The 57671-nt window shown below is 49.2% G+C and carries 49 protein-coding genes and 2 pseudogenes (1 of these 51 running past the window's edge); 25 read left to right on the forward strand and 26 right to left on the reverse strand.

Annotation, left to right across the window (positions count from 1 at the left end; all coding sequences use genetic code 11):
- Window positions 1–387: 387 nt before the first annotated feature.
- On the reverse strand, window positions 388–762 hold the full coding sequence (locus ACTHS4_RS09180; protein WP_070826069.1) for an Mth938-like domain-containing protein: 375 nt from the start codon (window positions 760–762) through the stop codon (window positions 388–390).
- A gap of 206 nt (window positions 763–968) precedes the next feature.
- On the opposite strand from ACTHS4_RS09180, the gene ACTHS4_RS09185 reads away from it, so the two are divergent.
- The 3 genes from ACTHS4_RS09185 (at window position 969) to ACTHS4_RS09195 (ending at window position 3341) form a co-directional block, all read left to right on the forward strand.
- On the forward strand, window positions 969–2276 hold the full coding sequence (locus ACTHS4_RS09185) for a homoserine dehydrogenase (RefSeq protein WP_070826068.1): 1308 nt from the start codon (window positions 969–971) through the stop codon (window positions 2274–2276).
- The gene (locus ACTHS4_RS09190; RefSeq protein ID WP_070826067.1) at window positions 2269–2703 is read left to right on the forward strand and encodes a hypothetical protein; all 435 of its coding nucleotides are present in this window, start codon (window positions 2269–2271) and stop codon (window positions 2701–2703) included. Before ACTHS4_RS09185 ends, ACTHS4_RS09190 begins: the two co-directional genes overlap by 8 nt.
- A 143-nt stretch (window positions 2704–2846) precedes the next feature.
- Entirely contained in the window at window positions 2847–3341 is a 495-nt protein-coding gene (locus ACTHS4_RS09195) for a hypothetical protein (RefSeq protein WP_070826070.1), read from the forward strand.
- 45 nt (window positions 3342–3386) lie between these two features.
- Here ACTHS4_RS09195 and ACTHS4_RS09200 read toward each other — a convergent pair whose 3' ends face one another.
- Both ACTHS4_RS09200 and ACTHS4_RS09205 read right to left on the reverse strand, forming a co-directional pair.
- Window positions 3387–4103 (reverse strand): S-methyl-5'-thioinosine phosphorylase, encoded by a 717-nt coding sequence (locus ACTHS4_RS09200; protein ID WP_440365793.1) that lies wholly within the window; start codon window positions 4101–4103, stop codon window positions 3387–3389.
- A gap of 65 nt (window positions 4104–4168) precedes the next feature.
- Entirely contained in the window at window positions 4169–5239 is a 1071-nt protein-coding gene (locus ACTHS4_RS09205) for an AI-2E family transporter (protein ID WP_440365795.1), read from the reverse strand.
- Window positions 5240–5442: 203 nt separating this feature from the next.
- On the opposite strand from ACTHS4_RS09205, the gene purM reads away from it, so the two are divergent.
- Window positions 5443–6477 carry a phosphoribosylformylglycinamidine cyclo-ligase gene (gene purM, locus ACTHS4_RS09210; protein WP_070850004.1) on the forward strand — a complete coding sequence of 345 codons (1035 nt, stop codon included), beginning with the start codon at window positions 5443–5445 and terminating at the stop codon, window positions 6475–6477.
- 75 nt (window positions 6478–6552) lie between these two features.
- Here purM and ACTHS4_RS09215 read toward each other — a convergent pair whose 3' ends face one another.
- From ACTHS4_RS09215 to recO, 10 genes are all read right to left on the reverse strand, one after another.
- Complete coding sequence (locus ACTHS4_RS09215) at window positions 6553–7764, reverse strand: acetate kinase (RefSeq protein ID WP_440365797.1); 1212 nt, start codon at window positions 7762–7764, stop codon at window positions 6553–6555.
- A 212-nt stretch (window positions 7765–7976) separates the two neighbouring features.
- The gene (gene prpF / locus ACTHS4_RS09220; protein WP_440365799.1) at window positions 7977–9146 is read right to left on the reverse strand and encodes a 2-methylaconitate cis-trans isomerase PrpF; all 1170 of its coding nucleotides are present in this window, start codon (window positions 9144–9146) and stop codon (window positions 7977–7979) included.
- 117 nt (window positions 9147–9263) lie between these two features.
- Window positions 9264–11870, reverse strand: coding sequence for a Fe/S-dependent 2-methylisocitrate dehydratase AcnD (acnD, locus tag ACTHS4_RS09225; RefSeq protein WP_440365801.1), 2607 nt, complete (start codon window positions 11868–11870; stop codon window positions 9264–9266).
- Between the two features lie 394 nt (window positions 11871–12264).
- The gene (prpC, locus tag ACTHS4_RS09230) at window positions 12265–13419 is read right to left on the reverse strand and encodes a bifunctional 2-methylcitrate synthase/citrate synthase (protein WP_063075771.1); all 1155 of its coding nucleotides are present in this window, start codon (window positions 13417–13419) and stop codon (window positions 12265–12267) included.
- 84 nt (window positions 13420–13503) lie between these two features.
- Complete coding sequence (prpB, locus tag ACTHS4_RS09235) at window positions 13504–14379, reverse strand: methylisocitrate lyase (RefSeq protein ID WP_440365824.1); 876 nt, start codon at window positions 14377–14379, stop codon at window positions 13504–13506.
- A gap of 762 nt (window positions 14380–15141) precedes the next feature.
- Window positions 15142–15564 (reverse strand): hypothetical protein, encoded by a 423-nt coding sequence (locus ACTHS4_RS09240; RefSeq protein ID WP_070826061.1) that lies wholly within the window; start codon window positions 15562–15564, stop codon window positions 15142–15144.
- Between the two features lies 1 nt (window position 15565).
- Window positions 15566–16369, reverse strand: coding sequence for an NUDIX domain-containing protein (locus tag ACTHS4_RS09245; RefSeq protein ID WP_210402761.1), 804 nt, complete (start codon window positions 16367–16369; stop codon window positions 15566–15568).
- A 153-nt stretch (window positions 16370–16522) separates the two neighbouring features.
- Complete coding sequence (acpS, locus tag ACTHS4_RS09250) at window positions 16523–16900, reverse strand: holo-ACP synthase (protein WP_003686416.1); 378 nt, start codon at window positions 16898–16900, stop codon at window positions 16523–16525.
- Between the two features lie 88 nt (window positions 16901–16988).
- Complete coding sequence (gene pdxJ, locus ACTHS4_RS09255; protein WP_070747791.1) at window positions 16989–17717, reverse strand: pyridoxine 5'-phosphate synthase; 729 nt, start codon at window positions 17715–17717, stop codon at window positions 16989–16991.
- Between the two features lie 67 nt (window positions 17718–17784).
- Window positions 17785–18528, reverse strand: coding sequence for a DNA repair protein RecO (gene recO, locus ACTHS4_RS09260; RefSeq protein WP_315039834.1), 744 nt, complete (start codon window positions 18526–18528; stop codon window positions 17785–17787).
- A gap of 140 nt (window positions 18529–18668) precedes the next feature.
- Between recO and ACTHS4_RS09265 the strand changes: the two are divergent.
- Window positions 18669–20127: pseudogene (locus ACTHS4_RS09265) on the forward strand (patatin-like phospholipase family protein).
- Between the two features lie 97 nt (window positions 20128–20224).
- Window positions 20225–20959: an epoxyqueuosine reductase QueH gene (locus ACTHS4_RS09270; protein ID WP_188208659.1), complete on the forward strand. Its 735-nt coding sequence runs from the start codon at window positions 20225–20227 to the stop codon at window positions 20957–20959.
- A 51-nt stretch (window positions 20960–21010) separates the two neighbouring features.
- On the opposite strand, the gene ACTHS4_RS09275 is transcribed toward ACTHS4_RS09270, so the two are convergent.
- Window positions 21011–21343, reverse strand: a complete 333-nt coding sequence (locus ACTHS4_RS09275; RefSeq protein WP_070826056.1) for a stress response protein — start codon at window positions 21341–21343, stop codon at window positions 21011–21013.
- Between the two features lie 404 nt (window positions 21344–21747).
- Here ACTHS4_RS09275 and nrdA point away from each other — a divergent pair, with 404 nt between their 5' ends.
- Both nrdA and nrdB read left to right on the forward strand, forming a co-directional pair.
- Window positions 21748–24027 (forward strand): class 1a ribonucleoside-diphosphate reductase subunit alpha, encoded by a 2280-nt coding sequence (gene nrdA / locus ACTHS4_RS09280; RefSeq protein WP_440365805.1) that lies wholly within the window; start codon window positions 21748–21750, stop codon window positions 24025–24027.
- Window positions 24028–24308: 281 nt separating this feature from the next.
- Window positions 24309–25442, forward strand: coding sequence for a class Ia ribonucleoside-diphosphate reductase subunit beta (gene nrdB / locus ACTHS4_RS09285; protein WP_004520359.1), 1134 nt, complete (start codon window positions 24309–24311; stop codon window positions 25440–25442).
- Here the strand turns inward: nrdB and ACTHS4_RS09290 are convergent.
- Window positions 25422–25547: a hypothetical protein gene (locus ACTHS4_RS09290; protein WP_283120755.1), complete on the reverse strand. Its 126-nt coding sequence runs from the start codon at window positions 25545–25547 to the stop codon at window positions 25422–25424. The two genes, nrdB and ACTHS4_RS09290, sit on opposite strands and share 21 nt — an antisense overlap.
- Between ACTHS4_RS09290 and yfaE the strand changes: the two genes are divergently transcribed.
- Window positions 25548–25847 (forward strand): class I ribonucleotide reductase maintenance protein YfaE, encoded by a 300-nt coding sequence (gene yfaE, locus ACTHS4_RS09295; RefSeq protein ID WP_003686421.1) that lies wholly within the window; start codon window positions 25548–25550, stop codon window positions 25845–25847.
- A 77-nt stretch (window positions 25848–25924) separates the two neighbouring features.
- On the opposite strand, the gene ACTHS4_RS09300 is transcribed toward yfaE, so the two are convergent.
- The 7 genes from ACTHS4_RS09300 to gshA all read right to left on the reverse strand — a co-directional run bounded on the left by ACTHS4_RS09300 (window position 25925) and on the right by gshA (window position 35341).
- Complete coding sequence (locus tag ACTHS4_RS09300) at window positions 25925–26494, reverse strand: acetate uptake transporter (RefSeq protein ID WP_003686493.1); 570 nt, start codon at window positions 26492–26494, stop codon at window positions 25925–25927.
- 134 nt (window positions 26495–26628) lie between these two features.
- The gene (gene aroD / locus ACTHS4_RS09305; RefSeq protein WP_371460251.1) at window positions 26629–27378 is read right to left on the reverse strand and encodes a type I 3-dehydroquinate dehydratase; all 750 of its coding nucleotides are present in this window, start codon (window positions 27376–27378) and stop codon (window positions 26629–26631) included.
- A gap of 27 nt (window positions 27379–27405) precedes the next feature.
- Window positions 27406–29247 (reverse strand): excinuclease ABC subunit UvrC, encoded by a 1842-nt coding sequence (gene uvrC, locus ACTHS4_RS09310; protein WP_371460250.1) that lies wholly within the window; start codon window positions 29245–29247, stop codon window positions 27406–27408.
- Between the two features lie 64 nt (window positions 29248–29311).
- Window positions 29312–32083: a DNA gyrase subunit A gene (gyrA, locus tag ACTHS4_RS09315; RefSeq protein WP_440365808.1), complete on the reverse strand. Its 2772-nt coding sequence runs from the start codon at window positions 32081–32083 to the stop codon at window positions 29312–29314.
- A 127-nt stretch (window positions 32084–32210) separates the two neighbouring features.
- Window positions 32211–32693 (reverse strand): acyl-CoA thioesterase, encoded by a 483-nt coding sequence (locus tag ACTHS4_RS09320; RefSeq protein WP_070644800.1) that lies wholly within the window; start codon window positions 32691–32693, stop codon window positions 32211–32213.
- Window positions 32694–32810: 117 nt separating this feature from the next.
- Complete coding sequence (gene corA / locus ACTHS4_RS09325; RefSeq protein WP_440365810.1) at window positions 32811–33881, reverse strand: magnesium/cobalt transporter CorA; 1071 nt, start codon at window positions 33879–33881, stop codon at window positions 32811–32813.
- 101 nt (window positions 33882–33982) lie between these two features.
- Window positions 33983–35341 (reverse strand): glutamate--cysteine ligase, encoded by a 1359-nt coding sequence (gene gshA / locus ACTHS4_RS09330; RefSeq protein ID WP_440365812.1) that lies wholly within the window; start codon window positions 35339–35341, stop codon window positions 33983–33985.
- 264 nt (window positions 35342–35605) lie between these two features.
- On the opposite strand from gshA, the gene leuC reads away from it, so the two are divergent.
- From leuC to leuB, 7 genes are all read left to right on the forward strand, one after another.
- Window positions 35606–37015, forward strand: coding sequence for a 3-isopropylmalate dehydratase large subunit (leuC, locus tag ACTHS4_RS09335; RefSeq protein ID WP_440365814.1), 1410 nt, complete (start codon window positions 35606–35608; stop codon window positions 37013–37015).
- Window positions 37016–37139: 124 nt separating this feature from the next.
- On the forward strand, window positions 37140–37394 hold the full coding sequence (locus ACTHS4_RS09340; RefSeq protein ID WP_070824293.1) for a hypothetical protein: 255 nt from the start codon (window positions 37140–37142) through the stop codon (window positions 37392–37394).
- Window positions 37395–37497: 103 nt separating this feature from the next.
- Window positions 37498–37863 carry a VOC family protein gene (locus tag ACTHS4_RS09345; protein WP_070824294.1) on the forward strand — a complete coding sequence of 122 codons (366 nt, stop codon included), beginning with the start codon at window positions 37498–37500 and terminating at the stop codon, window positions 37861–37863.
- Window positions 37864–37911: 48 nt separating this feature from the next.
- On the forward strand, window positions 37912–38553 hold the full coding sequence (leuD, locus tag ACTHS4_RS09350) for a 3-isopropylmalate dehydratase small subunit (protein WP_070826047.1): 642 nt from the start codon (window positions 37912–37914) through the stop codon (window positions 38551–38553).
- A gap of 132 nt (window positions 38554–38685) precedes the next feature.
- Window positions 38686–39411 (forward strand): SH3 domain-containing protein, encoded by a 726-nt coding sequence (locus tag ACTHS4_RS09355; RefSeq protein WP_070826046.1) that lies wholly within the window; start codon window positions 38686–38688, stop codon window positions 39409–39411.
- Window positions 39412–39446: 35 nt separating this feature from the next.
- Window positions 39447–39908 carry a YhcH/YjgK/YiaL family protein gene (locus tag ACTHS4_RS09360; protein ID WP_070826045.1) on the forward strand — a complete coding sequence of 154 codons (462 nt, stop codon included), beginning with the start codon at window positions 39447–39449 and terminating at the stop codon, window positions 39906–39908.
- Between the two features lie 246 nt (window positions 39909–40154).
- Window positions 40155–41225 carry a 3-isopropylmalate dehydrogenase gene (leuB, locus tag ACTHS4_RS09365; protein ID WP_070826044.1) on the forward strand — a complete coding sequence of 357 codons (1071 nt, stop codon included), beginning with the start codon at window positions 40155–40157 and terminating at the stop codon, window positions 41223–41225.
- A gap of 57 nt (window positions 41226–41282) precedes the next feature.
- Here leuB and ACTHS4_RS09370 read toward each other — a convergent pair whose 3' ends face one another.
- Window positions 41283–41564, reverse strand: coding sequence for a hypothetical protein (locus ACTHS4_RS09370; RefSeq protein WP_070711938.1), 282 nt, complete (start codon window positions 41562–41564; stop codon window positions 41283–41285).
- A gap of 170 nt (window positions 41565–41734) precedes the next feature.
- Window positions 41735–43144 carry a DEAD/DEAH box helicase gene (locus ACTHS4_RS09375; protein ID WP_070826043.1) on the reverse strand — a complete coding sequence of 470 codons (1410 nt, stop codon included), beginning with the start codon at window positions 43142–43144 and terminating at the stop codon, window positions 41735–41737.
- 337 nt (window positions 43145–43481) lie between these two features.
- Between ACTHS4_RS09375 and ACTHS4_RS09380 the strand changes: the two genes are divergently transcribed.
- From ACTHS4_RS09380 to ACTHS4_RS09420, 9 genes are all read left to right on the forward strand, one after another.
- Entirely contained in the window at window positions 43482–44426 is a 945-nt protein-coding gene (locus ACTHS4_RS09380) for a class I SAM-dependent methyltransferase (protein WP_440365818.1), read from the forward strand.
- 112 nt (window positions 44427–44538) lie between these two features.
- Window positions 44539–45720 carry an aspartate aminotransferase family protein gene (locus ACTHS4_RS09385; protein WP_070826041.1) on the forward strand — a complete coding sequence of 394 codons (1182 nt, stop codon included), beginning with the start codon at window positions 44539–44541 and terminating at the stop codon, window positions 45718–45720.
- 227 nt (window positions 45721–45947) lie between these two features.
- A complete protein-coding gene (locus tag ACTHS4_RS09390) occupies window positions 45948–46883 on the forward strand; it encodes a dihydroorotate oxidase (protein WP_070826040.1) in 936 nt (311 codons plus the stop codon).
- Between the two features lie 90 nt (window positions 46884–46973).
- Window positions 46974–48974 carry a DNA helicase Rep gene (gene rep, locus ACTHS4_RS09395; RefSeq protein WP_070826039.1) on the forward strand — a complete coding sequence of 667 codons (2001 nt, stop codon included), beginning with the start codon at window positions 46974–46976 and terminating at the stop codon, window positions 48972–48974.
- A 306-nt stretch (window positions 48975–49280) separates the two neighbouring features.
- Window positions 49281–53177 carry a phosphoribosylformylglycinamidine synthase gene (purL, locus tag ACTHS4_RS09400; protein WP_070826038.1) on the forward strand — a complete coding sequence of 1299 codons (3897 nt, stop codon included), beginning with the start codon at window positions 49281–49283 and terminating at the stop codon, window positions 53175–53177.
- 155 nt (window positions 53178–53332) lie between these two features.
- A complete protein-coding gene (locus tag ACTHS4_RS09405) occupies window positions 53333–54136 on the forward strand; it encodes an HNH endonuclease (RefSeq protein ID WP_070695622.1) in 804 nt (267 codons plus the stop codon).
- Window positions 54137–54424: 288 nt separating this feature from the next.
- Complete coding sequence (locus ACTHS4_RS09410) at window positions 54425–55510, forward strand: hypothetical protein (RefSeq protein ID WP_070826037.1); 1086 nt, start codon at window positions 54425–54427, stop codon at window positions 55508–55510.
- 23 nt (window positions 55511–55533) lie between these two features.
- Window positions 55534–56283 carry a hydroxyacylglutathione hydrolase gene (gene gloB / locus ACTHS4_RS09415; RefSeq protein ID WP_070826036.1) on the forward strand — a complete coding sequence of 250 codons (750 nt, stop codon included), beginning with the start codon at window positions 55534–55536 and terminating at the stop codon, window positions 56281–56283.
- A 145-nt stretch (window positions 56284–56428) separates the two neighbouring features.
- The gene (locus ACTHS4_RS09420; protein WP_070826035.1) at window positions 56429–56971 is read left to right on the forward strand and encodes a DUF4189 domain-containing protein; all 543 of its coding nucleotides are present in this window, start codon (window positions 56429–56431) and stop codon (window positions 56969–56971) included.
- A 65-nt stretch (window positions 56972–57036) separates the two neighbouring features.
- Here the strand turns inward: ACTHS4_RS09420 and ACTHS4_RS09425 are convergent.
- Together ACTHS4_RS09425 and guaA are read right to left on the reverse strand one after the other, a co-directional pair.
- Window positions 57037–57186: pseudogene (locus ACTHS4_RS09425) on the reverse strand (winged helix-turn-helix transcriptional regulator); the annotation flags it as partial.
- Window positions 57187–57323: 137 nt separating this feature from the next.
- On the reverse strand, window positions 57324–57671 hold the final stretch of the coding sequence (gene guaA / locus ACTHS4_RS09430; protein WP_440365822.1) for a glutamine-hydrolyzing GMP synthase. The gene runs 1218 nt beyond the window's last position; 348 of the gene's 1566 nt are visible here — the last part of the coding sequence; its start codon lies off the right edge, out of view; the stop codon is at window positions 57324–57326.

Consider the following 57671-nt stretch of genomic DNA (forward strand, 5'->3'; position numbering starts at 1 on the left):
GTTGGTTTTCTGCCCTCGCCCCTCAGGATGGCTTGAGCTGAGTGAAGGGGGTTAACTGCTAGTACGACTGTTTTTTTTAAGGCTTTCAGTCTGGAATCGCTTCGGTCGGGGGTTGGAGTTAATGCAAAATTCCGCCCAAAAAATAGCTAGGGGGAAGGTTTGTAAAGATTGCGATCGCTTTTTTCGCAATCTTTATGAATACCCCCTAGCTATTTTTTGGGCGGAATTTTTCAATAACGGAAACACACGCCCGAAGTACCAGACTGAAAGCCTTAAAAAAAAATCAGGCGGACGGGTCGCTACGGAAATTTTTATTTAAACAGAAAATTTCATAATGAAAAATTATACGAACTTGTACTAGCATGATGCAATAGCCTTTTCTACAAATTATGGCCACAACCAAGCCCATGTGCTTCGTCCTTCGCCTTGCAGCAAAATTAAAGTTCTACAAGCTGAGGCTGTGGTCATGCATTCGAAGCCGATTCCATAGGCTGATAAGGCTGCAGCAATTTTGGGATGCAGGAATTTTTGTTTTTCTCCTGTACCTATAATAATGACTTCAGGACGGTTTTCTGCTGTTTCAATTGCTGATATAAAAATTTGTTCGTTTAATTCTTCAATGGTTGTTTGAGGAATAATGCTTACTTTGCCATCTTGCCAGCAAATGGGTTCTGAATATGTTTGTTCACCGATTTGCAATCTTCCTTGCGAGGATGAAAAAAATGATGTGGCTTCATCGATATGGTTTTCTGTGATTTTCATGGCAATTCCTGTTTTTATGGTAGAACGATTTTTCAGACGGCCTCTGGAAACTTGCAAAAAAAGGTGCAAAATCAAGCAATATCAGGTAGGATCCAACGTTTGACCTTGTGCATTGATGCTTTGCTCTGAATTTACGATTGCAAGCGATTATAACAAGCCTTGGTTTTTCGTGATTATTTTAAAGTATCGGCTCAAAAGGAGACACAATGAAGCCAGTAAATATCGGTCTTTTAGGTTTGGGTACAGTCGGTGGCGGTACGGCCACTGTATTGCAGGACAACGCTGCGGAAATCAGCCGCCGCTTGGGACGTGAAGTCCGTATTTCTGCTGTTTGTGATTTGAGCGAAGAAAAAGCCAAACAAATTTGCCCGAATGCTGCTTTTATCAAAGACCCGTTTGCGCTGGTTCAACATCAAGATGTTGATGTTGTTGTTGAATTGTTTGGCGGTACCGGTATTGCCAAAGATGCAGTATTGAAAGCGATTGAAAACGGCAAACACATTGTTACTGCCAATAAAAAACTGTTGGCTGAATACGGCAATGAAATTTTCCCTTTGGCGGAAGAAAAAAATGTCATGGTACAGTTTGAAGCTGCTGTTGCCGGTGGTATCCCTATTATCAAGGCTTTGCGTGAAGGCTTGGCTGCGAACCAAATCCGCAGTATTGCCGGTATTATTAATGGTACCAGCAATTTCATTCTTACTGAAATGCGTGAAAAAGGCAGCGCGTTTGCAGATGTATTGAAAGAAGCTCAGGCTTTGGGCTATGCAGAAGCTGACCCTACTTTTGATATCGAAGGTCATGATGCCGGCCATAAAATCACCATCATGAGCGCATTGGCATTCGGTACGCCGATGAACTTTTCTGCCTGCTATTTGGAAGGCATCAGCAAACTCGACAGCCGTGATATCAAATACGCTGAAGAACTTGGCTACCGCATCAAATTGTTGGGTATTACCCGTAAAACCGACAAAGGCATCGAGTTGCGTGTACACCCTACACTGATTCCTGAAAGCCGTCTGCTGGCAAACGTTAACGGTGTGATGAATGCTGTCCGTGTCAATGCCGATATGGTTGGTGAAACCTTGTATTATGGTGCAGGCGCCGGTGCATTGCCGACTGCTTCTGCTGTGGTTGCCGACATCATTGATATTGCCCGCCTGATTGAAGCGGAAACTGACCATCGTGTCCCTCACTTGGCATTCCAACCTTCACAAGTTCAAGCGCAAAATATTCTGCCTATGGATGAAATCACCAGCAGCTACTATCTGCGCGTTCAAGCAACTGACGAACCGGGCACTTTGGGTCAAATTGCCGCACTCTTGGCCAAAGAAAATGTTTCTATCGAGGCTTTGATTCAAAAAGGCGTGATTAATCAAAGTACTGCCGAAATTGTGATTCTGACCCACACCACAGTGGAACATAATGTCAAACGCGCTATCGCAGCGATTGAAGCTCTGAGTTGCGTGGATGCTCCGATCACCATGATCCGCATGGAAAGCCTGCATGACTGAGCAACAAACGGAAAGGCCGTCTGAAGAGCAACTGGCGGCCAGAAAGAAAGCCAAGGCAAAAATCCGCACCATCCGCATTTGGGCATGGATTATTTTGTCTTTGCTGGCTCTGACCGCCCTGCTCTCACAATGTGCCATGAACAAGCCGCAGATGAAACAAAATGTTGTGGAATCTTGTGTGAAAAACATTCCTTTTGCTGAAAAATGGCAAGCTGATTTGAAGGCAAAAGGTTTGGATGCGCAAAACGAGAAATTGGCTCAAGACTATTGTGTCTGTATGTGGGATCAGCCTTTAAGCAAACTCTCTGACGAGCAAATCCGAAGCTTCGGCAAAATCAGCCCTGAGGAGCAACTCAAGCTCTTGGGTGGCGCGGAAGCTTTTGAGGCACGCGATAAGCAATGCGTAGCTGATTTAAAGGCTGAGTAAACCAATATCGGTTTAAACCAAAGATACAAGGCCATCTGAACAACAGACGGCCTTTCTTATATAAATAAATAGTAATAAGAATTGATTTCATTATATTTTAAGTTTAAGATAGCTTGGTTAATTGCTTTTCTATGGTTGTTGCCATGCGCTACCACTTTCCTATTGCCGTTGATATTTATGATTTTTTGTATACCGGCCGATTTGACTATCTGGAAATCGGACAATCTGCAGAGTCTATTTTACAGATGTTTCCTGCGCCTGATTGCGTCCCTAAAGGCTTGTTGGTGCAAAAAGGCTGGAATATTTGGCTTTATGGCGATATCGAACTGCATTTCTCTGACAATCGGCTGACTCAGATTCGTGCTGATTTTCAGCCTAATACTGCATTAAGCGGTGGCCGTTGGGTAAAGTTGAATCCGTGGTTTTTTGCAAATGGCTGCCTTGATGTGTATGCCGTCATTCAACGCTTGGTACAACGCAATATCGATTTTATTAAAACGGAAACGCATACTAATTTGATTTTACAGCTGCAAAGCGGAGTTGAATTGATTTTTGAAAAATGTCGGGGTATGCAACTTGCCTCGTTCCGCAAACAAAAAGCCTCCCTGCCCCATTGGGCGCGGGAAACAGCTTCTTAAATAAAATATGCCGTCTGAAAACATCATTTCAGACGGCATGATCAATTACAAACCATTCAATAATTGTCGGATTTTCGTCATCGCCATAGAAGTCTGTTCATTACAGCCCTCAGTCCCTACTCCGCTATCAAAGCAATCAATGCTGCTGACGCTACAAAAGTGGGCATAGGCCATTTTCAACTCCCTGGCCAAAACGGCTTCAGGCATACCGGTCATACCGAGTACATCTACCCCGTCACGGCGATAACGGGCGATTTCTGCGCGGGTTGGACGGCGCGGACCTTGCAGGCAGCCATAAACGGCGGAATCGTAAATCGGCACATTGTGCGCTTTCGTGATATTCAACAATTCTTGTCGCAATTCATTGCAATAAGGGTTGAAAAAATCGGTATGGACGACAGGGCATTCTTGGCCTTCAAAAAAAGTATCTTTACGGCCATAGGTATAGTCGATCAAATCGTCCGGAAGCACCAAACTGCCGTTTTCAAAATCGGGATTGATACCGACGACTGAGGAAATGGCAATAATGTTTTCAACGCCTAAAGAATGTAACGCCCAGATATTGGCGCGGTAGTTGATTTCATGCGGCGCGATGGTATGGCTGAAGCCGTGTCGGGCGAGGAAAACAATGTCCAAACGCCCCAACCTGCCGAATAAAATAGGGCTGCTGGTTAAGCCGTATGGAGTGCGTGCGATTTTTCGCTCAGTAATTTCGAGTTCCGGCAGTTTGGTCAAACCGCTGCCGCCGATAATGGCTAACATATAAACTTCCTTTGTTATCAATGGCCGTCTGAAACTTGGATTTCAGACGGCCTTAATATTATCGATTATTTATGTTTGTAGAAACGGCTGCTGAAATAAGCAGATGCGCCTTCACGCAATAAAACCAATGTTACGGCGGCAAGTGGCAAGCCGGCAAGCATACCGACAAAACCCATCAGTTGTCCGAAAGCCATCAATGAGAAAATCACCCAGAATGGAGACAAACCGATGCGGTCGCCAACGATTTTAGGCGTAATGAAAAAGCTTTCCAAGAATTGTCCGACACCGAATACAGCCCAGACCATCAACAAACCCTGCCATGAGCCATATTGCAAAAGCGCGGCAACTGTTGCCAGTAAAAGGCCGGTAAATGCGCCCAAATACGGAATAAATACCAAAATACCGGCAATCATACCGATGGCAAAGCCGGAATCCAAACCAACTAGCATCAAGCCCAAGCCATAGACCAAGCCCATAATCATCATAACCATCAGCTGGCCGCGCAGAAACTCGCCCAAAACTTCATCCATATTGCCGCTGATACGCGTGTAAGTTTCGATAAAACGGCGCGGAACCAGTTTGCTGATGCCGGAAGACCAGCGTTTCCAGTCCAACAAAAAGTAATACAGCAGCAAAGGCAGCAACACCAAATTGCTGACGCCGCTGATGACGTTACCGCTTTGACGCATCAAGGTCGGAATCCATTCTTTGAGCGTATTGCTCAACTCATCAGTATGCGACTGCAACCATGCGATGATTGATTCTTGATCGATTTGAATATAATCCCCGCTGACGCTGTTGAGCCACGGCAGCAGTTTGTTTTGAACAAAGCCCACGATTTGCGGCAGGCGTTCGGCCAGATTGTTAAACTGGTTCAACAACATAGGCACGATAATCAGCACCAACGACAGCAATATCAGCAAAGCCAGTGCCATAATAATCATAGAGGCCGGCGCGCGACGGATACGCTTCAGTTGCAGCCACTCGACCAAGGGATTCAAAACATAGGCCAAAACGGCGGCTACGATAAACGGCGTCAAAACATCGCCCAAGGCATATAAAAGCCAAATAAAGGCTGCGATAACGCAAGCCATAATAATCCACGGTTTTACACTGCGCGCTTTCTTTTGATACATAAAAAGGTATTTCCCAATTGATGTTTAAGGTTTTCGAAATAAATAAGCAGTATAACAGATTCACAAAGGCCGTCTGAAAGCGCGACGGCTATTAAGATAAAATAAAAATTGTTGACAATAATGCCAAAAAATTCAGCCTGAATCCTCTAATTTAAGATAAAATACGCTCCGACAATCTACCCATACCAGAATAAGGAAATCCAATGAGCACTTCTTTGAGCTATCGTGACGCAGGCGTGGATATCGACGCAGGCGATCAACTGGTCGAAAACATCAAACCTTTTGCCAAGCGTACTATGCGCCCTGAAGTGTTGGGTGATTTGGGCGGTTTCGGCGCTTTGGTCGAAATCGGCAAAAAATACAAAAATCCGGTATTGGTTTCCGGTACGGACGGCGTCGGCACCAAGCTGAAACTGGCTTTCGACTGGGACAAACACGATACCGTCGGCATCGATTTGGTTGCCATGAGCGTCAACGACATTTTGGTTCAAGGTGCAGAACCTTTGTTCTTCTTGGACTATTTCGCCTGCGGCAAACTGGATGTTGCCCGCGCGACTGATGTGATTAAAGGCATTGCCCAAGGTTGCGAAGAATCCGGTTGCGCTTTGATTGGCGGTGAAACTGCCGAAATGCCGGGCATGTATCCCGAAGGCGAATACGACTTGGCCGGTTTTGCCGTCGGCGTGGTTGAAAAAGAACGCGTCATCAACGGCCGCAGCATTCAGGCCGGAGACGTTGTTTTGGGCTTGGCTTCCAACGGCGCACACTCCAACGGCTACTCTTTGGTACGCAAAATCATCGAGCGCGATAATCCCGATTTGGATGCGGAATTCGACAACGGCAAAACCTTGCGCGAAGCCATCATCGCCCCTACCCGCCTGTATGTAAAACCTATCCTTGCTGCTTTGGAAAAATTCACCATTAAAGGCATGGCCCATATTACCGGTGGCGGCATTACCGAAAACGTACCTCGTGTTTTGCCTGAAAATACCGTTGCACAAATCGATGCCAAAGCGTGGGAATTGCCTAAACTGTTCCAATGGTTGCAAAAAGCAGGCAATGTAGAAACCCAAGAAATGTACCGTACATTCAACTGCGGTATCGGCATGGTCGTTATCATTGCTAAAGAAGATGCCGATGCAGTACAGGCATTCTTGAGCGAACAAGGCGAAACTGTTTACCGCTTGGGCTCAGTTCGTGAGCGCAACGGCGACGAACATCAAACCCAAGTGGCTTGATTGAGTTGAAATTAAAAAAAGTGCGGATGATGAATCCGCACTTTTTATTGTTTATGGTCTAGGAAAATCTTCAGCCTAGCCTGCTTCTTCCATAAAACCGGCCAACTGAGCCGTATCGTGGGCAATCATCAGCTCTTCATTGGTTGGAACGACCAAAACAGCCGGAGAGGAATCAGTCGGGCTGATAATGCCTGAATTACCGTAGCGTTTTTCCATATTGGCTTTGGTGTCGATGTGCAGACCCAAGAAATCAAGATAGGAAACGGTTTTGGCACGGATGTTACGCGAGTTTTCGCCGATACCGCCGGTGAACACGAGCGCATCTACTCCGCCACAAGCCACAGCCATCGAAGCAATATATTTGGCAAGGCGGTAAGTCATTACTTCCAGAGCCAAACGTGCGCCTTCATGGCCTTCGTCCGCAGCAATTTCCAAAGAACGGCAGTCGTTGGAGAGTTCGGAAATACCGAGCAATCCTGACTTTTTGTTCAGCATTTCATCAACTTGGGCAACATCCAAACCGGCATGTGAAGTCAGATAGCTGTATACGCCCGGATCGATGTCGCCGCAACGGGTACCCATCACCAAGCCTTCAATCGGCGTGAAGCCCATACTGGTGTCAACGGATTTGCCGTTTTTGATGGCGGTAATGGATGCGCCGTTGCCTAAGTGGGCAATAATCATGCGGAGGTCTTCCAACGGTTTGCCCAAGATGCGTGCGGCTTCAGGGGCAACGTAACGCATACTGGTACCGTGGAAACCGTAGCGGCGGAAAGCGTATTTTTTACGCAATTCGCGCGGAACGGCATAAGTGTAAGCACGCTCCGGCATGGTTTGGTGGAACGAAGTATCCATTACGCCGACATTGGGCAGGCCCGGGAAGTGCTCTTGCGCAGCCAAAATGCCGTTGATATTGGCAGGATTGTGCAGCGGAGCGAGCGGAATGCAGGCATCGAGTTCATCCATGACAGCTTGGTCGATCAAAACAGACTCGCTGTATTTTTCGCCGCCGTGGGCGATGCGGTGGCCGATGGCTTTAATGCGGTCGTGCAGGCCGTGTTTTTCAAGCTCTTTCAACAGCATACCTACGGCACCGGCATGGTCGTTACGGCCGGTCAAAGCTGTTTGGCATTTTTTGCCGTCTTTGCTGAACGTAATGACTGCTTCGGGCGTACCCAAACGTTCGCCGAGACAGCTTAAGAGAACTTTGCCGTTTTTACGGTCGATAACGGCACCTTTGAGTGAAGAGCTGCCGCAGTTCAGAACAAGAATGAGTTGGTTGGACATGGTGTTTCTCCTTTGATTTTTGATTGTTTTTTTGGCTTCAGGCCGTCTGAAAAGAGCAAAAACATTTGAGAGCTTTTCAGATTGCCTTTGGTTTGATGTTTAGTCAGGCTTTATGCCCAACCATAATCTCCATTGCAGGTATCGCTACCTGACTAAAATCTGCTTATTTGGTTTTCAGACGGCCTTGTTTAGTGCTGCGGCCGTCTGAAAACTTAAAAGCAATCTTCCGGCACTCGGACTTGTCCTTCCATAATCACGCGTGCGCTACGGCTCATAACCGCTTTGGTGGCCGTCCATTGTCCGTCCTGACATTCGGCGGCTGCACCGACACGCAGTGTGCCTGACGGATGACCGAAGCGGACTTCTTTACGCGCTCCGCCTCCGGCTGCAAGGTTGACCAGCGTTCCGGGCACGGCGGCGGTGGTAGCGATAGCGACTGAAGCGGTGCCCATCATGGCGTGGTGCAATTTGCCCATGCTCAGCGCGCGTACCAATAAGTCGATGTCGGCAGCTTTGACGGTTTTGCCGCTTGAAGCAGTATAATCGGCCGCAGGGGCGACAAAAGCGACTTTCGGAGTATGGGCGCGGGTGGCGGCTTCGGATACATCGCTGATCAAGCCCATTTTCAGCGCACCATACGCACGGATGGTTTCAAATTTTTCCAGAGCCGCGGCATCGTTGTTGATATCGTCTTGCAACTCTTTGCCTGTGTAGCCCAAATCTGCGGCATTCAGGAAAATGGTTGGAATACCGGCATTGATAAGCGTGGCTTTCAGACGGCCTATATTCGGCACATCAATTTCATCAACCAAATTACCGGTTGGGAACATACTGCCTTCGCCGTCGGCCGGATCAAGAAATTCGATTTGTACTTCGGCTGCCGGGAACGTTACGCCGTCAAGCTCAAAATCGCCTGTTTCCAAAACTGCGCCGTTTTGCATCGGCACATGGGCAATAATGGTTTTGCCGATGTTTTTCTGCCAAATTTTGACGGTACACAGGCCGTCTGAAGGGATTTTGGATTTATCTACCAAGCCTTGTTCGATGGCAAATGCACCCACGGCGGCGGTCAAATTACCGCAGTTGCCGCTCCAATCGACAAAAGGTTTGTCGATGGAAACTTGTCCGAACAAGTAATCGACATCGTGATCGGCGCGTTCGGATTTGTCCAAAATCACGGCTTTACTGGTGGACGAACTGGCATTGCCCAAACCGTCAATCTGTTTGCCGTAAGGGTCGGGACTGCCGAGTACGCGCAAGAGGATTTTGTCGCGTGCCTCGCCTGCTTCCTGCGCAGCGGCCGGCAGATCGGTGCGTTTGAAGAAAATGCCTTTAGATGTACCGCCGCGGTAGTAAACGGCTGGAATTTTAATTTGCGGCATTTCGAGTTCTCCTTTGTATTTCTAGTATGGTTTTTTCAGACGGCCTCTCAAACATTCGAGGCCGTCTGAAAACCTTTTTGAGCGTAGCCCGAGCATTTTGACGATACCCGATTTACCTTACGCTGCATTTCCTTCTAAGAAGTCTTGTGCGAAACGTTGCAACACGCCACCGGCTTCATATACCAATACTTCTTCTGCGGTATCGAGGCGGCAGGTAACCGGAACTTCTACGGTTTCGCCGTTTTTACGGTGAATCACGAGTGTCAGGTCGCAGCGCGGTGTGCGTTCGCCGACAACGTCGTAGGTTTCCGTACCGTCCAGTTGCAGGGTATGGCGGTTGGTACCCGGTTTGAACTGCAGCGGCAACACGCCCATACCGATCAAGTTGGTGCGGTGGATACGCTCGAAGCCTTCGGCAACAATCGCTTCCACTCCGGCGAGGCGTACGCCTTTTGCAGCCCAGTCACGGCTTGAGCCTTGACCGTAGTCGGCACCGGCAATGATGATGAGCGGCTGTTTGCGGTTCATATAGGTTTCGATGGCTTCCCACATACGCATGGTTTTGCCTTCGGGTTCGACGCGTGCCAGCGAACCTTGGCGTACGCTGCCATCTTCGTTTCTCACCATTTCGTTAAACAGTTTTGGATTGGCGAAGGTTGCGCGTTGGGCGGTCAAGTGGTCGCCGCGGTGGGTTGCGTAAGAGTTGAAGTCTTCTTCAGGCAAACCCATTTTCGCCAAATATTCGCCTGCGGCACTGCTGGCCAAAATTGCATTGGACGGTGAGAGGTGGTCGGTGGTGATGTTGTCGGGCAAAATTGCCAGCGGACGCATACCGCTCAACGTGCGTTCCCCTGCCAGTGCGCCCTCCCAGTAAGGTGGGCGGCGGATGTAGGTAGACATTGGACGCCAGTCGTACAGTGGGCTTGGTGCTTTTTGTGCTGTACCGGTGTCAAACATCGGGATATAAACGTCGCGGAATTGTTGCGGTTTCACATATTCGGCAACGATGGCATCGATTTCTTCATCGGTAGGCCAGATGTCTTTCAGGCGGATTTCTTTGCCGTCTGCAACGCCGAGTACGTCGTTTTCAATATCGAAACGGATGCTGCCTGCCAACGCGTAAGCAACGACCAACGGAGGTGAAGCAAGGAAAGCCTGTTTCGCATACGGATGGATACGGCCGTCGAAGTTGCGATTACCTGACAATACGGCGGTAGCGTACAAATCGCGGTCGATGATTTCTTTTTGGATTTTCGGATCCAGCGCGCCGCTCATGCCGTTACAGGTGGTACATGCGAAGGCAACGATACCGAAGCCGAGTTTTTCCATTTCAGGCAGCAGGCCTGCTTCTTTCAAATAGATTTCGGCTACTTTTGAACCCGGGGCAAACGAAGATTTCACCCAAGGTTTGCGTTTCAAGCCGAGACGGTTGGCATTGCGTGCCAACAGCGCGGCGGCGACAACGTTGCGTGGATTGGAAGTATTGGTACACGAAGTAATCGCGGCAATAATCACTGCACCGTCAGGCATTTGGCCGTCTGAAGGCTCTTCGTAAGGTTTAGCCAAGCCTTTGCTGGCCAAATCGGCGGTCGCAAAACGGGCATGCGGGTTACTTGGACCTGCCATATTGCGCGTTACGCTGCTCAAATCAAATTTCAATACGCGAGGATAAACGGCGGTTTTCAAGGCATCTGCCCACAAGCCTGCGGTTTTGGCGTAGATTTCTACCAATTTCACCTGCTCATCATCGCGACCGGTCAGTTTCAAATAATCAATGGTTTGCTCATCAATAGCGAACATCGCAGCAGTTGCGCCGAACTCAGGGGTCATATTGGAAATGGTGGCACGGTCGCCGATGGACAGGCTTCTTGCGCCTTCGCCGAAAAACTCGACAAATGCTCCAACCACGCGCTCTTTACGCAAGAATTCGGTCAGTGCCAACACGATGTCGGTGGCAGTAATGCCCGGCTGGCGTTTGCCGGTCAGCTCAACGCCGACAATATCAGGTAGACGCATCATGGATGCACGTCCCAACATCACGGTTTCAGCTTCCAAACCGCCCACGCCTACGGAAATCACGCCCAGTGAATCGACGTGCGGCGTATGTGAGTCTGTACCGACGCAGGTATCAGGGAACGCTACACCGTTTTTGACTTGGACAACCGGCGACATTTTTTCCAAGTTGATTTGGTGCATAATGCCGTTGCCTGCTGGAATCACGTCCACATTTTCAAATGCGGTTTTTGTCCAGTTGATGAAGTGGAAACGGTCTTCGTTGCGTCGATCTTCGATTTCGCGGTTTTTGCGGAAGGCATCAGGATCGTAGCCGCCGCATTCAACGGCCAAAGAGTGGTCGACGATAAGCTGGGTTTGCACCACCGGATTCACTTTGGAAGGATCGCCGCCTTTTTCTGCAATCGCATCGCGCAGACCTGCCAAATCCACCAACGCTGTCTGACCCAGAATATCGTGACACACCACGCGCGCCGGATACCAAGGAAAGTCGATTTCCTGTTTTCCCTCAATCAGCTGACCCAGCCAGCTTTGCAGCGTAGGCAGGTCGACTTTGTCTGCGCGGTTGACCAAGTTCTCAGCCAAGATGCGGCTTGTATAAGGCAGCTTGTCGTAAGAGCCTGGTTTGATGTCTTCACACGCCTGACGCGCGTCGTAATATTCCAAATCCGTACCGGGCAAAGCTTTGCGGTAGCGTTGGTTGGCAGTCATGTCGGTTCTCCTAAATCCATTCTTTTTTTGGTTTTGGGGTTTCAGACGGCCCTTAATGCCGTCTGAAACCATAAATTCTGTTTTATTGCTTGTTGTCTGAAATCTATTCGTGGTATGAAAAAAAAATTGCTGCTCCGCTACCATCATTCCCGTATAGACGGAAATCCAAACTTAAATCTTTCAGCACTCTTTACAGCAGAACATTTCAACTTTTGAATTTCTGCCTGTATGGGAATGACGACAGCAGAGCAGCATGTTTTCCAAACGGCCGGCTCTCTCTCTCTCTCTCGCATACTGCACTGGGCCGTCGAAAAACGAAAACTTAATTATTCATTGTTTTCAAACGGCATTTCGAGATGGGGCGGGCTGGCGGCCCACCCTGCTGTTACGCGTATTAGCGGTTTTCAATCTCCACGAATGCCAAATCTTCAGGGCCTGTGTAGTTTGCGCTCGGACGGATGATTTTGCCGTCTTTGCGTTGCTCGAGAACGTGTGCGCTCCAACCGGTTGTACGGGAAATCACAAACAGCGGTGTGAACATAGCAGTCGGTACGCCCAATTTTTGGTAGGAAACGGCGGAGAACCAGTCCAGATTCGGGAACATTTTTTTCTCTTCCCACATCACGCTCTCCAAGCGTTCGGCAATGTCAAAGAGGCGCATATCGCCGGTTTCTTTGCTCAAACCGCGTGCCACTTCTTTAATGACAACGTTGCGAGGGTCGGAGATGGTGTACACCGGATGACCGAAACCGATCACGATTTCTTTGCGGCCGATGCGTTCGCGGATGTCTGCTTCAGCTTCGTCGGCATTGCGGTAGCGTTTTTGAATATCGTAAGCCACCTCGTTCGCACCGCCGTGTTTCGGACCTTTCAACGCGCCGATTGCACCGGTAATGCTGGAGTACATATCAGAGCCTGTACCGGCAATCACGCGGGCGGTGAAGGTAGAAGCGTTGAACTCGTGTTCGGCATACAGAATCAGTGAAACGTGCATGGCTTTGATGTGTGATTCGCTTGGGCGTTTGCCGTGCAACAAGTGCAGGAAATGACCGCCGATGGTCTCTTCGTCGCTTTCAACTTCAATGCGTTTGCCGTTGTGCGAATATTGATACCAGTACAAGAGGAGGCTGCCGAGGCTGGCAATCAGTTTGTCGGCAATATCGCGCGCTTCACTTTCCGGATGGCTTTCACGTTCAGGATGAACGCAGCCCAGCATGGATACGCCGGTACGCATCACATCCATCGGATGAGTATGTGCAGGCAGGCTTTCCAACACTTTAATCACACGGATAGGCAGGCCGCGCATGGATTTGAGCTTGGTTTTATAAGCGGCCAGCTCGAATTTGTTGGGCAGATGACCGTGAATCAGCAGGTGGGCGACTTCTTCAAACTCGCATTTTTGTGCCAAATCCAAGATATCGTAACCGCGATAGCTCAAATCGTTACCGGTACGGCCAACGGTACACAATTCGGTATTACCGGCCGCAACGCCAGAAAGCGCAACGGATTTTTTAGGTTTGAAAGTCGGGGTTTGAGTAGTTTCAGTCATGGTATTTCTCCTTTGTATTTTTGTGGGTTTTATTTTTCAGACGGCCGATGCGGATTTGTTGAAAGGCCGTCTGAAAGCGGTTACTTATTTTTGAAACAATTTATCCAGTTTTTGCTCGAAGGCATGATAGTTCAGATGCTCGTACAGCTCGGCACGGGTTTGCATACTGTCAACCACCGCCGCCTGAGTGCCATCGCGCATAATCGCTTCATAAACATTCAAAGCGGCTTTGCTTGCTGCGCGGAACGATGACAGCGGATACAGCACCAGTGACACGCCGTTTTCAGCCAGCTCGCTTTGGGTATAAAGCGGAGTGGAACCAAACTCGGTAATGTTGGCCAATACAGGTACTTTCACTGCATCTGCAAATTGGCGGTACATTTTCAAATCGGTCATGGCTTCAGGGAAAATCATGTCTGCACCGGCTTCGACACAAGCCTGAGCGCGTTCGATAGCGGCATCTAAACCTTCTACCGCCAGCGCATCGGTACGCGCCATAATCACAAAGTTCTCATCAACACGCGCATCTACGGCAGCTTTGATACGGTCGACCATTTCATCTTTAGAAACGATGGCTTTATTCGGACGGTGGCCGCAGCGTTTTTGCGCTACCTGATCTTCGATATGAACCGCTGCAACACCAGCGCGTTCAAAGTTGCGAATGGTACGGGCAATATTGAATGCACCGCCCCAACCCACATCGATGTCCACCAGCAGAGGCGTATCCATGTTGTCTGTAATGCGTCGTGCGTCAATCAGCACATCTTCCATTGTGGTAATACCCAAATCAGGGATACCGCAAGAGCAGGCTGCCACGCCGCCGCCGGACAGATAAATCGCCTTGAAACCGCTTTGGGTGGCCAATCGTGCAAAATAAGCATTGACACAACCGACGACGGCAAGTGGATTCGATTCTTTCACGGCTTGGCGGAAACGTGCTCCGGCAGAGTGTTGGCTCATCATATTTCTCCTTTATAGACTTTTTTCAGTATTAAACGGACGGCTCGTTTTTTCACAACTTGAAACGAACCGTTTAAAAAGAAACAATCGTTCTAAAAACTGTTTTCAGACGGCCTATAAAATTTCCATTATCAACCATCTAAAAATTTAAAATTAATAAAAACAAATAGTTATCAAAACAAATAAATACAATAAGGCTGAAGCGGAGGTATTTGTTTTTTAAATATTATTAATCAGTATATGAATGCAACAGGGGAAAGAAGTTTTAAAACCCGAAGCGTTTGTAGGAATGCGGAAACTAGATTCGGGTCGAGAGCCTTCAGACCGTCGGGACTGCCAATAAACTGGCGGCGACGGGAGCGGCAGAGATGGGAGAAAATCTATAACAAGAGAGAGTGGTTTGATACAGATTCATGATGATGTTCCTTTGTAGTGCGATGTAGTTTTTATTTATGGAAACAAATTTAAAAAATAAAACCAGTCTTGTCAAACACTTTTTTTCAAAAAAATTATAAAAAATTCAGTTATTAATAAACGATTTTTTCACAACAAATGTAAAAAACGGACAGGCTGTACCACATCAAATCCTTATGTAGCCTAGCTTCTGTCCGTTTTATTCTTTTGGCAGATAGTCAGAATGATTGTAAACAATCTATCTAAAAATAATTTATAATTGATTCATTTATAAGGAACTTTTAAATATGCCGTCTGAAAAAATTAAAATTTTTGCCTTTAAATTTTCAGACGGCCTTTGCATGATGACTACTCTGCACTAAATGCCGTCTGAAAAGTCTGTTTGCCAATGGTAATGTCGGCAGTGTAATCATGGCGGCCCTCGACGCAAAACGGCAAGCGGATTTGCGCAGCCTGCCAACTTTGCGGCGATTGTTGCGCCAGGTTGTAGCGGTTGAAGCCCATGTCCATGTTTTTCATACTGAAACTGATACTGACCGCGCCCGTATTCTTCGGCACATTCTCAACCACAATATCGAAAGGCTCGTGTGTATTAATGGATGTTGCACGCACTTTTGAACCGTCAGGCAGGACGCAGCCTTGTGTTAGACTACATTCGACTACATTCGCTTTTGACTGTTGCCGCTGCCACCAATCCAAAAGCAGCAGTTTGGCCGCCGCAAACACAATCAGTAAAACAGCAGCAATCAGTAGTTTTTGATTTTTACTCATTTCAGACGGCCTCAATATCATTATCGATCAAAACGGCATGCGCACCCATGCTCTGCCACTGTTCACGATAAATGGAAACCATACTTTCCGGAGTAGCCACAATCAGCGGCATAGCCACGCCTTGCGCCAAAATATCGACAACTTGCTTGGCTGCCGCTTCATTCGCCACTTTCCAAACGACAGCATCGGCATTTTGCACCTGCTGCCATTGTTCGGCGTTTTCAATGATTGGCCACACGCTGGGCGCTTCTATCGGTTCGCCTTGTTGCCAATCGGCAAAATCCAGCAATACGGCAGATGCGGTTTGATGCTGAGCCGACAGATACGGCACAACATGATATTCGCCCATGCTGTTTTGACCGCTCAAGCCGCTTTTCAGACGGCCTTGAAGCTGGCGCGGAATAGAGAGGGAACGTAATAATGCGCTATTGGCAGGCAACATCGGCGCAACGGTAAAATCCCCTGCCTTTTGCCATGCCCATTTCTGCCCTTCCCTCGATTGGATTTCGCCCGTCCATTGGTCGGCTTCCACCCATAAAAAATGCAGGCGTACATGTGCGTGTTCGTAGGAATGGATTTTGGTCAACCACGGAGCAGCGGCAAGGATACGGATACCGAGTTCTTCTTCAAACTCGCGTTGCAAGGCTTGAAAATCGCTTTCGCCTGCCTCAACCTTGCCGCCGGCAAATTCCCAATAACCGGCATACGGTTTACCCTCGGGGCGGGAACTGAGCAGGTAGCGGCCGTTTTGGTCGAGTAAAATTCCGGCAACCACTTGCACCAATGGACGTGTGTCTTCAGTCATCATGAGCTTATTCTTATATGCGGCAGGCGGCGACACCTGCCAATTTATGCGTAAAAAAACGATGTCGGGCCTATACGCCCGACCTTCAATAAATACCAAGCCCTTCAGGCCGTCTGAAAAAGATTTTCTATTTCAGAATACTTAAATCAGGCCTTATTTTTCCGCAATGACAAAAGCCATAACGGTATCCTCTTCATCGCTCATACTGAGATGGCAGCTTCGGATACCCTGTTCTTCCAGCCATTTGGTCAAAGCCGGTGCAAAAAACAACTCAGGTTTGCCCAATGCGTCATGTCCGACACCGATATTGCGGAAAGAGACTACGCCGCGTATGCCCGTACCGACGGCTTTGGCAAAAGCCTCTTTGGCAGCAAAGCGTTTGGCAAGATAGTTAACCGGTTTGCCTGCCTGCGGAAATTCCAACAGCTCTTCCGGGCTGAGAATGCGTTGCGCAAATGCCAGTCCGAATTTTTTGTTCAGGCGGATAATGCGTTTGAGGGAAACAATGTCTGTACCGATTCCGTAAATCATGGGTCTGCTCCTTGTTTAAATAGTCAGGCCGTCTGAAAGTGTGGATACCGGCCAAAGCTAATCGCCTTAGCCGGTATGATTGATGCCGTTAAGGCAGCATTCTGGCCCTGAACATGACTTCCTTCATTTGGCGGACAGCTTCAGGCAGGCCGAGGAAGAGTGCTTGGGAAATCAGCGAATGGCCGATGTTCAACTCACGGATAGCGAGGATTTGAGCAATCGGCGTAACGTTGTGAATGGTCAGGCCGTGTCCGGCGTTGACGACCAAACCCAAATCGCTGGCGTAATGCGCGCCGTTTTGAATGCGCTCGAATTGTTTCATTTGCTCGGCGTGGCCGTGCGCATCGGCATACGCACCGGTGTGCAACTCGATAACGGGCGCGCCGACATCATAAGCGGCTTGGATTTGCGCGTTGTCGGCATCGATAAACAAGGATACGCGGATGCCTGCGTCGGTCAGGATTTTGGTGAATTCGGCCACTTTATCCTGTTGCGCCAATACGTCCAAACCGCCTTCGGTAGTTACTTCTTGACGTTTTTCAGGCACGAGGCACACATCTTCCGGCATGACGTTGAGCGCGTTTTCCAGCATTTCTTCCGTCAGCGCCATTTCCAAATTCAGACGCGTGCGGATGGCGTTTTTAACGGCGAACACGTCCGCATCTTTAATATGGCGGCGGTCTTCACGCAAGTGCATGGTAATCAAATCTGCGCCGTGGGTTTCTGCAATCAGCGCCGCTTCGACAGGGCTGGGATAAATCGTACCGCGCGCATTGCGGACGGTAGCAATATGGTCGATGTTTACGCCTAACAACATAATTATGTCCTTTCTTTAAAGTTTCAGACGGCCTGAGTCTGCTCATATCACATGCCGTCTGAAAAATTCAACTGCCCAAACCAAACTGCTGCAACTGCTGCAAAACCTGCCTAGACTTGATGCCCTCGGGCAGAAGGTTGTCAATCAAAAGCCGCGTTACTTTCAAAGCCTGCCCCAGACTTTCCTGATGAACGAAGCTGCTTTCCCTCAAATCGATTAAAGTCGCGCCCAATACGGCAACGCCCTTATTGAGCGCATGGAAACGGTCGGCCTCGGCCAAAGGCACCACAGCCTCTTCCGGTGTGAGCCAATAAGTTTCTTCGCCGTTGATTTCATTGCCGTTGCCGTCATGGAACAAATCGGGGGCAAAGCCCAAGCGTGTCAGTAGCGTCCATTCAAAACAGCGCAAAGCGGCAATGTGGTTGGCCTCGCAGCAGATGGTTTTCATGGTTTCCGCCAAAACATCGTAAAGCTCTGGCAATGGGTCTTCTCGGACGGTCAATTTCAGCATCAGCTCGTTCACATACAATCCGCTGAACAAAGCCCTACCCTGCGGCTGCGGCCAACCGCCTATCCATTCGGCGCGATGTAAGGTCTTCAACTCTTGCGAACCATACCAAGACGCGCTCACCGGCACAAACGGCACCAACACACCGCGCAATTCGCTCTGCCGTTTGCGCGCACTTCTGGCCAACAAAGCCACACGTCCATAACGGCGGCTGAAGGCCTCCACCCACAAGCTACTCTCGCGCCACGGTGCGGAAGCAAGTAGAAAGACAGGTTCGTGGTTGATGCGGTTCGGTTGCGCCATAAGGGTTTGGAAAGATAAAGATTGTGTCGATTATAACGGAAAATCAATGCAAAAAGGCCGTCTAAAAGTCCGCCTTCTATAAAGGCCGTCTGAAAACCTTTATAATCCGTTTTGTATGAACAACCGACCTTCCTGTGTTTATGCCGAAATTCCCTTTTAAATCCGCCCTTTCCCTGCTCTCCGTAGCCCTATTATCCTCCTGCTCGCTGGTAAAATATCAGCCTCTTGCCGGTATTGATACGGTCAACCTGCAACGCGGCTATCGTTTTGAGACCAGCCGGCTTCAGCGCAACGACGAAGACGATACGCTTATTGTGTTGATGTTCTCCGGTGGCGGTACACGCGCGGCGGCCTTGGGTTACGGCGTTTTAGAACAGCTCAACCAGCAGCAGGTAACCATCGGCGGCAAAAGAAAATCCTTGCTGGCCAACGTCGATGTCGTTGTTGGCGTATCTGGCGGCTCGGTTTTGGCGGCTTATTTTGCACTCAAGGGCGAAGAAACCATTCCCTTGTTTTATAAACGTTTCCTACACCAAAACTTCCAACGCCAAGTCGTCAAACAGGCATTCTCCATGTCCAATTCTGCCCCGACTGGCCTCGCCTGAATACGGACGCGGCGATCTGTTGCAGGAGCAGTTTGAAAACTACCTTTTCGGCAAAACCACTTTCCGCGATTTGGAAAAAAATGCCAAAGGCCCGTTTGCCATCATTTCCGCCACCGATATGGGTATAGGCGAGCGTTTCAATTTCACGCAGGAGTATTTCGACCCGATGTGTATCGACTTGGGTGACTTGCGACTTGCCCGCGCCGTCGCCGCTTCAAGCTCCGTGCCTATGGTATTTGCACCGATTACCCTAAACAACAACGGCGGACGCTGCAGCTACACGCCGCCGATCAAAATCGAAGATGCAGACGACAGCGAAACAGGCAGACAACAAAGCCGCACCATAAAAGAATTTTACGAGCGCTTCCAAAAATACGCAGACGGGAAAAACCGACCCTACATCCACCTGATAGACGGCGGCCTGACCGACAATCTGGGTATGCGCAGCCTTTTGGATATGACGGAAATGTACCCGGAAAAAATCCTGACAAACAAAATCCTGCAAAACAACATCCGCCATATCGTCGTCATCAACGTCAATGCGCAAAACCAAGTCAGCAGCAATTTGGACAAAACCGCGGCCGTTCCCGGTTTCCGCGACGTTGTCTCCTCTATCGTCAATATCCCCATTGACCAAAACTCGCAAGAATCCCTGCGCCGTTTCCGTGCCTTCGTCGATCAGTGGAATAAAGACAAACAAACCGACGGCATCAGCTTCTCCTTCGTCAGCCTCAACCTCAAAGACCTCCCTCCTTCCGAGTTAAGGGAAAAAGTATTGAACATTCCGACTAGTTTTTATCTGCCGCCGGAAGACGTGGACAATCTGCGTACCGCCGCAGCCGAATTAATGAAGCAGTCGCTGGACTACCGCAACCTGCTGACAGAATTTGCAGCGCACCACAATCCCGACGCCATCTTTGCCGAACCGCCGCCGGACGCTAAAGATTTCAAACCGTTAAACGAAAAAGAAACACAAAAACAATCTGTTCCATAAAGTATTGCTCTGTTAAAATATACACTTCATCTTATATTTCAGACGGCCTCAATACCCAAGGCCGTCTGAAACACTTAACAATAAATAGAATCCAACCATGACCGAATTAAACACGCCTATCGTTACCGATATTGACCGCCCTATTCTCGTTCCGCCCGGCGGCCATAAAAAAGTCCTGCTGCATTCCTGCTGCGCCCCATGTTCCGGCGAAGTGATGGAAGCCATGCTTGCCAGCGGCATCGACTACACCATTTATTTTTACAACCCCAATATCCATCCGCACAAAGAATATATGTTGCGCAAAGAAGAAAACATGCGCTTTGCGGACAAATTCGGCATTCCCTTTGTCGATAAAGACGATGACTACGAAAACGACCGCAAAGAATGGTTCACCAAAGCCAAAGGCATGGAATTCGAACCCGAACGCGGTATCCGCTGCACCATGTGTTTCGACATGCGTTTTGAAAAAGCGGCGCAATATGCCCATGAAAACGGCTTCCATGTTTTCACCAGCTCACTGGGCATTTCGCGCTGGAAAGACATGAAACAGATCAACGGCTGCGGCCATCGCGCCGCCGAGCCGTACGATGACTTGGTTTATTGGGATTTCAACTGGCGCAAAGGCGGCGGCAGCGCGCGCATGATCGAAATCAGCAAGCGCGAGCATTTCTACCAACAAGAATACTGCGGTTGCGCCTACTCCCTGCGCGATTCCAATGCCCACCGCAAATCGCAAGGCCGCATACCCATCAAGCTGGGCGTATTGTATTACGGTGATGAATCTACCCAATACGAGCCTCAAGCCGAAAACAAAATCATTGTTGAGAAATAAATATCAAAGGCCGTCTGAAACATTCAGACGGCCTTTGTTTAAATCAGACGATTAACGGCGGCGGAATTTGCCGTGATCAAAATCATCAAATGCCAGATAAGCGGCTTGGCATTGAATTTTTTGCTCGGCATAAGGCAAACCGCGGAACGCTTTTGCCGCTTTTCGGTTTTCCCTCAACTCAGCCTTGTTACCTTTATAACGATACCAAGCAGCACGGCGCTCAAGGTATCTCTTACAAGCAGGATGCAATTTGTTTTTCTTCGCCTGCTGGTGTTTGCTCACATGATGGCCATGCGGTTTGACCGCCGCTTCGGCAGAATAAGTACCAAAGCTCAATACGGCAACCACTGCCAGTGCAGAACCTAAAGTTTTCAGTGTCAACATGATTCGCTCCCAATTCAGGTTGGATAGTCATCCCATTATATGCCTCGCCTAATAAATCGACAAACTCCTCAATATGTTTCATGATAAATGAGTGTAAGCAATTACAGCACTATCCTTCTTGCTTTGCAAAATTTAACACACTTTCCATGCAGACAGAAGCCGAATATAAATTTCTTTATTTCATAAGCCTCTAGCCAATGTTTGAACAAATGTGATGCAAATGCAAAAAAATATCAGATCGCCACAAAGCCACATAAAATCTAGTTTAAGCCTCCCATCCCCTAATCCACACCCCGAAAAAAGCGCATTGTCAAGTCTAGTTAAACAAAGAAAAATACATTATATTGTGCCGTTCAAAGCAATCACATACCGTATCTTGTGTTTTTTAATGGGAAGACTGAACAATGAATGCAGCAACGAATATTAAAGTAACCAAACGCGACGGACGCTTGGAAGATATCAATTTAGACAAAATCCACCGTGTTGTTACTTGGGCAGCGGAAGGCTTACAAAATGTCTCCGTATCGCAAGTCGAGCTCAAATCACATATTCAGTTTTACAACGGTATCCGTACCGACGACATCCATGAGACCATCATCAAGGCCGCGGCTGACCTGATCTCACAAGATACGCCCGATTATCAATATCTGGCTGCCCGCCTCGCCATTTTCCATCTGCGCAAAATCGCTTATGGCGAATTCGAGCCGCCCCACCTCTACGATCACGTTAAAAAACTGACCGAAGCAGGCAAATACGACCGCCACATCATCGCAGATTACAGCCGCGAAGAATTCGACGAGCTGAATGCCTATATCGACCACAGCCGCGACATGACCTTCTCTTATGCTGCCGTAAAACAGCTGGAAGGAAAATATCTGGTTCAAAACCGCGTTACCCGCCAGATTTATGAAACGCCGCAGTTTTTATACATTTTGGTGGCGATGTGCCTCTTCAGCAAATACCCGAAAGAGACCCGTTTGGATTACGTCAAACGCTTTTACGACGCCGTTTCCACATTTAAAGTATCGCTGCCGACCCCGATTATGAGCGGCGTGCGCACGCCTACGCGCCAGTTCTCAAGCTGCGTATTGATTGAATGCGACGACAGCCTTGACTCCATCAACGCCACCACCAGCGCGATTGTAAAATACGTTTCCCAACGTGCAGGCATCGGCATCAACGCCGGCCGTATCCGCGGCTTGGGCAGCGAAATCCGTGGCGGCGAAGCACAACACACCGGCTGTATCCCATTCTTCAAAATGTTCCAAGCGGCGGTTAAGTCCTGCTCGCAAGGCGGCGTACGCGGCGGCGCGGCAACCTTGTTCTACCCATTGTGGCACATCGAAGCCGAAAGCCTGTTGGTATTGAAAAACAACCGCGGCGTAGAAGACAACCGTATCCGCCAACTGGACTACGGCGTGCAAATCAACCGCCTGCTGTACACCCGCTTGATCAAAGGTGGCAACATTACCCTGTTCTCGCCGAATGAAGTTCCGGGTTTGTATGATGCCTTCTTCGCCGATCAAGACGAATTCGAGCGCCTCTACACACAATACGAGCAAGATCCAAACATCCGCAAACGTACTTTGCCGGCAACAGAATTGTTCTCCACCCTAATGCAGGAACGCGCCGGTACCGGTCGTATCTACATCCAAAACGTTGACCACTGCAATACGCACAGCCCGTTTGATCCGCGCGTTGCACCTGTTCATCAGTCCAACTTGTGTATGGAAATCGCCCTGCCGACCAAACCTTTGGACAACATCAACGACCCGAACGGCGAAATTGCCTTGTGTACCTTGTCCGCCTTCAACTTGGGCGCATTGAACAACTTGGACGAACTGGAAGAGCTTGCCGATTTGACCGTACGCGCACTTGATGCCCTGTTGGATTATCAAGACTATCCGGTTGCAGCAGCACGCACCGCAACCATGAACCGCCGCACACTCGGCATCGGCGTTATCAACTACGCCTACTATTTGGCGAAAAACGGCGTACGTTACAGCGACGACTCCGCGCTCGGCCTGACCCACCGCACCTTTGAAGCCATGCAGTATTACCTGCTCAAAGCATCGGTAAACCTTGCCAAAGAATACGGCGCATGCCCGCTGTTTAACCAAACTGTTTATTCGCAAGGCAAACTGCCTATCGATACCTACAAAAAAGACTTGGATGCCGTGTGCAGCGAGCCTTTGCACTACGGCTGGGAAAGCCTGCGCGCCGACATCGTCAAATACGGCCTGCGCAACTCTACCCTGACCGCACTCATGCCGTCTGAAACCAGTTCGCAAATTGCCAACGCCACCAACGGCATCGAGCCTCCTCGCGGCCTGGTCAGCGTTAAAGCATCAAAAGACGGTATTTTGAAACAAGTCGTACCGGAATTTGAAACCCTGAAAGATGCCTACGAAACCCTGTGGCAGCTTCCCGGCAACGAAGGCTACCTGAAACTCGTCGGCGTAATGCAAAAATTCGTCGATCAATCGATTTCCGCCAATACCGCCTACGACCCGAACAAATTTGAAGGCAGCAAAGTTTCCATGAAACAAATGCTCAAAGACCTGCTGACCGCCTATAAATACGGTGTCAAAACCCTGTACTACCACAACACCCGCGACGGCGCGGATGATACACAAGCTGATATTCAGGATGACGGCTGTGCTGGTGGGGCTTGCAAGATTTAAGGACCTGGATTTTTATTAACAGAACTTCTTCAAGAAGTCTGTAATTAAAGTTTAGGCTTCTTGGGGAGGATATTCTTCATTATAAGCATATGAGTTTTATGGATATTCCTTCGATTATTGATAGTCTAGGGCGTAATAAAGACGTAACATTTTTAATTGCGACTGTATTAATTTATTCGGTTAAACAGGTCAAAAATATTTTGTGTAATAAAAATTTCCTACAAACTGTCAAAACCTTTAAAGACAAGGATTCAGAATAAATGTCTTGTGAACATTTAACTATGTCATACAGCACCTTTTCCAAAACCAAAAACGACGCGCTGAAAGAGCCGATGTTTTTTGGTCAGCCGGTAAATGTCGCCCGTTATGACCAGCAGAAATACGAAGTATTTGAAAAACTGATCGAAAAACAATTATCTTTCTTCTGGCGTCCGGAAGAAATCGACGTATCGCGCGACCGTATCGACTACGCCAATCTGCCCGAACACGAAAAACATATTTTCATCAGCAATCTGAAATACCAAACCCTGCTCGATTCGATCCAAGGCCGCAGCCCGAATGTTGCGTTCTTGCCTTTGGTGTCTATTCCCGAGCTGGAAACGTGGATTGAAACGTGGAGCTTCAGCGAAACCATCCACTCACGCAGCTACACTCATATCATCCGTAATATCGTGAATGATCCGTCAGTCGTGTTCGATGATATTGTGCAAAACAAATACATCATCGCCCGTGCTGAAGACATTGCCTGCTATTACGATGATTTGATTGAATACACTCAGTATTACAATCTGTTGGGTGAAGGTTCGCACAATGTTGGTGGCAAGCTTGTTACCGTGTCTTTGCGCGAGTTGAAGAAAAAGCTCTATCTCTGCCTGATGTGCGTCAATGTATTGGAAGCCATCCGCTTTTACGTTTCATTCGCCTGTTCGTTCGCCTTTGCCGAGCGCGAATTGATGGAAGGCAACGCCAAAATCATCAAGCTGATTGCCCGTGACGAAGCCCTGCATTTAACCAGCACCCAGCATATGCTCAACCTGATGCGTGCCGGTGCCGATGATCCTGAAATGGCTGAAATTGCGAATGAATTGCAGGACGAGTGTTTCAACCTCTTCAAAAAAGCAGCTGAGCAGGAAAAAGAATGGGCGGCCTATCTGTTTAAAGACGGCTCAATGATTGGCCTGAACAAAGAAATTTTGGCTCAATACGTTGAATACATTACCAATCTGCGTATGCAGGCGGTTGGCCTTCCTGCCGGATTTGAAGGTGCAACCCAAAATCCGATCCCTTGGATTAACGCATGGCTGTCTTCTGACAATGTACAGGTTGCGCCGCAGGAAGTGGAAATTTCCTCTTACCTGATTGGTCAGATTGATTCGGAAGTCAATGCCGACGATTTAGGCGATTTCGAGCTGTAATCGAACATTCGGTTTTATGATCAAGGCCGTCTGAACGGTGTGGCAGAAATCTTTGATTTCGTCTTTACACCGTTTCAGACGGCCTTTCCAATCCAAATAAATCATATGGCACTCATTAGCACACACGACAAAACCTTCCAACTCCAACAAGGCGAAACCTTATTGGAGGGCTTGGAGCGCACTGGACACGAAGTTGAATACCAATGTCGCAGCGGTTATTGCGGTTCATGCCGGGTTAAAATCTTGGATGGAAAAGTCTCTTATGATAATTTTCCGCTCGCTTTTGTCGCTCCCGGAGAAATTTTGCCGTGCTGCTGCCGGGTTACTGAAGACATCAAGCTTGATTGTCGGGAGCGCATCAAAGAGCCGGATTTATTTGATGTCGATTTATTTGAAGACAAATAAAAAATGCCGTCTGAACATTGTGGCCGAAATCTTTGATTTCATTTCCACCGTTCAGACGGCATTTTGTTTAAGCAACCTTATTTACGTTCGCCAACCGGCAAAACCGTCTTGCCGAAAGATTCGTTAATGACTTCCGCAGCGGCCAAGTAGAACGCACCAAGTGCAGTTACCAAGCCTAAGCAACCGCCGATATGGACGATGCTATGATTTTCCATGCCATCGCCAATACCCAGGGCAAAGAAAGTCAGTGTCAAGAAAAAGAAAATACCGCTCAATACTTTAGGCTTGGTCAAGGTGGCCACAAACATCATCAGCGAAAACATACCCCATGCGCAAAGATACCAGCCGATAAATGCCGGTGCTGTTTCACCTTTAAAAAAGATGGTAAACAAAGCCCATGTCCACCAGAAGGCGCCATAGCTGATAAAAGCGGTAAAGCCGAACGTATTGCCTTTCTTGAACTCAAACATACCGGCAATAACTTGGGCGATACCACCAAAGGCGAGAGCCATGCCCAAAACTAAGCCGACACCCTCTTGAGCAGTAAAAAAGCCGCCGTTAATCAGACTGAGCAACCAAGTTGTCAATGCAAAGCCACACAGGCCTACTGGACCTGGGTTTGCCAGGTTTTCTTTAGTAGTAGTCATTTTATTTCTCCTCTGGTTATTAAAATAGGAAACCCATTGTTACCTATTTTATTTAAAATTAAAAGAAATAAATTTAAAAAAATCAGGCCATCTGAAAAATATTTTTCAGACGGCCTTGAATATTAATAATTAAACTATCCCAAAATTGCCAAGATTTTCCTTAATTCATTGGCATCAATTTGGCCGGGGGCCGACGTTTTTTGTGCCGCACCAAAGGTAACGGCCGAGCCGAAAGTCGAACCGGCTAAGCGACTGACGGCCCCGGTTTTACCCATAGACATAGTAATAATCGGGCGGTCGATAATTTGTGAAACATCATATGTTGCCTGCAACAAAGTCAATACATCTTGCGGCGATTGCGGCATCACGGCAATTTTGCAGATATCCGCGCCCCATTCTGCCATTGTTTTCAGACGGCCTGTAATGTCTGCCAAAGACGGCGTGGCTTGGAAATCGTGATTGCAAAGTAAGGCGGCAGTTTGATACTCATGCGCCAAAGCAATGGTTTGTTTTACGCCATTTCCCTCGGCAAAAAGCTCGATGTCGATAATATCGGCTTGTTTGGAACAGATAATTTTTTCCAATAATTCAAAATAATAGTCGTCAGCACAAGGCGTGTTGCCACCCTCTTGCGCCCTTCTAAACGTAAACAGTAAAGGCTTGTCAGGAAAAGCCTGTCGAGTGATGCCTAATTGTTCGGCAATAAAATCGGCATCAAGCGCAGCTTGAAAAAAATCCGCACGAAATTCAATAATGTCAAAAGCCGTATCTTTCAAAATACGCAAAGCCTGCTCCAATTCCTGCGTATTGGCGGCCACCAGCGGTACGGCAATTTTAGGCAGGCCTTTGCCGATCTCGATATTTTTGATGATGACAGGTTTCATATTGTTCCTTTTTGCTGTTCAAGCCAATCAGTGCAGATGCTCATAAATGGTTTCCGCCAAGGCTTTGCTGATGCCTTCAACTTTTTCCAAATCCTCGCGGCTGGCGGCAATCACGCCGCGTAAACCGCCGAATCGAGTAAGCAATGCTTGACGGCGTTTGCTGCCGATACCGGGGATTTCGCTGAGTGAGGAAGTAACGCGTGCTTTGTCGCGTTTTTTGCGGTGGCCTGTAATCGCAAAGCGGTGCGATTCATCGCGTACGGTTTGCAATAAATGTAAAGCCGGGCTGTTGGGCGGCAGGCGGAAGACTTCGCCGGTAAAAGGCAGTATGAGTTCTTCCATACCGGCTTTGCGTTCTGGGCCTTTGGCGATACCGACCAAAGGAATGTGCAGCCCGAGTTCTTCCCATACCGATACGGCGACGCCGATTTGCCCTTTGCCGCCGTCAATCAACACGACATCGGGCCATTTGACGGCCTCGCCATTGGCTTCGGCTTCCTGCATTTTGCCGTAACGGCGCATCAACACTTCGCGCATGGCGGCGTAGTCGTCGCCGGGTTTGGCGGTGGTGATGTTGTAGCGGCGGTATTGCGAAGGCTGGATGTTTTGTTCATCGTACACAACACAAGACGCAATCGTGGCTTCGCCTTGCGTGTGGCTGATGTCGAAGCATTCAAGGCGATTGAGGCCGTCTGAATCCATGCCGAGGATTTTGGCCAGTTCGTCGATGCGGTGTTGCTGGCTGCTTTGTTGCAGGCGGCGTTGGGCAATCGCCATTTGTGCGTTTTGCTCCGCCATTTTCAACCAGACTTTGCGTTCGCCTATGGTTTTGGTGACAAATTGCATCTGTTTGTCGTGTTCGCCTTCCAAAGCCTCTTTTAGTGCATCGGGAATGGGAAAGTTGCTGATGATGATGTCGGGTTTGCTTTTGCCCAGATAGTGTTGGGCGACGAAGGCCTCGGCGTAGTCTTGTCCGTTTGGTTCGGGATCGTTTTTGGTGTCGGGGAAAAAGCTTTTATCGCCGACGTGCCGCCCGCCGCGTATGCTGACCCAGTGTACGCAGACCAGGCCGTCTGAAACCGCCAGCGCGAGCAAATCGATATCGTTTGGATTGTTCGGATTTTTGCTGTCGATAAACTGATTACTCTGCATGATACCGAGCGCTTGAATTTGATCACGGTAACGGGCAGCTTCTTCAAATTGCAGATTCGCTGCGGCGGTTTGCATTTTGTGTTGCAAGGTACGCGTCAGTTCGTCGGTTTTGCCATTAAGGAAAGTCGCGGCTTCACGCACGCTGTCGCGATAATCTTCTTCGCTGATGTGGCCGACACAAGGCGCGGTGCAGCGTTTGATTTGGTAAAGCAGACAAGGACGGTCGCGATGCTCGAATACGCTGTCTTCGCAGGTACGCAGCATAAAGACTTTTTGCAACACTTGAATGCTGTCGCGCACGGCGTTGCTGTTGGGATACGGACCGAAATATTGATTGGGCTTTTTCAGTGTGCCGCGGTAATACGCCATCTGCGGATATTGATGGCCGCTGAGCATCAGATAAGGATAGCTTTTGTCATCGCGGAAAAGAATATTGTATTTCGGCGACAAGGCTTTGATGAAGTTGTTTTCGAGGATCAGCGCTTCGGCTTCGGAACGCGTGATGGTGGTTTCGATATGGTGAACCTGTTTTACCATCAATGCGATGCGCGGCGAATGGTCGTTTTTTTGGAAATAGCTGGAAACGCGCCGCTTGAGATTGACCGCTTTGCCGACATACAAAACATTATTGTCTTCGTCAAAAAAACGGTACACGCCCGGCAGGTTAGGCAGATTTTTCAGAAAAAGAGGTAAATCGAACGGTTCGGTTGCGCTCACGGGATTTTCTTTTGGAATAAGCAGGCCGTCTGAAAACTTTTCAGACGGCCTTTTTCATTGACGTTTAAGATTCTTGAGACGGAGTATTTTCAGCTTCTACCACTTGGTTTTCAGCTACATCGCTTTCCAAAGAGGCTTCATCTTCAGCCTCTTCGGCCACGCGTTCCAAGCTGACCAGGGTTTCGCCTTCATCCAGATTAATCAGGCGGACACCTGCGGCAGCACGGCCGGTCTCACGGATTTGCTCAACTTTGGTACGAATCAGGACGCCACCGCTGGTAATCAGCATCAGGTCGTCGGTTTCGCTAACCAAAGTCGCGGCAACCAAATCGCCGTTGCGCTCGCCGGTATTGATGGCGATATTACCTTGGCCGCCTTTGTTTTTACGGCTGTAATCGGCAATCGGGGTACGTTTGCCATAGCCGTTGGCGGTAGCAGTCAATACTTGCAAGTCGCTTTGCTCGGCTTCATGGACGAAGGTAATCAGGCTGACAATCTTGCCATCGGCCGGCAGGCGCATACCGCGCAAACCGCCGCTGCCGCGACCGGACGGACGGACACCGTGTTTGCCGCTTGGCAATGCATTTTCGGCATTTTCATCATCCAGGCCGTCTGAATCTTCATTTTCGGTTTCGATATCGGCATCTTCTGCTTCATCGTTACCGGATTTTTCCCAATATTCGTTAAAGCGGATGGCTTTGCCCAAGTTGGAGAACAACATAATGTCGTCCGCACCGCCGGTTTGCGCTGCGCCGACCAAGTAATCGCCTTCTTTAAGCGCGATGGCTTTGATGCCTTGGCTGCGGACGTTTTTAAACGCAGACAGCTGGACTTTTTTCACCATGCCTTGTGCAGTGGCGAAGAAGACGTATTGGTCTTCGGGGAATTCGCGGACGGCCAAGATGGCGCTGACTTTTTCGCCCTCTTCCAATTGAATAACATTGTTAATCGGACGACCACGGCTGTTTCGGCCACCTTCCGGCAGTTTGTACACTTTAATCCAATGGCACTTGCCCAAATTGGTAAAGCACATCAAATAATCATGCGTGTTGGCAACAAACAGGGTTTCGATAAAGTCTTCGTCTTTGGTTGCCGCTGCCTGTTTGCCGCGGCCGCCGCGACGCTGCGCCTGATAATCGGTGGTCGGCTGGGTTTTGATGTAGCCGCCATGAGTTAGGGTAACAACCATTTCACGTTGCGGAATCAGGTCTTCATCGGCGATATCGCCGCCAAACGGATTGATTTCGCTGCGACGCTCATCGCCGAAGTTGGCTTTGATGTCTGCCAATTCTTCGCGGATGATTTGGGTAACGCGCTCTGGTTTGGAAAGAATATCCACGAAATCAATGATTTTACTCATCAGGTTTTTATATTCGCCGACAATTTCTTCCTGATCGAGGCCGGTCAGGTTACGCAGGCTCATGCGCAAAATGGCATCAGCTTGCAATTCGCTCAGATAATAGCCTTGGCTGTGCAACCCCAAATTCTCTGGCAAGCCTTCAGGGCGCATCATGTGCAGGTCCAAATCCGTACGGCTGAGCATGTCTTCAACCAAGCTGCTGCGCCATGGGCGGGACAGCAATTTTTCTTTGGCTTCCGGCGCATTGGCAGATTCTTTAATCAGACGGATGATTTCGTCGATATTGGACAAGGCAACTGCTTTACCTTCGGCAATATGGCCTTCATGACGCGCTTTTTTCAGGCGGAATAAGGTACGACGGGTAACGACTTCGCGACGGTGGCGCAGGAACTCGGACAGGATTTGTTTCAGGTTCAGCAAACGCGGCTGGCCGTCAACCAAGGCTACCATGTTGATACCGAAGCTGTCTTGCAGCTGGGTCAGTTTGTAGAGTTGGTTCAAAACGACTTCGGCATTTTCATTGCGTTTCAATTCGATCACGACACGCATACCGGATTTGTCGGACTCGTCGCGCAGGTCGGATACGCCTTCCAGCGTTTTTTCGCGTACCAACTCGCCGATTTTCTCAACCAGCTTGGCTTTGTTTACTTGATATGGGATTTCATCGATAACGATGGCTTCGCGTTCACCGTTTTTACCGATAGGCTCGATATGGGTTTTACCGCGCATCACTACACGGCCGCGGCCGGTTTTATAGCCTTCGCGAACGCCGCTTAAGCCGTAAATAGTTGCGCCGGTTGGGAAATCAGGCGCTTGGATAATGTTGATCAGCTCATCGATTTCAGTTTCAGGCTCATCCAACAAGCGCAGGCAGGCATTGATGGTATCACCCAAATTGTGCGGCGGGATATTGGTTGCCATACCGACGGCAATACCGGACGAACCGTTTACCAACAGCGCAGGGAAACGGGTCGGCAATACCAGTGGCTCATGTTCGCTGCCGTCATAGTTGGGACCGAAATTGACGGTTTCTTCTTCGATATCCGCCAGCATTTCATGGGAAATTTTTTCCATGCGGATTTCGGTATAACGCATGGCTGCTGCGGCCAAGCCGTCGACAGAACCGAAGTTGCCCTGACCGTCGATCAGTACATAACGCATGGAGAAGTCTTGCGCCATACGGACGATGGTGTCGTAAACGGCTGTATCGCCGTGGGGGTGGTATTTACCGATAACGTCGCCGACGATACGCGCCGATTTTTTATAGGCGGAATTCCAGTTGTTTTTCAACTCGTGCATCGCGTACAACACGCGGCGGTGTACCGGCTTGAGACCGTCGCGGACATCCGGCAGGGCTCGGCCCACAATCACGCTCATGGCGTAATCGAGGTAGCTCTTGCGCATTTCGTCTTCAAGGCTGACAGGCAGGGTTTCAAGTGCAAATTTATGGTCGTTGCGGATGGTTGCGTCGGTCATGATTATCTGTAATTTCGTATGGCAAAAATCTTGTTGATTCTACCACAAAACAAGCGGTTTATGGCTTTTGCGTGAAGGCCGTCTGAAACAGGATTTCAGACGGCCTTCATTATTTAATAAATTTAATTTAGTTGCAGCCAGAATCTTCATCGGAAGCCTGCAAGCTCAATGCTTTGCGCTTTTTAGCCTTTTCATAACGGCAACGTTGGCGCGATGTATTGATTTCCAAAGGTGGCACGGCAACCGGCTTGCCGTCTTCTACGGCAACCATGGTGAAGTAGCAGCTGTTGGTATGGCGCACTTCACCGGTGCGGATGTTTTGCGCTTCTACACGGATGCCGACTTCCATAGAAGTGCGGCCGGTGTAGTTAATGCTGGCGTAAAAGGTTACCAGTTCGCCGACATGGATAGGCTCTTTAAACAAAACTTTATCGACAGACAAGGTAACGCAGTAGTTGCCGCTGTATCGGCTGGCACAGGAATAAGCGACTTGGTCGAGCAAGCGCAATAATTCGCCACCGTGGACGTTGCCGCTGAAATTTGCCGTATCCGGCATCATCAGCTCGGACATAATGAGTTCGTGAGAAGGAAGTTGGCGTGCTTGTTCCATAGTTTGGCCTCTTGAAGTGGTTTGTTTTTAAGGCCGCCTAGTATTTCAGACGGCATGTTTTGTAGGAATTTTGATTCTACCGTTTTTGAGTGGAAAAATTCAATCTACCACACCTGATCATAACCATTTTCTACGCGAAAAGAAAATCAGCAGTCCGATGATGATGCACAGCATCACACCCAAAACCATGAAATAGCCGTAATGCCAATGCAGCTCGGGCATATTGTCGAAGTTCATGCCGTAGATGCCGGTGATGACGGTCAGTGGCATAAAGATGATGGTGATAACCGTCAACACGCGCATTTGCTGGTTCATGCGGTTGGATTGGAAGGAAAGGTAGATGTCCATCATGCTCAACACCATATCACGCGAGGCATCAAGCGATTCGATAAGCTGCATATTGTGGTCGTACACATCGCGCAGATAGACGGTCGATTCGCCTTTGAAAATGGCAAAATCGCCGCGTACGGCCAGTTGGTAGAACACATCGCGCAATGGCAAAAGTGTGCGCCGCAGACGGACGGCATCGCGTTTGAGTCGGTGAATCTTACTGAGAATATCGCTGTTTTCATTTTTAAACAGCGACTTGTCTATTACTTCGACACGGTTGTTGTACGACTCCAAAACAATGAAATAGTCGTCCACAATACGGTCGAGCAGGCAATAAGCAAGAAACGCCGTATTTTTGTTCAAAATATTGTGCGGATTCTCGTGCATCTGCCGGCGAAGATGGCTGAATAAGCCCAGCGGTTTTTGTTGGAAAGACAACACAAAATCTTTGCCGATAATCACATACACTTGGTCAGAATGGAGTTTGCCCGTAGAGGTATAGTGGTAAACCTGTGCGGCAGTAAAAACATAGTTGCCGTAATCTTCAATTTTCGGACGCTGCTTACGACTGAGAATATCTTCAATAACTAGCTCATGGATACCATAAGGTTCAAGCGCGTGTTTGAGCAAGGCAACATCATTGATGCCGACAAAATGCAGCCAGTTGATTTGACCTTCTTGCGGGCGGGCAATATCGGGCAAGTTTTTTCCGGCAAGATAATCATGCTGAGCAAAGGTATCGGCGGAATACAAGGTTTGATGGATAGCAGAACGCGGCGCATTGTCGGTATTGCTGCGCTGCATGGTTTGGTCTTGCAGATTGTCGGTTGTCTCAACTGGATTGGCTGGTTTGCTCATAAAAATAAATCATGTTTTTTAGTTAGAATGAATTGTACAGACAGAAAAGGCCGTCTGAAAACTAATTTTCAGACGGCCTGACAATATCGATCAACGTTTTATTAGGCTTGGGGCGCGGTTTTCTCCAGCTCCAATGCGGCAGCAAGCAAGGACAGGCGCGCCATTACGCCATAAACGTAGAGGCGGTTGTGTTCATTGTCGACGTCGCAGTCTTTTTCAGAGCGCGGCATGCCGAGCGAGTCCCATTGTTCAAATACGCGCTTGCAGGCTTCGGGCGCTTCTTGGGAATTGTCGCCACTGCCGGTGGGAATGCTGTTGGACAGTGGCACAAATACCATACCGCCGGCGTTGAGGTTTTCGTCTGCACCACGGCCTTCGTGTACACGGAAGAAACCTCCGATTACGAAACGGTCCATCATATAAACGACAGGTTCACACACAGCGCCGTTCATGGTTTCGTAGGTATAAATACCTTCTTGGACAATGACTTCGCTAACTTCTAAACCCTCTTTGACTTTCGCCATTTTATTGCGGTTTTTACGGTTCAAGCCGCGCACTTCATCTGCAGATTTAACGCTCATCACGCCCATGCCGTAAGTACCTGCGTCAGCTTTCACAATAACGAAAGGCTGGTCGGTAATGCCCAATTCATCGTATTTGGCTTGAATTTTCGCCAATACGCGCTCTACCGCGCCTGCCAACGCATCCTCGCCTTCACGCTCTTGGAAATCCAAACCGCTGATTTTTTCAAAATAAGGATTAATTTGCCATTCGTTGATATCAATCAACTTGGCAAAGTCGGCAGCAACTTGGTTGTACGCACCGAAGTGTTCGGTTTTACGGCGAGTCGTCCAGCCGCCGTGCAATGGAGGCAATACGGTTTGACTGATGTCTTTAAGGATTTCAGGGATACCCGCAGACAAGTCGTTATTCAACAAAACAACGCAAGGCGAGAAGCCATCTGCGAGATGTACACGCTCACGGGTACGCAATAAAGGCTCAAGCAAAATTTTATCGCCTAATGCGGTTTCAAACTCGGTTGGCTCAGTCACTTCCGGATTCAGGCTGCCCAAGCGCACTTCATACCCTGCCGAACGCAAAATCTCGCTGAGGGCGTAAACGTTTTGCAGATAGAATGTGTTGCGCGTGTGGTTTTCAGGAATAATCAATACGGATTTTGCCGTTTCACATGCACGCTGCACCGCATCTTGCGCGGCGACCGCCGCCAGCGGGATAAAGTTGGGATTCAAATTATTGAAGCCGCCCGGAAACAGGTTCATATCGATAGATGAAATTTTGTAACCGGCATTACGGATGTCAACCGAACCATAAAATGGCGGACGGTGTTCGTTCCAATGCGAACGGAACCATGCTTCGATTTTGGCATGATTGGCAAGGACTTTTTTCTCAAATTCCCGTAATTGAGTCAGATGCTCAGGAGCCATTACCGGTAATTTCATTCTCTATACCTCTTGGTAAGTGTGGATGTTGAGTGAGAATGATAGAACTTTTTAGTGCATTTCGACAAGCATTCTTTCAGATAAGATGCATCTTTTTGTCAACAATTCTACAATTTGTCTAATTTTCAACTAAGATTTTTGAAACTTTGCAACAAATTTTAAAAATTGGACAAGTTCCTATTGCGCAGCCCCTATAAAAAGCCTAAAATCCGCCCATAAACGCAAACCATCATTCATACCTACCAATAGCAAAGAATACTCATCATGAGCGCACAAACCCTTTACGATAAACTTTGGAACAGCCACGTCGTCCGCGAAGAAGAAGACGGCACTGTCCTGCTTTACATCGACCGCCACCTGGTTCACGAAGTAACCAGCCCGCAAGCATTTGAAGGCTTGAAAATGGCTGGCCGCAAACTCTGGCGTATCGACAGCGTAGTCTCCACAGCCGACCACAACACCCCGACCGGCGACTGGGACAAAGGTATTCAAGATCCAATTTCCAAACTGCAAGTCGATACTTTGGACAAAAACATTAAAGAGTTTGGCGCACTCGCCTACTTCCCGTTTATGGATAAAGGCCAAGGCATCGTGCACGTTATGGGCCCGGAACAAGGCGCTACCCTGCCCGGCATGACCGTTGTCTGCGGCGACTCGCACACTTCTACCCACGGCGCATTCGGCGCATTGGCGCACGGTATTGGCACTTCCGAAGTCGAGCACACCATGGCGACCCAATGCATTACCGCAAAAAAGTCCAAATCCATGCTAATTTCCGTTGAAGGCCATCTGAAACCCGGTGTTACCGCAAAAGACGTAGCACTTTACATCATCGGTCAAATCGGTACGGCCGGCGGTACAGGCTACGCCATCGAGTTTGGCGGCGAAGCCATCCGCAGCCTTTCTATGGAAGGCCGCATGACCTTGTGCAATATGGCAATCGAAGCCGGTGCGCGCTCAGGCATGGTTGCCGTTGACCAAACCACCATCGACTATGTAAAAGGCAAACCTTTCGCACCTAAAGGTGAAGCGTGGGACAAAGCCGTCGAATACTGGCGCACGCTGGTGTCTGACGAAGGCGCCGTATTCGATAAAGAATACCACTTCAAAGCCGAAGACATCGAGCCTCAAGTAACTTGGGGCACATCGCCTGAAATGGTTTTGGACATCAGCAGTAAAGTGCCTAATCCCGCCGAAGAAACCGATCCGGTCAAACGCAGCGGCATGGAACGCGCGCTCGAATACATGGGTTTGGAAGCCGGTACGCCATTAAACGAAATCCCTGTCGATATCGTCTTTATCGGTTCTTGCACCAACAGCCGTATCGAAGACTTGCGCGAAGCCGCCGCTATCGCCAAAGGCCGCAAAAAAGCGGACAATGTACAACGCGTATTGATTGTTCCAGGCTCCGGTTTGATTAAAGAGCAGGCAGAAAAAGAAGGCTTGCACGAAGTATTTATAGAAGCCGGTTTTGAATGGCGCGAGCCGGGCTGCTCTATGTGCCTTGCCATGAATGCCGACCGCCTGACCCCGGGACAACGTTGTGCCTCTACTTCCAACCGTAACTTTGAAGGCCGTCAAGGCAACGGCGGACGCACCCACCTCGTCAGCCCTGCCATGGCAGCCGCAGCCGCAGTGACCGGCCACTTTACCGATATCCGCACTATGGCTTAAAGTATTTTCAGACGGCCTTTATTGATCAGGCCGTCTGAAACAATACCTTGCCCAAGTAAATTTTCCTATTGCGCAAAACGTCCGAAAACCTTCTTAATCATTGATAACTTGAAAGGAATCTAGTATGAAAAAACTGTTTGCATTAGCTGCCGCAGCCCTCATCCTGTCAGCTTGTTCCAGCACTTGGTCCGGCGCAAAAGACGATACCAATCGCAATTGGGACAAAACCAAAGAGACTGCCGAGCGCGTAGCCGATAAAACCAAAGAAACCGCAGAACACGTTGCCGAAAAAACCGGTGAAGCCGTTAAAAAAGGCGGCAATGCAGTAGGCCGCGGCATGAGCCATGTTGGAGAAAAAATCGAAGCCGCTACCGAATAATTCGGTAAATCAGGCCGTCTGAAGCTCCTAACTTCGTTTCAGACGGCCTGATACATTATTAATTTTTCAGACATTTTCACGATTCCAAGCAAAGGAAGAAACAATGAGTAATCCGTCAAGCTGGTTTGGTATTCACGCTCATGATTTGGATCGCGCCAAAACCTTTTACGAATCCGTATTCGGCAAGCCCCTGCAAGATGTTGGCGGCAACGGATTCCGTTTCATCATTTTTCCAGCCGATTACACCCAACACGGTACGGCCGGCATGATTTGGCACGACAGCAACGCCCAACCCGGCCATGGCGGTACAACCATTTTCTTCAATTGCCCGGATTGTGCCGAAACAGCAGAAAAAGCCGTTGCAGCAGGCGGCAAACTGTTACAAGAGAAATTCCGCATTGCCAACGGCTTTGCAGCATTTATCGAAGACACTGAAGGCAACCGAATCGGTTTGCACAGCACATGCTAACCCGAATAGCCATAAAATAATTTCCCATTATTACTATAAGAATCTGACATGAAAGCCTTTACCAAAATTACCGCCATCGTTGCCCCGCTCGACCGCAGCAACGTCGACACCGATGCCATCATCCCCAAACAATTTCTGAAATCCATCAAACGCAGCGGCTTCGGCCCCAATGCCTTTGATGAATGGCGTTACCTCGACCACGGCGAACCTGGCATGGACAACAGCAAACGTCCGTTAAACCCGGATTTCTCCCTGAACCAGCCACGCTATCAAGGCGCACAAATCCTGTTGACGCGTAAAAACTTCGGTTGCGGCTCTTCACGCGAACACGCCCCTTGGGCATTGGACGACTACGGTTTCCGCGCCGTCATCGCCCCCAGCTTCGCCGACATCTTCTTCAACAACTGCTACAAAAACGGCCTCCTGCCCATCGTGTTGACTGAAGAACAAGTTGATCAGCTTTTCAGAGAAGTCGAAGCCAACGAAGGCTATCAGCTCTCCATCGACCTTGCCGAGCAAACCCTGACCACACCAAGCAGCGAAACGTTCAAATTCGACATTACCGAACACCGCAAACACTGCCTCTTAAACGGTTTGGACGAAATCGGCTTAACCCTGCAACACGCCGACGAAATCCGCGATTTCGAAGAAAAACGCCGCCAAAGCCAGCCTTGGCTGTTTAACGGTTGATAAACGATGAGGTCGTCTGAAAACGAGCGTAACGAATTTTCAGACGACCTCTTTTATTAACACACAATCAGGTCGTTACTCTTTACCATCATATTTGAAAAACATACCCAACAATTTCACACACACAACACCATGAAAAAAATTATCCTGCTCCCTATACTTTTTATCAGCCTCGCCGCACATGCGGAATTCTCAGAAATTCAAGATCCTGACGGATACAGCAACTTACGCGAAAAACCGAACGCCCAAAGCCGAATCCTGACCAAAATTCCAAACGGTACCCATGTTTATACCCCCGAGATGGACGGAAAGCTTCATTTAGAACACGGTTGGCAGATGACCTACGATTTGCGCGGCAAAAAAAAGCTAGATGGCTGGGTGCATACTTCGCGACTGATTCCGTTGTCGCGTTATGAAAGCATCCCCGTTACGGCCACTGCCGACGGCTTTACCTGCCAAAAAAACGGTATGGGCGTGCGCATTAAATCGGAACGTTTCAACTATAAGAAAGAAAAACATCTGTTTGCACACGATCAATACGGACTTTCCCATTATCGCGGAAAAGAAATGTTCGGCACTGACGGTACAATTCCATTCAGCCACTATCGTGAAATTGCCTTTTTCCGCAACGGTAAAACACAAATCGCTCCCCGAGCCCAATATGACCACCTGTTCGACCCATATTTTGAAAAGGCAGGCGATAATACGCAACTGAGCCACTGTTACTACCGCGCTAAAGACGATACCCTTTTCTTAACGACCATCATCGGAGATGGTGCCGCCTATACTGAAGTTTTATTTGTCTTCCGGCAAGGCATCTTGAAGAACGTATTGGCTTCGCTACACCCTGAGGTTTAATTTTCAGACGGCCTTTTTATCTCTTTCTGCAAAACATGATTACCGACATCATCAGCAACGCCACCCGCTACGCCGCACTGCACCCGGACTTCGCCGACGCCGTCCGGCTGTTGCAAACACTGGATTTCGCCGCCCTGCCCGACGGACAAGTGCCGTGTGAAAACCCAAACATCCGCCTCTTTATCGGCAGCGAACCAATGAGGAGCAAAGCCGATGCCAAGCCGGAAGCGCATTTGAAACATATCGACATCCAAGTCCCCATCAGCGGGGAAGAAACCTACGGCTGGATAGACAGAGGTCGTCTGAAAAACGGTTTGGGCTACGACGAAAAGCGCGACATCGAATTTTTCGACTGCGAACCGGAAACCTGGCTCACGCTCCAACCGGGCAAGTTTGCCCTCTTCTTTCCCAACGACGCGCACGCCCCATTGGTGAGCGAAGAAAAGTCCATACGCAAAGCCGTCTTTAAAATCCGTATCGAAGCAGAACGTTACTGATTCCCTCCAAACCTTCGCAAATACTGTAAAACTCGGCTACATCGCCCATCGCGTTCCCGACAAATCCGCCAGCATGATTTCCACGCAGCTTTCTCGATGCCGCAATGGTACAATCAGCCTCGTTCAAGCAAACCGACCTGCAAACAGACACAAAAGGTCGTCTGAAAACACCATCCTAAAAAATGGAAAACGCATCGCCGTTTTCAGACGACCTTCCCTTTTCCAAACCCTCATAAGGATTTTACCATGACCAAACATATCGCCATCCTCCGAGGCGACGGCATCGGCCCCGAAATCGTCGCCGAAACCGTCCGCGTACTCGACAAACTCATCGCCCAAGGTCTGGACGCCAGCTACGAATACGCCCCACTAGGCGGCGAAGCCTACGACGAATACGGCCATCCCTATCCCGAATTTACACAAAACCTCTGCCGCAAAGCCGATGCCGTCCTGCTCGGCGCGGTCGGCAGCCCGCAATACGACAATCTCGACCGCCCGCTACGCCCCGAGCGCGGCCTATTGGCAATCCGCAAAGACCTGAACCTGTTTGCCAACCTGCGCCCCGCCATCCTCTATCCCGAGCTTGCCAACGCCTCCACGCTCAAACCCGAAATCGTCGCAGGCCTCAACATCCTCATTGTGCGCGAACTCACCGGCGACATCTACTTCGGCGAGCCACGCGGCATCCGTGTTCTAGAAAACGGCGAACGCGAAGGCTACAACACCATGAAATACAGCGAAAGCGAAATCCGCCGCATCGCCCACGTTGCCTTCCAATCCGCCCAAAAACGTAGCAAAAAAGTCTGCTCCGTAGGCAAAGCCAACGTTTTGGAAACCACCGAACTGTGGCGCGAAATCTTTGAAGAAGTCGGCAAACAATACCCTGATGTCGAGCTTTCCCATATGTACGTTGATAATGCCGCCATGCAGTTGGTACGCGCGCCCAAACAATTTGACGTGATTGCCACCGGCAATATCTTCGGCGATATCCTCTCCGACGAGGCCTCCATGCTGACCGGCTCCATCGGTATGCTGCCTTCTGCTTCTTTAGACGAAAACGGCAAAGGCCTGTACGAACCGTCTCACGGTTCTGCCCCCGACATTGCCGGTCAAAACAAAGCCAACCCGCTGGCAACCGTATTGTCTCTTGCCATGTTGCTGCGTTACAGCCTGAACGACGAAGCACGCGCACAACAAGTTGAAAACGCCGTACAAAAAGTACTGCAACAAGGCTTGCGTACCGGCGACATTTACGAAGAAGGTACCAAACTGGTTTCCTGCTCCGAAATGGGCGATGCCGTATTGGCCGCTTTGTAAGAGGCCGTCTGAAAAAAGCGTGAGTTTTAACTTACGCTTTTTTATTATTAATCTATTTTATTTATATCCATCAGGTACAACTGGTGCAGAAACAACAACTCCATCTTTCACAACCATTGACAGAGTTTTAATAGATCCTGTCATTCCATTAACATGTGTCCAAACATAAATCAGTCCTTCAGGAGATGACCTTACTGCACTTGGAGTACCCATTAATGCAACAGCTTCCTTTTCATTCATTCCCTGCTTAATTTGCCGTGCATTATCCCAATTAAAATTAGTACCAGCACATCCTGCTAATAAGACAGAAACAAAAGCAGTCAAAAATAATTTCTTCATTTGTTCATCCTTTTTAAAATATAGTAAATAGTAATATAATTATGCCACAGTATTTAAAATTTGCCATATATTCTTCATAATCGTATCATCTATAATTCTTTATTTATAAAAAAAGGGCGTGTCTTCACACGCCCTTATATCTTTTTCAGACGGCCTTAAGATTGAAGCAATCAACCTCTTTTGTGTTTGCCGCCAAAGCCGTCGTTAGACTTGCGCTTGCCTTTAAAGCCTTCGCCGCCTTTTTTGAAACCGTCAGCTTTTTTGAAACCATCTTTCTTAAAGCCATCTTTCTTGAAACCGTCTTTTTTATGGCCTTCGCCGCGAGCTTTACCGCCGAAACCTTCTTTAGCCGGTTTCTTATCGCCGCGCCAGCCGCCGGATTTGCGATCGCCCCAGCCGCCTTTGCCTTTCGGTTTGCCGCCGGCAGATTTACGTTTGCGTGTGGGTTCCATGCCTTCGATGGTCAGTTCAGGCAATTTACGGCCGATATATTTTTCGATTTTGTGTACTTTGACGTATTCGTTTACTTCGGCAAAAGTAATCGCAATACCGGTACGGCCTGCGCGGCCGGTACGGCCGATGCGGTGAACGTAGTCTTCAGCCTGTTTCGGCAAGTCGTAGTTGATAACGTGGGTAATGGTCGGTACGTCGATACCACGTGCGGCTACATCGGTGGCAACCAAAATTTTGCAGCGGCCTTTGCGCAAGTCCATCAGCGTGCGGTTACGCCAGCCTTGAGGCATATCGCCGTGCAGGCAGTTGGCGGCAAAACCTTTTTCGTACAACTCATCCGCGATGACTTCGGTCATGGCTTTGGTGGACGTGAAAATCACGCATTGATCAATATTGGCATCGCGCAAGATATGGTCGAGCAGGCGGTTTTTATGGCGCATATCGTCACAGTACAACAGCTGCTCTTCGATTTTGCCTTGATCATCCACACGCTCAACTTCGATGGTTTCAGGGTCTTTGGTCAATTTGCGCGCCAGTTTGCCCACCGCGCCGTCCCAAGTGGCGGAGAACAACAAAGTCTGACGGTCGCTCGGCGTTGCTTCAACGATGGTTTCGATGTCATCAATAAAGCCCATGTCCAACATACGGTCGGCTTCGTCCAGAATCAGCACTTCCAAACGTTCAAAATCAACTTTGCCGCTCTGCATCAAGTCCATCAGACGGCCCGGAGTGGCGACAATCAGGTCAACCGGTTTGCTCAAAGCACGGGTTTGGTAGCCGAAAGATGCGCCGCCGACAATGCTGACGGTACGGAACCAACGCATATTTTTAGCATACGCCAGCGCGTTTTTTTCCACTTGAGCCGCCAATTCACGGGTTGGAGTCAATACCAAAGCGCGTGGGCCTTTGCCCGGTTTTTCGCTGCGTTTGGTCAGTTTTTGCAAAGTCGGCAGCAAGAAGGCTGCGGTTTTGCCTGAACCGGTTTGTGCCGAAGCCATAATATCGCGTCCGTCCAAAGCAAACGGAATCGCTTGCGCCTGAATCGGGGTCGGGCTTTCATAACCCTCGCTGCTTACGGCAGACAAAATGTTTTTATCAAGGTTCAAATCGGCAAATTTAATAGACATATCTATCCTAAGAGACAACAACGCGCACGCCTGAACAATTTCAGACGACCTGAAGCAAAGGAAAGTAACGATACGGGGAATGTGAAGTTACAGGGTTGTCGCAAGCATCTTGCTTGTGGTTAACATCGACGACAACCTGCACAGAAAAGGCTTTGCAAATATGCAAGCAATAAAAGAAACACGCCCGAAACGGCAGTTTAGGTTGGATGACGATGGCTTCGTATCAAAAGGCGAACGGCGGATAATATAGATTTTATGGATAACAGTCAAGCAAAAAGGCATCAAGTGCGTTAAAATCCAACCCCTTCCCAATACTTAATTCAGGCCGTCTGAAACCATGACTGACATTACCCCCTTTGCCAACCGCTTGGGCAAAAACATCAAACATCTTATGAAATGGGCCAAACGCAACAATATCGAAGCCTGGCGCATTTATGACCGCGATATTCCCCAATTTCCCTTTGCCGTCGATGTTTACGGCGACCAAATCCACCTTCAGGAATACGATACCGGCTGGCTGATGCAGCCCGAAGAATACGAAGCATGGCTTGCGGATGTATTGGAAGCCATCGGTTTTGTGACCGGCTTTGCGCCCGAACAAATCCACCTCAAACGCCGAGAACGCCAAAAAGGTTTGCAGCAATACGAGAAAACCGGCAAAACCGGCGACGATTTCGTCATCACTGAAAACGGCCGCAAGTTTTGGGTCAACCTCGACAAATACCTCGATACCGGCCTTTTCCTCGACCACCGCAACACGCGCAAAAAAGTCGGCGACACCGCAGCGGGCAAACGCTTCCTCAACCTGTTTTCCTACACAGGCAGCTTTACCGTCTATGCTGCAACCGGCGGCGCGGTATCCAGCGAAACCGTCGATTTATCCAACACTTATCTCGAGTGGGCAAAACGCAATTTTGAACTCAACGGCATCGACACCGAACAACACAAAATCGTCCGCGCCGATGTGTTCCAATACCTGCAAAACGCCGCAGACGAAGGCAAAAAGTTCGACCTGATCGTCATGGACCCGCCCAGCTTTTCCAACAGCAAAAAGATGCTCGACATCCTCGACATCCAGCGCGACCATAAAAAGCTGATTGACGGCGCAATGAGCCTACTCGCTTCAGACGGCATTCTGTATTTCTCCAACAACTTGCGCAGCTTTGTGTTGGACGATTCGGTCGCGGAACAATATGCCGTCAAAGACATTTCCAAGCAGTCCGTTCCCGACGATTTCCGCAACAAAAAAATCCATCAATGCTGGGAAATCAAGCATAAATAAGCATCAGGCCGTCTGAAAGCCAGTTTTCAGACGGCCTGATTACCATATTGAATCTCTCAATCAATAGGCGCATAATTGAAGAAATTGTTGACAATATCAAAAGGAAAAGAACATGCAAAACTACCTGACACCCAATTTCTCATTCGCCCCCATGATTCCGGAACGCGCGCTCGGCAGCCGGGTTTGGGATACTGAAGGACGAGAATACATTGACCTGTCAGGCGGTATTGCTGTGAACGCGTTGGGACATTGCCATCCCGATTTGGTCGCAGCCTTGGCCGAACAATCGCAAAAACTCTGGCACATTTCTAATATCTACACCACCCAACCGGCGCAAGAATTGGCCAAAAAACTGGTCGAAAACACCTTTGCCGACAAAGTGTTTTTCTGCAATTCCGGCGCAGAAGCCAATGAAGCCGCGCTAAAACTGGCGCGCAAATACGGCCGCGATCATTTTGGCGAACACAAAACCGAAATCATCTCCTGCCTCAACAGCTTTCACGGCCGTACCCTGTTTACCGTATCCGTCGGCGGCCAGCCCAAATACAGCAAAGACTACGAGCCGCTGCCGTCAGATATTACTCATGTTCCATTTAATGATATTGCCGCATTGGAAGCCGCCGTCAGCGACAAAACCTGCGCCGTGATTATCGAGCCGATTCAAGGTGAAAGCGGCATTCTGCCTGCCACTCAAGAATATCTGCAAGCCGCACGCCGTTTATGCGATAAACACGGCGCTTTGCTGATTTTGGACGAAGTACAAACCGGCATGGGTCATACGGGCAAACTGTTTGCCTACGAGCATTACGGCGTAACACCCGATATTCTCAGCTCAGCCAAAGCCTTGGGTTGCGGTTTCCCGATTGGCGCGATACTGACCACCGATAAAATCGCCCCAACCTTCGGCCCCGGAACACATGGCTCGACCTTCGGCGGCAACCCAATGGCGTGCGCGGTCGGCAGCCGTGCGTTTGACATCATCAATGCGCCCGAAACATTGGCACACGTTGAGCAACAAGGCCAAAAACTTCAGACGGCCTTGCGTGAAATAGGCGAAAAGACCGGCGTATTTAAAGAAGTCCGCGGCATGGGCTTGCTGCTCGGCTGCGTGTTGGCAGACGAATACGCAGGCAAGGCATCGGAAATTACCGCCGCCGCTTTAAAACACGGCCTGATGGTACTGGTTGCCGGCGCCAATGTGGTGCGCTTCGCCCCCAGCCTGCTGCTGAACGATGAAGATATGGCCGAAGGCTTGAAACGTTTTGAAGCAGCTTTAGTCGAATGGTTGGCCTGATTTTCAAAACCCAATATCCAAATCAGCCGACAGCTTTTATTCCCTAATTGATGCCATATAGCGAAGGCCGTCTGAAAGACCGTTTGAGTTTTTCAGACGGCCTTTTTTCAATATTGAAAACAACATCCGCCTACATGCTTTGTCATTTGATGTTTGTTAAAAATCGTACTGCCTCTTCGTGTTACGCTTGGCAAACAATTTGATTTTACGAAGAAAAGGAGCAGGAGATGGTATCGTTGAAAACACAAGTCGCCGGTTTTTCTTTTGACAACTGCCTGATGAACGCGGCAGGTGTGTCATGTATGACTGTTGAGGAATTGGAAGCGGTCAGACAGTCTTCGGCAGGCACTTTCATTACCAAGACCGCAACGCTTACCCCTCGTCAAGGCAACCCCGAGCCGCGTTATCGGGACGTGCCTCTCGGCAGCATCAATTCGATGGGATTGCCGAATCAAGGCATTGATTACTATCTGGATTACCTGCTTACCCTTCAAGAGTCTCAGCCTGAACGGATATTTTTCCTATCACTGGTCGGTCTGTCGCCCGGCGAAACACATATCCTGCTGGAAAAGGTGCAAAACAGCGGATTCAACGGCATTACCGAACTCAATCTTTCCTGCCCAAACGTCCCCGGCAAGCCGCAAATCGCCTACGACTTTGAAACAACCGAGATGATTTTGAACAATGCCTTTACCTACTTCGATAAGCCCTTGGGCATCAAACTACCGCCGTATTTTGATATTGCCCATTTCGATCAAGCGGCGGAAGTGTTCAACCGCCATCCCTTAAAATTCGTCAACTGTGTCAACTCCATCGGCAACGGCATGTATATCGAGGACGAATCCGTCGTGATCCGCCCGAAAAACGGCTTCGGCGGCATAGGCGGTCAATACATCAAACCGACCGCGCTTGCCAATGTCCATGCATTCTATCAAAGACTGGATCCGTCTATTCAAGTCATTGGAACAGGCGGCGTTTACAGCGGTCGTGATGCGTTTGAACACATCTTGTGCGGCGCAAGCATGGTGCAGATCGGCACGGCGCTACACCAGCAAGGCGTAGACATTTTTGAACGTGTTTCCCTTGAGTTAAAAGCCATCATGGCGCAAAAAGGCTATGAGAAGCTGGAAGACTTCAAAGGCAAATTGAAATATTTTGAATAAGGTTTACTCTAAAAAACGCCCAAGGCCGTCTGAAAATTTCAGACGGCCTTGTTGTATAATTGCTCCCTACATTACCCGTCTTCCCTTTCAATGAAACTCAACCCCCAACAGCAAGCCGCGGTCAAATATCTAAGCGGCCCCCTGCTCGTCCTTGCCGGCGCAGGCAGCGGAAAAACCGGCGTGATTACGCAAAAAATCAAGCATTTGATTGTCAATGTCGGCTATCTGCCGCATACCGTCGCCGCGATTACCTTTACCAATAAAGCCGCCACAGAAATGCAGGAACGCGTCTCTAAAATGCTGCCTAAGTCACAAACGCGCGGGCTGACGATTTGCACGTTCCACTCTTTGGGTATGAAGATTTTGCGCGAAGAGGCGAACCATATTGGTTACAAAAAAAACTTTTCTATCCTCGACTCTACCGACAGCGCCAAAATCATCGGCGAACTTTTGGGCGGTACGGGTAAAGAAGCCATATTCAAAGCGCAACACCAAATTTCCCTTTGGAAAAACGATCTAAAAACGCCTGAAGATGTCGTTCAGACGGCCTCTAATGTGTGGGAACAACAAACAGCGCGCGTGTATGCGAGCTATCAGGAAACCCTGCAAAGCTATCAGGCAGTAGACTTCGACGACTTAATCCGCCTGCCCGCCGTACTGTTGCAGCAAAACAGCGAAGTGCGTAACAAATGGCAGCGGCGGCTGCGTTATCTGTTGGTTGACGAATGTCAGGACACCAACACCTGCCAATTTACCCTGATGAAGCTCTTGACCGGCGCGGAAGGCATGTTTACCGCCGTCGGCGATGACGACCAGTCGATCTACGCATGGCGCGGCGCAAACATGGAAAACCTGCGCAAAATGCAGGAAGACTATCCGCAGATGAAGGTCATCAAGCTGGAGCAAAACTACCGCTCCACTGCTCGGATTCTCAAAATCGCTAATAAAGTGATTGAAAACAACCCCAAACTCTTTACCAAAAAACTTTGGTCGCAGTTCGGCGAAGGCGAAATTGTCAAAGTCGTTGCCTGCCAAAGCGAGCAACATGAAGCCGACTGGGTCGTCAGCCAAATCGTCAAGCAAAAGCTGGTCGGCGGCGATAAAACCCAATACGCCGATTTCGCTGTGTTATACCGCGGCAACCATCAGGCGCGGATTTTTGAAGAAGCCTTGCGCAGCGCGCGCGTTCCCTACCAACTCTCCGGCGGACAAAGCTTTTTCGACAAAGCCGAAATCAAAGATGTGTTGTCCTATTTGCGCCTGCTTGCTAACCCCAACGACGATCCTGCCTTCCTGCGCGCCGTGACCACACCCAAACGCGGCATCGGCGACGTTACATTGGGCAAACTCAACACCTACGCGAACGAACACGAATGCAGCCTGTATGAGGCCGCGCAAAACGAAGAAGCGCTTGCCCTATTGAACCATACCAACCGCCAACACCTGCAAGCCTTCATGGATATGATTGAAAACTACCGCACCAAAGCCGAAACCAGCGAAGCAGGCGAGCTTATCCATAACCTGCTAAAAGAAATCGACTACGAAAACCACTTGCTGGCCAATGAAGAGGGCAAAGCAGGAGAAATCAAATGGCGCAATGTTACCGACCTGACCGGCTGGCTGGAACGCAAAGGCGAGCAAGACGGCAAAAACATCATTGAGCTTGCCCAAACCATCGCCCTGATGACACTTTTGGAAGGCAAAAGCGAAGAAGAAGTCGATGCCGTCAAACTCTCCACCCTGCACGCTTCCAAAGGTTTGGAATACCCCTACGTTTTCCTTGTCGGTTGCGAAGAAGGCATCTTGCCACACAACGACAGCATCGAAGAAGACAATGTCGAAGAAGAACGCCGCCTGATGTACGTCGGCATTACCCGCGCCAAACGCCAACTTACGCTAACCCACTGCCTCAAACGTAAAAAGCAAGGCACATGGCAATTCCCTGAGCCGAGCCGTTTCATAGATGAAATGCCGCAGGAAGACATCAAGATTTTAGGCCGCAAAGGCGGCGAGCCGATTGTGAGCAAGGAAGAAGGAAAAAGCAATCTGGCAGGATTGCTGGATATGCTGGGAAACAAGAGAAAAGGATAAGGCAAGGCCGTCTGAAAACAATGTTTCAGACGGCCTTATTGTCAGCAAAATGTCAAAGACAACAATCAAATAATTTTCACTTTATATCGTTACGCCTATCCGTCCCCATTCCTCCCGATTATTCAAAAATAAACAAAAATAATCGAATAATCAGGTATAAAATAAAAAAGCAGGTGACACGATCGCCTCATTCCCCTTCAATTTACAAGCAAAAATTGTCAACACTTGAAGTATAAATTCACAAGCAAAATTGCATTTTTCAGGTATAATAATGGATTCCCCAACTGCATTTTGTGAGCTGAATCCATGTCTGTTGTTCTGCCCTTGCGCGGTGTAACCGCCCTTTCCGATTTCCGTGTTGAAAAACTCTTTCAAAAAGCAGCCGCACTCGGCCTGCCCGAAGTCAAATTAAGCAGCGAATTTTGGTATTTTGTCGGTAGCGAAAAAGCACTTGATGCCGCGACAGTCGAAAAACTGCAAGCCTTACTGGCAGCGCAAAGCGTTGAACAAACGCCAAAAGCGCGCGAGGGCTTGCATTTATTTTTGGTAACGCCCCGTTTGGGCACCATTTCGCCTTGGGCTTCCAAAGCAACCAATATCGCCGAGAACTGCGGTTTGGAAGGCATTGAGCGTATCGAACGCGGCATGGCCGTATGGTTGGAAGGTGCGCTTACCGACGAGCAAAAACAACAATGGGCAGCCCTGTTGCACGACCGCATGACCGAAAGCGTGTTGACCGACATCGATGCAGCGGCGCAACTGTTCCACCACATCCAATCGGAAACCTTCTCCAGCGTAGATGTATTGGGCGGCGGTAAAGAGGCATTGGTCAAAGCCAATACCGAAATGGGCTTGGCGCTTTCTGCCGACGAAATCGATTATCTGGTTGAAAACTATCAGGCTTTAAACCGCAATCCGTCCGATGTTGAATTGATGATGTTCGCTCAGGCAAACAGCGAACACTGCCGCCACAAAATCTTCAACGCCGACTTCATCCTCAACGGCGAAAAACAACCGAAATCCCTTTTCGGCATGATTCGCGATACACACAACGCACATCCCGAAGGCACAGTCGTTGCCTATAAAGACAATTCGTCCGTAATCGAAGGCGCAAAAGTCGAGCGTTTCTATCCGAATGCGGCGGAAAACCAAGGCTACCGTTTCCACGAAGAAGACACCCATATCATCATGAAAGTGGAAACGCACAACCATCCGACCGCCATCGCGCCGTTTGCAGGCGCGGCAACGGGTGCGGGCGGCGAAATCCGCGACGAAGGCGCAACGGGCAAAGGCTCACGTCCGAAAGCGGGCTTGACCGGTTTTACCGTCTCCAACCTGAATATTCCAGGCTTGGAGCAGCCGTGGGAACAAGCCTACGGCAAACCCGGCCATATTGCTTCTCCTCTAGACATCATGATTGAAGGCCCGATTGGCGGTGCAGCGTTCAACAACGAATTCGGCCGTCCAAATCTCTTGGGCTACTTCCGTACCTTTGAAGAAAAATTCGACGGCCAGGTTCGCGGCTATCACAAACCGATTATGATTGCCGGCGGCTTGGGCAGCATTCAGGCACAACAAACACACAAAGACGAAATCCCCGAAGGCGCGTTGCTGATCCAACTGGGCGGCCCGGGCATGCTTATCGGCTTGGGTGGTGGCGCGGCTTCATCCATGAATACCGGCACGAACGATGCGTCTTTGGACTTCAACTCCGTACAACGCGGCAACCCCGAAATCGAACGCCGCGCGCAAGAAGTCATCGACCGTTGCTGGCAGCTTGGCGACCAAAACCCGATTATCTCCATCCACGATGTCGGCGCAGGCGGCCTGTCCAACGCCTTCCCCGAACTCGTCAACGATGCCGGACGCGGTGCGGTATTCAAACTGCGCGAAGTGCCGCTGGAAGAACACGGCCTCAACCCGCTGCAAATCTGGTGCAACGAATCGCAAGAGCGTTATGTGTTGTCCATTTTGGAAAAAGATTTGGACACCTTCCGCGCCATCTGCGAACGCGAACGCTGCCCGTTTGCCGTGGTCGGCACGGCGACCGACGACGGTCATTTGAAAGTGCGCGACGATTTGTTCTCCAACAATCCTGTCGATTTGCCGTTGAACGTCTTGCTCGGCAAACCGCCCAAAACCACGCGCACCGACAAAACAGTTACACCGTCCGAAAAACCGTTTAACGCGGGCGATATCGACATTACCGAAGCCGCCTATCGCGTTCTGCGCCTGCCTACCGTAGCGGCTAAAAACTTCCTGATTACCATTGGCGACCGCAGCGTTGGCGGCATGACCCACCGCGACCAAATGGTCGGCAAATACCAAACCCCCGTAGCCGACTGCGCCGTTACCATGATGGGCTTCAATACCTATCGCGGCGAAGCGATGTCTATGGGCGAAAAACCGACCGTCGCCCTGTTTGACGCGCCTGCTTCGGGCAGAATGTGCGTCGGCGAAGCCATCACCAACATCGCTGCGGTCAATATCGGCGACATCGGCAACATCAAACTCTCCGCCAACTGGATGGCAGCGTGCGGCAACGAGGGCGAAGACGAAAAACTCTACCGCACCGTCGAAGCCGTTTCCAAAGCCTGTCAGGCATTGGATTTAAGCATCCCCGTGGGCAAAGACAGCTTGTCGATGAAAACCGTGTGGCAGGATGGCGAAGAGAAAAAATCCGTTGTTTCGCCGTTGAGCCTGATTATCTCCGCGTTTGCGCCAGTGGAAGACGTACGCAAGACTGTTACGCCCGAATTGAAAAACGTCGAAGACAGCGTATTGCTGCTGGTTGACTTGGGCAACGGCAAAGCGCGTATGGGCGGCTCTGCATTCGGTCAGGTTTACAACAACATGACTGGCGATGCGCCTGATTTGGACGATACAGGCCGTCTGAAAGCGTTTTACAATGTGATTCAACAGCTTGTCGCCGAAGACAAACTCTTGGCATACCATGACCGCAGCGACGGCGGCTTGTTTGCGACGCTGGTGGAAATGGCGTTTGCGGCACGTTGCGGCTTGAATGTGGATTTGACTTCACTGGTTGCCAACCAAGCCGATGTCAACGTAGCAAGCATCCGCGCATTGTTCAATGAAGAGCTGGGCGCAGTGATTCAAATTGCCAAACAAGATGTAGCAGCCGTAGAAGCCTTGTTTAAAGAAGCTGATTTGGCACTGCATACCGTTGCCACCATTGGTTCTGACGAAAGAATCGTTATCCGCAATCAGACAGGCATCGTATTGGGACAAAACCGCGCCGACCTGCAACGCGCATGGCAGGAAACCAGCCACGCCATCCAACGCCTGCGCGACAACCCTGCCTGCGCAGACAACGAGTTTGCCCTGATTGACGACAACGAACGCAGCGCATTGTTTGCCGACGTGAAGTTTGATGTAAACGAAGACATCGCCGCGCCGTTTATCAACAGCGGTGCAAAACCCAAAATCGCCATCTTGCGCGAACAGGGCGTAAACGGACAAATCGAAATGGCCGCCGCCTTTACCCGCGCCGGATTTGATGCCTACGACGTGCATATGTCCGACCTGATGGCAGGCCGCGTCCACCTTGCCGACTTCAAAATGCTGGCGGCGTGTGGCGGCTTCAGCTACGGCGACGTACTCGGTGCAGGCGAAGGCTGGGCGAAATCGATTCTGTTCCACCCTGCTCTGCGCGACCAATTTGCCGCCTTCTTTGCCGATCCGAACACGCTGACATTGGGCGTGTGCAACGGCTGTCAAATGGTCAGCAACCTCGCCGAAATCATCCCCGGCACGGCAGGCTGGCCGAAGTTCAAACGCAATTTGAGCGAACAGTTTGAAGCGCGCCTGAGCATGGTTCATGTACCGAAATCCGCGTCGCTGATTCTGAACGAAATGCAAGGCTTCAGCCTGCCCGTTGTCGTTAGCCACGGAGAAGGCCGCGCAGATTTCGCCCTGCACGGCGGCAATATTTCCACCGATTTAGGCATTGCGCTGCAATATGTGGACGGTCAAAACCAAGTGACCCAAACTTATCCGCTCAACCCTAACGGCTCGCCTCAGGGTATTGCTGGTGTGACCAACGCCAACGGCCGCGTTACCATCATGATGCCGCATCCGGAACGCGTGTACCGCGCCGCACAAATGAGCTGGAAACCGGAAGACTGGACGGAATTGTCCGGCTGGTACCGCCTCTTTGCCGGCGCAAGAAAAGCTTTGGGTTAACCGGCAGGCTGATTTGATTCGGCTTTAAAGAAAAGGTCGTCTGAAATAGGCACATCGGACTTCGCTCCAACCTGTTTCAGACGGCCTAGATTTTTTATCCCGAACCTATATACAAAAAAACTTAATTGAATTTATAGAAAGATTTGGAGAAGCTTATGTCTGACAAAGTAATTTTTAAAAACAAGCCGAATGATGATGAATATATTAAATGGATTGAAGAAAACTCAAATGGATTTGTATTAAATATAGATCAAACTAAAGACCCTTCTAAGATTTATAAAGATTATCCCAAAATACATTTTGCTAATTGTGGCCAACTAAATAAAAGGCCGGGGCGCACAACTAAAAAATATTTCAAAGTTTGCTCAAACTCAATCGAAGAACTTGAACGATGGAGCTTGAACACATACAACAAAGAACTAACTCCATGCAGAACCTGTAAGAAAAGAGGATTATTAGTGGCATGGTACGCAGAAATAAAAAATCTTCAGGCGGCTTCTGCCCTGTCCTTAAAATCTGATATAGACGAACTCAAAGAATGTTTAGTATCTGAGACCAATTCAGCAAAACGAACCGAAATTGAGACTTTGATAAAAGCCCGTCAAGGGCAAGGCAGTTTCCGACAAAAACTACTCAAACTGTATCCAAGCTGCCCGCTGACCGGTCTAGATATCGAGCCTTTACTCATTGCCAGCCATATTAAACCTTGGAGCGTGTGCGATGATAACGAGCGTTTATGTCGCTTCAATGGTCTGATGCTCGCACCCAATATCGACAGATTATTCGATAATGGACTGATTACGTTTGATACCGACGGTACGATAAAAATCAGCCCGACAATCGATTCGGAAAATCAAAAGCGGTTGGGAATTTCTCCCGATATGAAATTAAAAATTCGACCGGAAAGCGAAAAATATTTCGAGTATCACCGCAACCATGTCTTCCAAAAAGAAGAGTAGATGGGTTGAACAGTCTGTTGATTTAAGGTCGTCTGAAAACGATTTAGCGAACCACTCTATACCTGTTTTCAGACGACCTTTTTGCGTCCTTTTGCATATAAAGACCAAACCGACCATCGTCATTCCCGCGTAGGCGGGAATGACGGTGGCGAAGTGTTTTTTTGGATTCCCATTATCGGCATTCCATTAGCGTGTTCTGCAAGCAGAAGCATCATTCCGTATAATCATAATCCCCCTTAGCTCCCCATCAGCTATAATCGACATATTCAGACGGCCTTTCCCGACATTATGACTCGACAAGCCTTTATCCTCAGCGATTGCGAATTTCCCGAATGCGGCGAAAAGCCTTACGCCCTGCTGACCGCAAATCCGACTAAGGAACACCACTTCGTCGCCCAAACCGAGCAGCGGCAGCATTCGCATAATCCGCAGGTCAGCCCGCAGAATCAGAATGTTTATAAGCTGCCTTTGTCCATGTTCCATCCTGGAGAAAAAGCCCGCGGCAAAGAACAAAACCGCAGCGAAGCGATAAGCGTCAACATCATCGGCAACTTGGCGGCAAAAAACCTCTATACGCTGACCTTTGTCGAAGACTCCGCCAACCAATACAATCTGGAAAGCTGGTTCAACCGTCATGAAAGCGGCTACGAAGAGGCCTGCAACTACCTGCGCACCTTACCTGCAGGCCATCTGAAAACAACTACGGCAAATGTCGATACCGTCAAAGTACCTGATGCCTTGTGGCGGATATTGCGGCTGAAATTCCTCGGCATTCTGCGCAATCCGCACAACCACAAAAAACTGTTTGCCCACCGCCTGCACCAAACACTTCGAGCGCGGCTGCCGGAAGTCGGTTTTGAATTTGTCCGCTTAATCAGCAAACGCGATCCCAAGCGCATCGAAGCCATTATGCAGGACTACCGTTTCACTTTTCTCTGCTATGTTGATTGGCTGGGAGGGCTTTACGGTATGTTGAGCGAAGGCGTGGCGCAACCGTCGTTGTTTGAACGGCTGTTTTGCAATATCTTTGCCGAACCCGAAGCAGTGAAAATCGAATTGTTCCGCTATCCTGAAAACACGGGGCTGTGCCTGTTTGGCGACAGCAGTTTCTGCCTGCAAGCCTCGGCCAAGCTATTCAGCGTCGGCGTTAATATCTCGCACGATATGTTTGCCATCGTCCATCTGCAAACCGACCGTTGGCACACGTTTAAGAATACCTTTCATCACAACGCGCCCAAACTGCAAGGCCAAGTACGGATTATCGACGGTGACCAAACCCAAAGATTGCTGTTCAACCGACTGTGCATCCATCAAGCCCATGAAGCCGTGTTCGGCCAAAGCCCTAATATCAAAGATTATTTAGAGGCCGTCTGAAACCCCCAACCAGAAGAAAGCATATGAAAATCACGCCAATCCAAGCCCTAAACGACAACTACATCTGGATGATTCAAGAAGGCAACCATGCCGCCTGCGTCGATCCGTCTGATGCCACACTCGTTTTGAAATTCCTCGTCCACAACCGCCTGATGCTGGCGCAAACATGGATTACCCATCCGCACCCCGACCACACCGGCGGCGCAAAAAGCCTGTTCCACGGATTTTTAGAATCCCCAATCTATGGCGAAAGCGACATCGATGTGGCGACGCATACTGTCACAGCAGGCACGCAGTTCCCGTTTGGCGAAGGCTTGGTTACCGTTTGGGCAACCCCCGGCCATACCGACCGCCACATCAGCTATCTGTTGGAAAATTCAGACGGCCTGCACGTTTTCTGCGGCGATACCTTGTTCTCCGCCGGTTGCGGCCGCGTATTTACCGGCACAATCGAACAGCTTTACGACAGTTTCCACCGATTCAACCAACTGCCCGAAGAAACGCTGTTTTATCCGGCGCACGAATACACCGCCTCCAATCTGCGCTTTGCCCAGCATATCGAGCCGGACAACGCCGACATTCAGACGGCCTTGGCCTCAGCCGACCACACGCCGACACTGCCTGTCAGCCTGGCACACGAACGCAAAGTCAATCCGTTTTTCCGCGTACACCTACCCCAAGTTCGGGCACGCGCCGAAGAATTGAGCGGACGAAAATTAAACAGCGAACTCGAAGTCTTCGCTGCTTTGCGTGAATTGAAAAATCAATTTTAATTGCTGATCTGACTTGAGAATAAAAGCTGTCTGAAAATATGAATACTGAATGATAAGACAGCAGATACCGCGTAAAAAAGATGACAAATCATTGTACTAATAGCAAAATGTCAAAAGTTAGAGTAATGGATAAATTAGACTTAAAATGAAAAAATTACTTATTGTATTGTTAGGGCTGACAAGCCTTAATGTTTACGCCAATGGCTGTGGCGGTGAATATCAACCTGCAACTGGAACCTGTCGTATCATTGATAGTTCAGGACGACAGATTATATATAACGTTGGCAGACCTCAATCGTCTAACAATGGGCCTACTCAGAGCCAACCCAAAATTATTAATATCAAGGTTCCTTCAAAATACGGTGCTTGGGCCGTTAATTTAAATACAGGCATTGCGGGCGGTGCACTTGATATGGATTCACTTGAAGCTGCAAAAAGAGAAGCTATTAAAACTTGTGAACGAGGTGGAAAAAATGCTCCATGCACACTAGAGATTTGGGCACGAAATGGATGTATTGCTGTTGCTCAAGGAAAATCTAGTAGTAAATCTGGTAAGAAATGGAAGCTTTTCTCAGTAGCAACGGATCCAGGAGAAGCTGAAGCCCAGGCAATGCAGGAATGTCAAGCTGCAGGACGTACACAATGTAGAATCGTTGCTCCCGAAGGTTGCTCACTACCTAAATTCTAATAGCCCAAAGGCCGTCTGGCGTTCAGACGGCCTTTTAGTTTTCGTACCACTTTAAACAGCAAAACCTACGGCTGCTTTTTATGTTTCACACATTCCGCAGCATATTGCTTGCCCCAACGGTGCATTGCTTCAATCACAGGCATCAGCGTCCTCCCAAACTCAGTCAGCGAATAGTCCACTTTAGGTGGCACTTGTGGATAGGCTTCCCGATATAAGGTATTTGCTGAGTTAGCTTAAACCACTAACATAAAGCTTGCTGATTGATTTTGATTGTATGCGTTAACCAAGCTCATCAGTGCAAATAAAGGCCGTCTGAACAATATCAGTTCAGACGGCCTTTATTATTTAGGGATTATTCCCACTCAATCGTGGCAGGCGGTTTGCCGCTGACATCATAAACCACGCGGTTGATGCCTTTGACTTCGTTGATGATGCGGTTGGACACGCGGCCAAGCAGCGAGTAAGGCAACTCAGTCCAGTGCGCAGTCATAAAGTCGCTGGTAATCACAGCGCGCAAGGCTACGACGTAATCGTAAGTGCGGCCGTCACCCATCACGCCGACGGATTTCACAGGCAGGAATACGGCAAAGGCTTGGCTGGTCAGGTCGTACCAAGATGTGCCGTTTTCATCGGTAGTATTGCGCAATTCTTGAATGAAAATATCGTCTGCCTGACGGAGCAAGTCGGCGTATTCTTTTTT

The organism is Neisseria sp. P0014.S009, assembly GCF_051958155.1.
GTDB classification, from domain to species: Bacteria; Pseudomonadota; Gammaproteobacteria; order Burkholderiales; family Neisseriaceae; genus Neisseria; species Neisseria flavescens_C.

What these genes read in the sequence shown, in the direction of transcription:
- ACTHS4_RS09275 (WP_070826056.1), bottom strand. Translation starts at nt 21,343, where the DNA reads ATGTTGACACTGAAAACTTTAGGTTCTGCACTGGCAGTGGTTGCCGTA.
- ACTHS4_RS09320 (WP_070644800.1), bottom strand. Translation starts at nt 32,693, where the DNA reads ATGGAACAAGCACGCCAACTTCCTTCTCACGAACTCATTATGTCCGAG.
- ACTHS4_RS09405 (WP_070695622.1), top strand. Translation starts at nt 53,333, where the DNA reads ATGTCTGACAAAGTAATTTTTAAAAACAAGCCGAATGATGATGAATAT.
- gyrA (WP_440365808.1), bottom strand. Translation starts at nt 32,083, where the DNA reads ATGACCGACGCAACCATCCGCAACGACCATAAATTTGCACTTGAAACC.
- ACTHS4_RS09190 (WP_070826067.1), top strand. Translation starts at nt 2,269, where the DNA reads ATGACTGAGCAACAAACGGAAAGGCCGTCTGAAGAGCAACTGGCGGCC.
- ACTHS4_RS09370 (WP_070711938.1), bottom strand. Translation starts at nt 41,564, where the DNA reads ATGAAGAAATTATTTTTGACTGCTTTTGTTTCTGTCTTATTAGCAGGA.
- ACTHS4_RS09410 (WP_070826037.1), top strand. Translation starts at nt 54,425, where the DNA reads ATGACTCGACAAGCCTTTATCCTCAGCGATTGCGAATTTCCCGAATGC.
- ACTHS4_RS09245 (WP_210402761.1), bottom strand. Translation starts at nt 16,369, where the DNA reads ATGACTGAAGACACACGTCCATTGGTGCAAGTGGTTGCCGGAATTTTA.
- acnD (WP_440365801.1), bottom strand. Translation starts at nt 11,870, where the DNA reads ATGACTGCCAACCAACGCTACCGCAAAGCTTTGCCCGGTACGGATTTG.
- prpC (WP_063075771.1), bottom strand. Translation starts at nt 13,419, where the DNA reads ATGACTGAAACTACTCAAACCCCGACTTTCAAACCTAAAAAATCCGTT.
- ACTHS4_RS09375 (WP_070826043.1), bottom strand. Translation starts at nt 43,144, where the DNA reads ATGTCTATTAAATTTGCCGATTTGAACCTTGATAAAAACATTTTGTCT.
- rep (WP_070826039.1), top strand. Translation starts at nt 46,974, where the DNA reads ATGAAACTCAACCCCCAACAGCAAGCCGCGGTCAAATATCTAAGCGGC.
- leuD (WP_070826047.1), top strand. Translation starts at nt 37,912, where the DNA reads ATGAAAGCCTTTACCAAAATTACCGCCATCGTTGCCCCGCTCGACCGC.
- ACTHS4_RS09345 (WP_070824294.1), top strand. Translation starts at nt 37,498, where the DNA reads ATGAGTAATCCGTCAAGCTGGTTTGGTATTCACGCTCATGATTTGGAT.
- corA (WP_440365810.1), bottom strand. Translation starts at nt 33,881, where the DNA reads ATGAGCAAACCAGCCAATCCAGTTGAGACAACCGACAATCTGCAAGAC.
- nrdA (WP_440365805.1), top strand. Translation starts at nt 21,748, where the DNA reads ATGAATGCAGCAACGAATATTAAAGTAACCAAACGCGACGGACGCTTG.
- ACTHS4_RS09205 (WP_440365795.1), bottom strand. Translation starts at nt 5,239, where the DNA reads ATGTATCAAAAGAAAGCGCGCAGTGTAAAACCGTGGATTATTATGGCT.
- ACTHS4_RS09180 (WP_070826069.1), bottom strand. Translation starts at nt 762, where the DNA reads ATGAAAATCACAGAAAACCATATCGATGAAGCCACATCATTTTTTTCA.
- leuB (WP_070826044.1), top strand. Translation starts at nt 40,155, where the DNA reads ATGACCAAACATATCGCCATCCTCCGAGGCGACGGCATCGGCCCCGAA.
- ACTHS4_RS09360 (WP_070826045.1), top strand. Translation starts at nt 39,447, where the DNA reads ATGATTACCGACATCATCAGCAACGCCACCCGCTACGCCGCACTGCAC.
- ACTHS4_RS09380 (WP_440365818.1), top strand. Translation starts at nt 43,482, where the DNA reads ATGACTGACATTACCCCCTTTGCCAACCGCTTGGGCAAAAACATCAAA.
- acpS (WP_003686416.1), bottom strand. Translation starts at nt 16,900, where the DNA reads ATGATTTACGGAATCGGTACAGACATTGTTTCCCTCAAACGCATTATC.
- ACTHS4_RS09420 (WP_070826035.1), top strand. Translation starts at nt 56,429, where the DNA reads ATGAAAAAATTACTTATTGTATTGTTAGGGCTGACAAGCCTTAATGTT.
- ACTHS4_RS09185 (WP_070826068.1), top strand. Translation starts at nt 969, where the DNA reads ATGAAGCCAGTAAATATCGGTCTTTTAGGTTTGGGTACAGTCGGTGGC.
- ACTHS4_RS09195 (WP_070826070.1), top strand. Translation starts at nt 2,847, where the DNA reads ATGCGCTACCACTTTCCTATTGCCGTTGATATTTATGATTTTTTGTAT.
- aroD (WP_371460251.1), bottom strand. Translation starts at nt 27,378, where the DNA reads ATGAAACCTGTCATCATCAAAAATATCGAGATCGGCAAAGGCCTGCCT.
- yfaE (WP_003686421.1), top strand. Translation starts at nt 25,548, where the DNA reads ATGGCACTCATTAGCACACACGACAAAACCTTCCAACTCCAACAAGGC.
- ACTHS4_RS09240 (WP_070826061.1), bottom strand. Translation starts at nt 15,564, where the DNA reads ATGAGTAAAAATCAAAAACTACTGATTGCTGCTGTTTTACTGATTGTG.
- purM (WP_070850004.1), top strand. Translation starts at nt 5,443, where the DNA reads ATGAGCACTTCTTTGAGCTATCGTGACGCAGGCGTGGATATCGACGCA.
- ACTHS4_RS09200 (WP_440365793.1), bottom strand. Translation starts at nt 4,103, where the DNA reads ATGTTAGCCATTATCGGCGGCAGCGGTTTGACCAAACTGCCGGAACTC.
- purL (WP_070826038.1), top strand. Translation starts at nt 49,281, where the DNA reads ATGTCTGTTGTTCTGCCCTTGCGCGGTGTAACCGCCCTTTCCGATTTC.
- nrdB (WP_004520359.1), top strand. Translation starts at nt 24,309, where the DNA reads ATGTCATACAGCACCTTTTCCAAAACCAAAAACGACGCGCTGAAAGAG.
- pdxJ (WP_070747791.1), bottom strand. Translation starts at nt 17,717, where the DNA reads ATGTTGTTAGGCGTAAACATCGACCATATTGCTACCGTCCGCAATGCG.
- ACTHS4_RS09340 (WP_070824293.1), top strand. Translation starts at nt 37,140, where the DNA reads ATGAAAAAACTGTTTGCATTAGCTGCCGCAGCCCTCATCCTGTCAGCT.
- ACTHS4_RS09215 (WP_440365797.1), bottom strand. Translation starts at nt 7,764, where the DNA reads ATGTCCAACCAACTCATTCTTGTTCTGAACTGCGGCAGCTCTTCACTC.
- ACTHS4_RS09300 (WP_003686493.1), bottom strand. Translation starts at nt 26,494, where the DNA reads ATGACTACTACTAAAGAAAACCTGGCAAACCCAGGTCCAGTAGGCCTG.
- ACTHS4_RS09385 (WP_070826041.1), top strand. Translation starts at nt 44,539, where the DNA reads ATGCAAAACTACCTGACACCCAATTTCTCATTCGCCCCCATGATTCCG.
- ACTHS4_RS09290 (WP_283120755.1), bottom strand. Translation starts at nt 25,547, where the DNA reads ATGATTTATTTGGATTGGAAAGGCCGTCTGAAACGGTGTAAAGACGAA.
- gshA (WP_440365812.1), bottom strand. Translation starts at nt 35,341, where the DNA reads ATGAAATTACCGGTAATGGCTCCTGAGCATCTGACTCAATTACGGGAA.
- recO (WP_315039834.1), bottom strand. Translation starts at nt 18,528, where the DNA reads ATGGCGCAACCGAACCGCATCAACCACGAACCTGTCTTTCTACTTGCT.
- prpB (WP_440365824.1), bottom strand. Translation starts at nt 14,379, where the DNA reads ATGAGCCAACACTCTGCCGGAGCACGTTTCCGCCAAGCCGTGAAAGAA.
- ACTHS4_RS09270 (WP_188208659.1), top strand. Translation starts at nt 20,225, where the DNA reads ATGACCGAATTAAACACGCCTATCGTTACCGATATTGACCGCCCTATT.
- prpF (WP_440365799.1), bottom strand. Translation starts at nt 9,146, where the DNA reads ATGCCGCAAATTAAAATTCCAGCCGTTTACTACCGCGGCGGTACATCT.
- ACTHS4_RS09355 (WP_070826046.1), top strand. Translation starts at nt 38,686, where the DNA reads ATGAAAAAAATTATCCTGCTCCCTATACTTTTTATCAGCCTCGCCGCA.
- ACTHS4_RS09390 (WP_070826040.1), top strand. Translation starts at nt 45,948, where the DNA reads ATGGTATCGTTGAAAACACAAGTCGCCGGTTTTTCTTTTGACAACTGC.
- leuC (WP_440365814.1), top strand. Translation starts at nt 35,606, where the DNA reads ATGAGCGCACAAACCCTTTACGATAAACTTTGGAACAGCCACGTCGTC.
- gloB (WP_070826036.1), top strand. Translation starts at nt 55,534, where the DNA reads ATGAAAATCACGCCAATCCAAGCCCTAAACGACAACTACATCTGGATG.